We start from the raw sequence: 57,671 nt of genomic DNA, 5'->3' as shown, positions 1-57,671 counted from the left end.
CGGCGGTATTCGCCCACACCTTTACTGCCTGCCCATCCTCAAGCGCAACAAGCATCAGGAGGCGCTAAGAGAGGTCGTAGCCAGCGGCGATCCCCGTTTTTTCCTGGGCACGGATTCTGCCCCACACGCGAAAGACAAGAAGGAAGCCGCCTGCGGCTGTGCTGGCTGTTACTCCGCCTACGGCGCCATCGGCCTGTATGCCGATATCTTCGAGGAACTGGGCATTCTGGACAAGCTGGAAGCCTTTGCCAGCTTCAACGGCGCCGATTTCTATGGCCTGCCCCGGAACACCGACACCGTGACGCTGATCCGGGAACCCTGGACCATGCCGGAGAACCTGCCTCTGGCCGGCGGCGGCATTGTTCCGTTGAAGGCCGGCGAAACCGTTAACTGGCGCCTGGCGTAAACCCTATTCATTCACTACCACGAACATCGGAGTTCGAGTGTCAGACGAAAACAAACAGCCCCACCCCATGTCCCAGCGCTTTCGCGGCTTTCTGCCGGTGGTGGTCGATGTGGAAACCGCCGGCTTCAACCCGGAACGTGATGCTCTGCTGGAGATCGCTGCCGTAATGCTGACCATGGATGAGGATGGCTGGCTGCGCCGGGGCGAAACTCACGTGCAGCAGATCGACCCGTTCGAAGGCGCCAATCTGGAGCAGTCGGCCCTGGATTTCACCGGCATCGATCCCTGGAATCCGGAGCGGGAGGCGGTACCGGAACGGGAAGGTCTGAGCGAGATTTTTTCTCCCATCCGCAAGGCGGTAAAAGAACACGACTGCAAGCGAGCGGTACTGGTGGGCCACAATGCCACGTTTGACCATAATTTCGTTTTCGCGGCAGCGCTGCGAGCCGATATCAAACGCAACCCGTTCCATCCATTCTCAACGTTTGATACCGCAACCCTGGCGGGCCTCGCCTACGGCCACACCGTGCTGGCCCAGGCCTGTAAACTGGCGGGCATTCCCTTCAGCAACAAGGAAGCCCACTCCGCCGCCTACGACGCGGAAAAGACAGCAGACCTGTTCTGCGGCATCGTCAATCGCTGGCGTGAACTGGGCGGGTTTCCGCCGCCGCCAATCGAAATTGCCGAAGAACCCCAGGAATGAAATCTCCAACCCGAAACGAAAAAACCCGCCGAGGCGGGTTTTTTCTTGGCCTATAACGACGATTACCAGTATATCCCCCGCATAATCGCCGCAAAGGCTACCTGCTCGGTAGAGACTTTCGGCTTTTCGCCGGACTTGCTGCCAGCAGCTGCTGGAGAATCCGGGAACATCCGGTAGCCAGTGTTCATAATGATCTCACCCATCTTCGGTGCCAGCGCATGCAGAACCTGCGCGAACACGCCAAGACGGGTGGCAATGCGCTTGGGCCGGTACACAATCGCATCCGCCACCATCTGCGCGGCTTCATCCGGTGTCAGCGTCGGCACGGAATCGTAGATCTTGGTGGGCGCGATCATCGGCGTTTTCACCAACGGCATGTTGATGGTGGTGAAGGTCACATTGCGATCCGACCATTCCGCAGCGGCACAGCGGCTGAACGCGTCCAGTGCGGATTTCGAGGCGACATAGGCCGAAAAACGCGGAGCGTTGGTAAGTACCCCGATGGAAGAAATATTCACCACGTGCCCGCGGCGACGCTCCAGCATGGCTGGCGCAAAGCCCATGATCAGCCGAACGGAGCCAAAGTAGTTCAGCTGCATGGTCCGCTCAAAATCGTGGAAGCGGTCAAAAGACAACGCCAGGGAGCGGCGGATGGAGCGACCCGCGTTATTCACCAGTACATCCACGTGGCCGTGATTATCGAGCACCGTCTTCACAAAGCGGTCGCAGTCGTCCATGTCCGAAAAGTCGCACTGGTACGCATGCACGTTGCCGCCTTTGGCCTCCAGGCTGGCCGCCACTTCATCCAGAGTTTCCTTGGTGCGCGCACCAATGACCAGAATGGCACCGGCCTCTGCCAGCTTCTCTGCCGTTGCCAGGCCAATACCCGAGGTCGCGCCGGTGACCACGCAAACCTTACCTTCAACCGTGCCCTTGAGAGTGCGGTCCTTGAACAGGTCCGGGTCCAGATTGCGCTCCCAGTAGTCCCAGATCACCGGGGCATAGGACGGCAGACGCGGCACCTCAATGTCTGTGCCCTTCAGAACCCGCTCCAGCTCCCGGGTATCAAAACGGGTTGGGTAATTAATGAAGGACATCACCGAGGGCGGAATGCCCATGTCATCCAGAACCGCACTGGTAATGCGTTTGACCGGAGGCAGATTCTTGATGCTCTGGCGAATAAACGGCGGAATAAAACCGAACATCCGGGAATCGATGCGCATACCCATGCGAGGGGCATGGCCGGCCTCGCAGAAGATATTGAGAATCTCACCCACCTTGTACGGATCAGAATCCACCAGATGGAAACAGTTGCCATCCTCACCTTCCAGGTGCGCAATGTGATCCAGGGCGTCGACCACGAAATCCACCGGTACAATGTTCAGCCGGCCACCTTCAATACCGATGGTGGGTACCCACTGGGGCAACGCGTGACGGATCTTCTGAATCATCTTGAAGAAGTAATAGGGCCCGTCCACCTTGTCCATTTCGCCGGTTTCCGAATGGCCAATGACCATACCAGGGCGGTAGATGCGGAACGGAACCTTGCATTCTTCACGCACAACTTTTTCGGATTCGTGCTTGGTGCGCAGGTAAGGATGATCAAGCTTCTCGGCTTCTTCGAACATATCCTCCCGGAAGATACCCTTGAACAGACCCGCTGCCGCGATGGATGACACATGATGGAAATGCTTGGCGCCCATGGCTTCTGCAGCCTGAACAGCCGCCCTGGTGCCTTCGATATTGGTGGCCGCCTGGGCTTCTTCGTCTGCGCCCATGTCGTAGACCGCGGCAAGATGGAATACGTGGTCAATATTTCCTTTCAGTGATTTCAGCGTTTTCGCGTCAATACCAAGGTTTTTGCTGGTGAGGTCGCCGATCACAGCCTTCACTTGCTTGTCGTCTGCACCCCAGCGCTCCCGGAGCCGCTCCAGCTTGTCCTGGGACTGCTCGCGAACCAGAACATACACGGTGCCGCCGCGCGCCAAGAGTTTCTCAACCAGAAAACGACCGATAAAACCGGTGCCGCCTGTCAGGAAATAATTCATAGGTACTCCATTCTGCCTGTTGTGTTTTTTGTCTTTAACCGACACAGATACGACTAAAGTCGTAGCTGATTCCATCGGTCGGCAATTCTACTTAATTGCAACCCTCATGTATCGAACTTTTTTAGAGCTTTTACTCTGTAACCCATTGTTTTTGCTAGAGTCATTACTCTAAAAGCAGCCAGCTCCACCTCACTCCCTGTCCGGTTTATCGACACAATGTGATTGAGATTAGCACAAGAAACCGCGACCACCGCATTGGGTCATTTAATTACGACCAGGCAATGCAAGAGGTTCTTACCAATGACATAATCGGGAACTTCCAGCGCCATTCGGCGTCACTAACCGAGCCAGACATCAAGGTTTAAAAGAAACTGCCATGCCGAAAAACAATCCGAACACCGAACGCCATATTGCCATCGCCCGTGCCTGCCTGAAGGCCATCAACGACACCGCCGCCGACAGTGGTTCCCGGGAAGACAAGATTCAGGCCGTATACCAGGCAATCGACAAGGCGTTTCAGGCCGAGTTTGCCGATTATCGACAGTCCGTTGCGATCATGGCGACGGTGCTGGAGCGGATCGCCTCTGGTGAACTCGACGCTGACCAGGCGGCCAAACTCGCGCGCCAAACCATAGAACAGAAGCCTGACAGCGCCAAAAACAACCAGATGCACTGATCCCTTTTCCGACCTGAACGCCATTCCGGAACCCGAGGCACCATGACTTCGAAACATCCGTTACCTGTTCGATCTCGCTACGCTCTGCTACAGAGGCTGTTGCTGGTCGTCACCGTGTTACTGGCTCCACTGGCGACAGCCAGTGTGTCACCCACCCAAAGTCCCAATGATCCGAACCAGTATCGGTTCATCGAACTCGACAATGGCTTGCGGGTGATCCTCGCTTCGGACCCGGAAACCGACAAAGCCGCCGCCTCCATGAACGTTGCCGTGGGCAGCGGAAACGACCCGAAAGAGCGGGCTGGCCTGGCGCACTTTCTCGAGCACATGCTGTTTTTGGGCACCGAGAAGTACCCGGAGGCAGGCGAATACCAGCAATTTATTCGCAGCCACGGCGGCAGTCATAACGCGTTCACAGCGTTTGAGGACACCAACTATTTCTTTGATGTCGAAGCAGAGTTTCTGGAGCCGGCACTGGACCGGTTCGCCCAACAGTTCTCTGCTCCCCTGTTCACCCCGGAACTGGTGGATCGTGAGCGCAATGCCGTGCACTCGGAGTACAGCTCCAAACTCAAGGATGACGGACGGCGCCTGCTCTCTGTCAGGAAGGCTGCGGGCAATCCGGATCATGCCTTCAGCCAGTTTGCAGTCGGCAACCTCGAGACCCTGGAAAACACCGAAGACAACCCGCTTCGGCCTGACCTGATTCGTTTCTGGGAAGAAAACTATTCGGCGAACATCATGACCCTGGCAGTCTACGGCCCACAGCCGCTGGATGAGCTGGAACGCATGGTGCAGGAGCGCTTTGGCGCCATCGCCAACCGTAACCTTGAACCCAAGGTTCACCCTCACCCGCTGTACGACACCTCCCGGTTGCCAGAGAAAGTGACAGCCGAGACGTTGAAAGACAATCGCAGCATGACGCTGTCTTTCCCGATCCCCTCTCAGCAGCGTTACTATAAAAGTAAACCCGCAGCCTACGTTGCCAACCTGCTGGGCCACGAAGGCACCGGCAGCCTGTTTGACGTTCTGAAACGCGCAGGCATGGTAGAAAGCCTTTCCGCAGGCACAGGGATGGACACCGGCGAACACGCCACTCTCGACATCAGCATGTCGCTCACCCGGGAAGGCCTGGAACACCAGGATGAGATAATTGCCCTCACCTTTGAATATATAGATCGTATTCGTGACAACGGCATCAGCCAGCAACGCTTCAACGAGATGCGACAGCTGGCCATGATTGATTTCCGTTTCCGGGAACGCGCTGAAGCGCAAAGCGAGGCCATGCGACTGTCCAGACTCCTCAAGGACTATCCGCCTGAAGATGTTCTAAGCGCCCCCTGGCTGCTTGAGCGGTATGCCCCAGAGCAATACAGGGCGATCCTCAATCAGCTGAAACCAGCCAACCTTAAAGTCTGGATTGCTGCGCCCAACCTGGACGCGAGCGAGCCGAACCTCACGCGGTGGTATCAGACGCCCTGGGTCAGGACACCCCTGAACCTCGATAATCCGGCAGCTCCCAGCCTGGCTGAACAGCTTGCCCTGCCCGAATCCAACCCCTTTGTTCCAGAAGATCTCGAACTGGTGGGGGGGGATAGCATGGCTCACCCGGAGAAAATTGCCGAACTGGACGGACTGGATATCTGGTACGCCCGGGATACCCGTTTCGCCACTCCGAAAGCCAATCTGTTTGTCAGCCTGAGAACGCCGGCAGCGCGGGAATCCGCCCGGAGTTCAGTGCTCACACAACTGCTGGTGGACGCCATTAACACCAACCTCAACGCCTGGGCCTATTCTGCCCGGCTGGCCGGGCTGGACTACAGCGTCTACCCCCATCTTCGTGGTGTTACCATCCGTGTCGGCGGTTACAACGACAAGCTGCACAAGCTGGCCAACCAGATACTGCTGGAGTTCGCCAACCCCGACCTTACCGAACAGCGATTCAGGATTGCGCGCCAGAACCTGATGGATGCTCTGGAAAACAAGAGCAAAGAACGGCCGGTGCAGCAGACTTCGGAATTTGTCCAAACCGCCTTGCTGGAAGGCACGTTTCCCGTGGAGGAGCGCCTGGCCGCAGCGCGCGACATCACACTGAATGAGCTGAGGGAGTTTGCCGGCAGTTTCCTCGCCCGCACTGATCCCGTCATGCTCGCCCATGGCAACCTGACACAGGCCAGTGCCCTGAATATGGCCAGACAGGTACAGGCTCTGGTGCTGAACGATCACCAGCGTACCAACGTGGATCGGGCGCGAATTCGCCAGCTGCCTCCAAGCCAGACCGCTGCGCATCTGGCGGTTGAGCACCCCGATACCGGTTACACCTTATACCTGCAGGGCAACAACACTTCCTACGCGGAGCGAGCCCGATATCGGTTGCTGGCACAAATCATCAGTAGCCCGTTCTATGAGGAAATCCGGACCACGCGCCAGCTCGGATACATCGTCTACGCGACCGCGTTCGAAATTCTGGAAACGCCGGCGCTCGGACTGGTTGTGCAATCCCCGTCCGCAGACGCACAAGCCATCGACGCAGCCGTTGAGGAGTTCAGCCAGGCTTTCGCGCAACAACTGGCGGAGATGGATAACACCCGGCTTGCGCGTGAAAAACAGGCAGTGATCAGCCAATTGCTGGAGCGTGACCGGCAACTGGGCGAAGTGTCCAGCCGATACTGGCGGGAGATCGACCGGGAAAATGCCGAGTTTAACAGCCGACAAGCCCTGGCCGACGCTATTCGGAACGTATCGCTGGAGGAACTGAAAGAGACCTTCGAACAGGCCATGCTTGAACGACAACGCGCTCTGCTGGTCACCACCGGCGGCGATGCCGTGAATGATGAAGCGATCCTTCAGACCCTGCGGGATCTCGGCCCTGTGCCGAAGGATTGACGGGAGAAATTACGAACCCGCCCGGCGATGCTTCGGCTACCGGGCGGGTTATCGGGTTAAGGAATCTGGTTACAGATCCACCGCAAACTGATTGAAATACACCACAGACCCAGTGCCGGTCCCCACATTCAGAATGCTGAATGCCACCTTGCCCTTCTCCTGAATAAAAGCAAACTTGTCGCTTTCATTCTTTACTTCGTAGTTCTCGGTGTCGTTTTTCTTCTCGTTATACACAGACAAGGCTCCGTCCTGGCTGCCATGACGAATCTGGGCCATGGAGACAATAATCTGGGGAATATCCTTTGCCTTGTTGAACGTCAGAATCCAGATGCCCGAGTCGTTGGTGGGCAACATCACCTGCACAAAGCCTTTCTCGGCGCCATCCTGGTATTTAGAGCTGGCCAGGTCGTTCATGCCAACCCAGTAGGAGTACCAGTTGCCTTCCAGAGCAACGTCAATGGTGTCAAATACCTTGACCTTCACACTGTTGTCGGGATCACTGACACCCAGCTGTTTCACAACTGTAGTCAGCAGGGATTTCGTGCCCTCGCCGTAGGAGTCAAAGCCACCAAAACTCTGAGCCAGACTGGCCTGGGAGAAAGACACGACCAGCAACAGCGCAAGCAACTTGTAGAACTTCATGCAGATTTCCTTTTTATCCGGTACTTGATCCGACGGCTCCGAGTCATCCCCTGCCTGAAAACAGGCCAGGGCTATGATAGTCAGCGACAACCCACGTGATCTACCCGGAAACTGCAACACAGTGTGAACAAATGAAAAATGACAGCCTTGAGCCCGCTGCCTCAGGCCGTTATCATACCGCCTCCTTTTCAATGCCCCCGTAGCTCATCTGGATAGAGCGATCCCCTCCTAAGGGATAGGTAGCAGGTTCGAGTCCTGCCGGGGGTACCATAAAGGCCGCCACCAAATGGCGCCGTCAGAACGGGGGCACCACAACCCCGCCTGCGAGCCATAGCAGCGCAACCACTACCAGAACGCTCAGCACCTTATCTGTCAGCGAAGATCCGCCATGATCGTGATCATGATGGTGGTGGTCATGTGAATGCTGCTTCTGCCCTTGTCGCCAGAACCATAGCAGTATCGCTGTGGCGGTCAGAAACAGGATGTTCAAGACAGCCTGGTAATTCCACTTGAAGAACTCCCGCTCTCCCATTGAGGTCTGGCCACTGAAGTCCGGCAACATGCCCAGCAGGGCCAGGCTGTAGTGCATCAGCAATGACACAGTCACAATGCCGACCAGCATCAGTGCGAGGATGTACAGAGCCATCTTCCAGCCATAATAGGAGGCGTTGATTCTAAGCACTGGCAGCACAACCAGATCGGAAAAGATGAAGGCCATGACGCCCGCAAAACTCACTCCCTGAGCAAACAACACGGCCGCAAGAGGAATATTCCCCATGGAACCGATGAAGGTGAAAAAGGCTGCAATTGGTCCAACCAGTGTCTGCGATAGTACGGCGAGGAAGCCAGGGTTGGCCGCGTTCTCGCCACCGGCGCCGATAAAGAGAGCTTCAAAGAAACTCTGAGGCACCATGGCGGAGATGATACCGGCTACGGTGAAGCCAATAAGGACATCTTTCCAGACCATTTGCCACTCCATCACATAGGTCTGGGCGATCGCCTGCCATCCTTCCTTACTGGTTATTTTTTCCTTCCAGCTTTTGTCAGAGCTGCCGTCGTCCCCGTCGCCGTCATCCATCTTTCGGCGAGCCTGTGCTTCAAGCCGGCGCGGCCGGGTAAGTCGGATCAGCAGCCAGGTTACAAGAATCAGGAGTACACCACCCACATACTCGCCAACCACAAATTGCCAACCCAGAAAAACCGCGATCACGATACCGAGCTCAATCACCAGATTTGTGGAGGCCAGCATAAACGCCAGAGACGGCGCCAGACCGGCGCCCTTATTGAAGATTGCACGGGTGGTGGCCAGTGCGGAGAAGCTGCAAGAACTGGAAATGAAACCAAAAAACGTGCCGAGCGCGATACTGCGCGGTCCATCCTCCCCCATGGCCTGCTGCATCTTACGGCGGGTAACCAGAACCTGAATCAGACTGCTTATGACGTAACCCAGAATAAATGCCCAAAGCGCCATCCAGAAAAAGCCCAGGCTCGTGGTTGCCGCTTCATTCCATAGCGATAGAAAGTTACTCAAAGCGTTCCTCCTTATCTGCCGAAGCATGCGAAGAGTCACCACCTACCCTAGCGCATAATACGACCAGTTGCTGAAACGCTTACTTGATGCCCGAGCCCCTCGCCTATGCAGAATGGCTTTGACGGAGGGGCGAAAAACACAGATTAAGTGCCGGGCGTGGAGGAACCTTATTTGCGCGGATCGGTTACCGAAACCCACGAGTTGTCTGCGTGAGCATCCCGGAAAGCCAACAGGCTATCGACCCCGGAAAAATCCACCAGGTCACGGAAATCCAGCCAGTCCACCAGACAATAGAGACAGATGGCGGAGTAGTTCCACTGCTCAAACTGCCCCGCTTCCACCATGGCAGACAGCGTTCGCAACGTTGTCATGATGCGTTCGCGCTGAAGGTTGTAGAACATCGCATCCTGGCTGGTATCGATTCCGGACCTTTCAGAAAGCAGCATGGTTACCGCAGAATCGTTGGCGCCATCAATCAGCGTTAACTGGTTCTCCTGGTCCCAGGTGAGGGCGTCAAGCCCAAGCTTCTGACCAAGATAACGGGCGATAACCCGTGAGTCATAGAGCTCCTGATCGCCATCAATCAGTACCGGGATTTTCAGGGTGGGATTAGTACGCCGCAGCTCATCACGGCCTTCACCATAAATATCGAGATTGATGAACTCGTACGGTTCATCGCTCAGCAGGAGCCGAATGCGGCGTACGTAGGGCGACGTGGTAGATCCAATCAGTTTCATGATTTCTCCCATAATCAGGTTTTCATTCATGGTAAATCATCTTGCGCGTCATGCCTCCGTCCACCACAAAATTCTGCCCGGTGACGAAGCCAGCCTCGGAGGAAATCAGGTAAGCCACCAGTGAAGCGATGTCTTCGGGACTGCCAACGCGGCCGGCCGGATGCTGCTGGTGATCCGCTTCTGACAGAGGCTCGACAGCCTGCTCGCTTCCCTGCCAGTCACGGGTATCTATCCAGCCCGGGCTGATACAGTTCACCCGTATTTCTGGTCCCAGGCTAATGGCCAACGCATGGGTCAGTGCCACAAGGCCACCCTTGGTGGCGGCGTAGGCTTCGGTATCCGGCTCTGATTGCAGGGCCCGTGTGGAGGCCATATTCACAATCACGCCCCTCGCCTTCCGGAGATGCGGTATCGCATGTTTGCTCACCAGAAACGGCCCGGTCAGATTGACATCCATTCGACGCTGCCACTGTTCAAGGCCCAATTGTTCTATCGGGCCGGTATGAGGGTCCGCAATGCCAGCGTTGTTAATAACGGCATTCAGGCCACCACCCCAGTGCACTGTTTGGGAAATGATATTCTCAACATCCGCTTCGCTGGCAACGTCGCCTGCCAGAAACACGACTTCACCCTCTGCGTTGGCAACCAACTGTTCACCTACGGCTTGGTCAGTATCGCAGAATGCCACTTTCCAGCCCGCCGCCGCCAGGTGCAGCACTATGCCTCGGCCAATTCCCTTCGCGCCTCCTGTCACCAGGACTACCTTTTGCGTTCGTTCCAAGTCTGCCTCCAACGGTTTCGGTTCCGTCAATACTATTCAACGGGCTTTGCGCCGGACGGAATGATTGCTGCAGTTTAGCAGCAACTGATTGATACGGTTTTCGCCGATGCCTGTTTCTACAGGTTAGAATGCCCGCCTGCCCACACTACCGGAAACCAACCATGGCCCGCTTTAACGAAATTGGCACCGCAACCATCCCCGGCAACGGCAGCCGCTTGCGACTGCTGCAACGTAATGACGAGTTTTCCATCAAGATTGCCGGCGCCCCGGGTGAACTGATGAACAGCCGCTTACATGGTTCGGAGGATGCTCTGGCCACCCTCGCCTGTGAACGCCTGAGCCATCTGCCCGCGCCACGGATCCTGATTGGCGGGCTGGGTATGGGCTTTACCCTGGCGGCAGCGCTTTCGGCTACAGGCGATCAGGCTCAGGTGACGGTGGCAGAGCTGGTTCCCGAGGTAGAAACCTGGAATCGCGGACCATTGGGCGCAGCCGCCGGCTACCCTCTGGACGATCCCCGGGCCGCCGTTCACATTGGCGATGTGGCAGAACTTTTGCAACAGGGCGATGGCAACTGGGACGCCATCTTGCTGGATGTGGATAACGGTCCGGAAGGTCTTACCCGTAAAGAAAACAACTGGATCTACTCTCCGGAAGGCATCGCCGCCGCCCAGAAATCCCTGAGCAACGACGGCATTCTCGCCTACTGGTCGGCCGGTCCGGAACAGGCCTTTACCGAACGCTTGCGGCGCGCTGGCTTTTCGGTGGAACCCGTTGTTGTGAGAGCCCTGCGTCCGGGTAAAGGCGCCCGTCACACAATCTGGCTGGCCTGGTAATTTGGGGGATGGCGGGCGATTCCCGATCGGTTTGTTGCCATACGGTCATTCGAAATACAGGTTCAGGTGTACTAGGGTTACTGATGAAGCCGCTATGTTTTGACGAGGATCTGGTCCTCGGCGAAACACTCAGGAGGTCTTTCCATGAAACCCTCAGTGAGTATTACCGGTGAACAGGAAGCCCATAAAGTAGCCGCAATATTCGAGACAGAAACCGATGCCAACGGCGTTGCACGGGTGCTGTCGCAGGAAACCAGTCTGGATCACGAGCAAGTCATTGTTGTAAGCCCCCAGGACCGACACCCGGGTGAAGAGCTGGAGCCAGAGAACCAGGGCATATGGCAAACGCTGGTGCGTTCGCATCTCTGGCTTGGTATCGGAGGTGCCGTCGCAGGCTTTATTGTGTTCGTGATACTGAGTGCTGTCGGCGTGGAGTTTATTGCCCAGAATGGCGTGGTTGCCGCAGCCGTTCTTGCGGCGCTCGGCCTGATACTTGGCCTGTTGGTGGCTGGAGGCGTTACGCTCCGGCCGGACCACACACCCTATGTTGCCAAAGCGCAGTCGGCTCTAAAGGAGGGCAAGTATGTACTGACCGTGCATGCCTCCAGTTCTGAGCAACTCAAGGAGGCCACGACGGTCCTGAAAAACCGGAACGTCCGGTTAGTGCGAACTATCTGAGCCTCCGCCCCCGGAGCCACGTTATTGGTAGCAACCAGAGCACGGTGGCCAGTAGCCAGCGCGTAAGCAACAGCAGTGGCAGCAGTACCAGGAACCATCCTGGCATCTGCACCATCCAGGCCGGCACGCCCAGTACCCGGGCAGCGCCGGCGAATACGTCGTTCAGTAAGGCGGGGTGTTTGACAACGACATAGACCAGAGCCACCGCAGCGGGCCACTTTGCGTTGCTAACCATGACCGAAGCCATTCGCCCGGCCCGCGCGAGGCGGGAAGAATAGGCCGCGGAACGGGCGGTGACACTCGAGGCTCTTGCAGTACCTGCTGCCGCCCGACCGGCTTTCAGGAATTTCACCGCACTGCCAATAATCAGCGCGTCTACGGCGGCCCAGCCGACATCTTCCATGCGGATCGGCTGATCGGTACGGTACCGGGATTCCAGAGTCCGGATGCCACTGGTGAAGAACTGCGTAATGCCCTCTGTAATCCGCTCCGTCCAGATCCACTCTATGTTATTGCCATCGGCCCCCACCACGAACTGGCCCGTGAAATCCTGCCCTTCTTTATTGGCGAAGTTGACGGCATACCAGGCACGCTGTTCCGGCGTCAGGACTTTACCGGTGCCGGCAACCCGGTTCATCATCTCAATCGAGCCAACCGGATTCTGATAAAAATGCATCACAGGAGGCATCAGATACTCGCCATGGGCTCGCAGGGCCTGCCGAAATTCCGGTTCTTCACCAAACAGATCCATTACAAACCTGGTCCACTCGGGGTATACCTGCAACGCGGCCTGAGCTTTCAGCAACAGCAGGCGGTCGTCCCGGTAATCCAGCAGGAGCGCCTGCAGAGCCAAGGCTTCGCCCAGCAGCGGTGATTCTGTACCGAATTCATCCTGGGCCTGCAGGCGCACAAGCCGTTCCTCAACCGGTTGCGGTTGCAAGCGCACTGACACCAGAGCGGCCACTGCCAACGCGAAAAGCGCCAGCCACAATAGTCGCCGTCTGGGCCGGGACTGGAACAGTGCGGGCTCTGTCATTCAGTACTCCTGCTATAAAAACCTCAGTCTACATGGAAAATCTCCAACATGAAGGCTGATACATGTCAACATCGGTTACAGAAAACAACTCTAGGTGGGTATACCCGTTGCAAAAAACGGATACCATGTCCTTATAACCTCGCTTTCGTCCGACGGCACCTATGGATATCTTCGAGCAGAAACGCCGCATTATCACCACTGCCATCGTTGCAGTTGTTCTCACTGGAATCAGTATTGCCGTGGTGGTCTCCACCCCCCTGATCAATCAGATCCATACCCAGGCCGCAGACACTGCGAGCCTGGTGGCCGATGCCAAGGCCGAGAGCGTTCGGGCGGTATTCGATCAGCATCAGGATCTGGCGCGACAAACCGCCAGTCGCTCTGAGCTCGCGCGGGTTATGGTCGAATACAACAGGGGAAACCTGGCACTCGCTGACTTGCGGACCTTTTCTCGCCCCAGGCTTGACGATGCCGCAAAAAACATCGACAACCTTGCCGCCATCGTCCGGTTTGATGCCAGTGGCGCCGAAGTTGTGCGCGTCGGGCCTCTGGACGATCAACTTCCCGCTGACCTGCCTATGCCATCCGGGCTTGATATCCAGTCCTACCCGGTAGGGGTAAATAACGAAGCGAGGCCGTTACTGCACGTCATCGCTGCGATACGCGAGGATGAACAGATCGTTGGCTATGATCTTCTGCTGTTCGAACTCTCCCCACTGATTCCCATCTTTCGCGTGGATGCGGACTCCAGTCTGTGCCTGCTTGATGTCGAGAGAACGCGGCGACTGATCTGGACCGAGGGCAGTCATCAGTTTCAACTGACAACACCCAATGGTTGCCTGGCCGAACAGGAGGGTATCGATTACAAACCAGACCTCGACTTTTTCCGGGCTTCGCTTCCAGACGGCACCCGTGTTCTGGCATTCATACGACTCGTGGAAGGGTATGGCTGGGAAATCCATATGAACGTCAGGACTTCCAGTGTGTTCGGTAAAGTGATCGAAGACATTGTTATCAGTGTTGTGCTGATACTCATGCTCTCCGCCCTTGCCGGCACAATGGTCTGGCGTTCACTGATGCCCGTTGTGCATGCACTGGTCAACCAGGCCTCCCAGATTGCCCGGTCTACCGATGAACTTCGGCTGGCCCAGCAGGTCTTTAACCACACCCACGAAGCCATCGTGATTTGCGACACCGGTTTACAGGTTATTCGTGCTAACCCGGCCTTCAACGAGATTACCGGCGCAACACCCAAGACACTTCGCAATACTAACCTGCTGGCATTTATGGACAGTGATAGATGCAAGGAGATAGACCGGGAAGAGATCCACCGGCATCTGGTCGCGGAAAATGCCTGGCAAGGCGAGGTCTGGCTGACCGGGCCCGATAATGATCCGTTTCCCAATCTGCTGACGGTTTCGCCGGTGCGCAATGCCCGGGGACAGATCCAGCAACTGATTCTTACCTTCAGCGATATTACCGCACGGGTACAGGCAGAAAAGCAGATGTTCCGGCTGGCACATTTCGACAAACTCACTGGCCTGCCAAATCGCACGGCCCTGGAAACCCACCTGGAACAAGCCATCGAGCAGGCACGACGCCAGCATCATCACTTCGCCCTGATGTTCCTGGATCTGGACAAATTCAAACCGGTAAACGACACCATGGGCCACCAGGCTGGCGATGAGCTGCTACGGAATGTCGCGAGAAGGCTCAAGCACAGTATCCGGGCCAATGATGTGGTGGGGCGCCGGGGTGGGGATGAGTTCGTGATCATAACCGGGCCATTAACCAACGATGCCGATGCCCAACCCATTGCTCGCAAAATGATCCAGGTGCTGAATGAGCCGTTTCACATTCAGGGCCAGACTGTGCACATTGGTGCCTCGGTGGGAATCGCCTTGTACCCGGACAACGGCCAGACCGCTGAGCAACTACTGGCCACCGCCGACAAGGCCATGTATTCCGTGAAAACCAGCGGCAGGAACAACCTGGCGTTTGCCTGAGCGGCAGCGAGTGTCCCGTCTGGCTAATTCCTTAATCTACTGCTTGCCTCTGAGGACTCTGACCAAGGCGCCAGTCTGTAGATGTGGTGGTTCCACATCAAGGACTGGCAACACAGGGCTCAGAGTCCTCAGAGACAAGCCCTCCGGGAGCTTCTGAAAAGCCGAAGAACGTCGTTCTGCTGGCTCGATTTGGAACCACCAAACCTTCACCAGCACGCCTAGCTCTTCGGCTTTTCAGAAGCTCAGTAGGTTAAGGAATTAGCCAGACGGGACACTAACTCTGCTCGTACTCCTGCACCAGCTGGTTTAAAAAGTAAATACCGGCGGAGCTGAGGAAATAGCGCCCTGCCCCGGAGCGAAACAGCAGGTTCCGTTTTTCCAGGTAATCCAGCGCTTCGCTCAACCCTTTCTCGAAACGGGCGGCCCGAAGGATGTCCTGATACTCCTCATCCGCCCCCAGATTTGCCAGATCCTGCTCGTTTAAACCAGCTTCAGGGCGCCCCAGATAATCCAGATCTCTGCCGCTTCGGGCAAAGTAGCGGCCGATCAGAAGCAATACCACCTGCACCCGGAAAGCGTTTTCATCGTGCTCTTCGCTTTCGTCGTCACTGCTCTCTTTCAGGAAGAAAAAGGCGCCGGTTTCATTGAACACCAGGTCGCTACCCAGATGCTCATAGAAAGTACGGAAGTGAGACAGGTGGTTATACAGCAGGTTGTAGAGGGGGTTGGCACGAAGTTCCGAGCGGTTGTTGTCCCACACATCCCGGACAATCACCCGGCCAGCCTGGAACTCCCGGTAGATGGCGGCACTGTGAGCCGGCAGGATCTGCTCGAAGCTGGTCGCGCCCTGCTCGTTCAGGGTGCTCTCTGTATCCCGGGTTTCCACGAAATCAGGCATGGTCTGGCTCTTGTTCTGTATCAGTCGTAATGGTTTCAAGGCGTCGTTTGCGGTACACAAACTGTTCACAGTCCGGCGCCTGTTCCAGGGTGCGGAAACGGTTAGTGGTTGTCACCTGCATACCCTCCGGCGGCGAATTGACCAGCCGGTTCAGGGCTGCCAGCAGGTCCGCAAAACGGTAGCCCGGGATGAAGCCATCCAGCCGGCCGTGAAGCTCCCGCACAAGATCCGCCGTGGGCCGCAATTCCAGGGTTTCCAGCCATTGATACAATTGGTTGATGCGCTGAAGGTCTACCCGGCTTTCGCGGCCGCTTCCGGCCACTTCCTGCAGTACCGGCACTTCGGATTGGCGGCGCAGATCGCTCAGGCGCAGCTCCAGTTCGCTGAACAACAACTGGTAGTAGCACGACGACTGGCCAAAGGCATAATGCTTGGGCCGCTGCTGTGCCCGCAGGCCCACCAGGAAGCCGGTGCTGCGGGCAAAGTCGCCTCCTTCGAGCCATTTGCGGCGCAGGCTGAGGGTTTCGGTGTCGTCTTTGAGCGCACGCAGCTTGCCGTAGAAATGCTCCATGGCATTGTACTGGGCCATGCCCCGGCGGGTCTTGCGCAGGAAGTGTTCCACCTCCTGGGCCACCGCCTGAATGGGCTTGTACAGAGCATTCAGGCTGATAGAGGAACGAAACAGCTGGTCCGCCAGGCTGTGGTCGTCGTGGCTTTCCAGCAGCCGCACCATGGATTCCAGGGTTTCGAACAGATTGCTGCCGTCAGGCAGCCGGGTGTCCGGGTTCAGGAACACCAGCGTGGGTTTGATATGGCGCTCGTACAGCGTAACGATCTGCTCGAACAGATTCTGGCGAAACTCCAGGTATTTCTCCGGCGCCCGGCTGGCGTCGCCGGACAGGTCGGCCAGCTGGGCGCTAATGGTCTGCATGCGCAGCACGTTCTGGCGCAGCAGGCCGATCAGCTGGCTGACCCGCTCGTTCAGGTCATCCCGAAGTTCGGTGTAATCCGGGTCGGCCTCGCTGAAGCTGCTGGTTTCCAGGCGGTTGCGTACATCCCGAAGGGTCACCAGATGGCCCCGCAGGCGGGCGTCAGTAAGCTCCTGGTAGAGCGAGGCGTTACAGGCCCGCATCAGGTTGATCAGGGCATCCTGAAACACCAGCCGGCGCTCGCCATCGGCCTTGATAATGTCTATGACCAGGCCGCTGCGGAACAGATTGTCGGTGTTCATCGCCAGCCGCACCCGCTCCCTGTCCGCATTGCCCAAGCTACGGGTGTAGTCCATCACCTCGGCCACCAGATCACTTTCACGGATATACCGGGCTTCGTTCCGGTCCATGCGTTCGATCATCCGGAACAGGATTTTCGGGTGCTCGAACAGCAGCCGGGTGGTGTCCAGGGTGCTGAAGCGTTTACTCATCCACCGGCTCCAGAAGGCTGTTCTGGGTGTGGTCGGCCCAGTGGCTCAGAGATTCGCCGTTGGTAAAGCCTTCCGCGCCGCCCCAGAACACCAGAGTGCGTTCCTTGCTGTAGGGCCGCGCGGTGCGCATCTGCCCTACTTCCAGGTGCCGGCCGATCAGGTAGATCACTTCGGCGCTGGCGCTGTGGGTCGCCGCGGAAAACAGGTTGAAACCCTGCTTACGCAACCGCTCCAGCAGCGACGGCATCTGGCTGATATCCACGCTGGCCAGCTCATCCAGCACCATCGGGAAGGACAGCTGCACGCCCGGGTACAGCACCCTCTTGAGCAGCCGGTACACCAGCTCCAGGTTGATCAGGGCGGTGGTGGAGGTGGACTGGCCTTTCTTGTCCAGGTTGGCGGCGTTTTCCTTGCGGGTGCGGTAGGAAATCCCGGTGATGACTTTGTCCATGGTCAGGCGTTTGCTGCCGCCCTGCTCCCCGAAAAAGTCGGCTACAAACACCCTAAGGCGGTCGTAGAAGGCGTCGGACTGCAACTGGTTGCCGTAAGGGTCGATGTTGTTGGCTTCTTCCACCAGATTGCGGAATTTCGGGTCGGTGTGGATGTCCACCCGGATTTCCACCAGATCGTTGATGCGCACGCCGTCCAGCTCCCGGTTAAGCTGGGCTTCGAATCGGGCAATGTGCTCGTGGTTGGATTTCAGGGCCTGGCGGTAGCTGGCGACGGTTTCATTATGGATGCCAACCTGCTGCTCCAGCACACTCCAGCGCTCGGCCATGCCGGCGAACAGGTCTGAAAGGCTCTTGAACGTGCTTCGGATAACAGACGATGCCGGGCTGTCTTTCTGCAATTCACCTTCGGTATCTTCATGGATACCCAGGTACACAAACTGGCGCAGGTGGTCGAGGATATTGCGGCGGCGCTCTTCCAGGTCGTCCAGCTGGCTTTGCAACTCGTCGAAGGCGGCAGCCGATACGCGCTCAATGTCCAGCGGCTGTTCCGCCTGCACGGCCTTCAGGTGCGGGAAGCGGTGCTCCACGGTGCCAACGCTCTTGCTCAAGGCCGCCAGCTCCCGCTCCCGTTCTTCAATGCGATCTTTCTCGGCTTTCGCTTTCGCGGCTTTCGCCTGAACCGCGTCCTGTTTTTCCTGCTCCAGCCGGGCCTGTTCGTTCAGTTTGGCAAGCTGTTCTTCGGCGGCCTGTTTTTCTTCGGTGGCGTCTTTCAGGGTGGTGGCTGCCGCAGGGTAGCGCTGCAGCGTTTCCAGGTCTTTCTCGATAGACCGGATTTCTTTCTCCGTGCGCTCGATCAGCTGAGGTCGGTCGTGTTCCTGATTGGCGGTGTCGGCCAGCTCTGAGCGTTCTTTCTCCAGACCATGAAGTTCACCTTCAATATGATGGCGTTGCTCGGCAAAGTTGGTGTGCCGGGCAGGCTGGCTCTGGTATTCAGTATCAAACCAGTCAAAGCCGCGATCGTTGGGCGCAAACAGGCGAGCGAAGGCTTCAATGGTGGCTTTGCTATCGGCATCCAGATCCTGGCCGGGGCTCGCCATCATCAGCCGGGGATCAACCGCCCGTAACGGCGCAGCAGTGGTCTCGTCCAGCTGGTTCTGCAGCTGCCACTGCTGTTTGCTTTCCCGGTCTTTCAGGGTTTCCAGCTTGCGCTCCAGATCCTGCTTTTTGCGCTGAATCTGCTCCAGTCGGATTTCCGCGTGGGCGGCGCTTTTCAGGGCAGCAAGATGGCCTTTCTTGCTTTCCAGCTCCTCTGTCTGGATCTCTGCAATTTCCTGCAGGGTCATGTCGCCATACTGCGAGATCAGCAGCTCACCGTCTTTCTGGCTCTGTTCGGCCTGCTTGATACGCCGATCGGCGGAGCGAATCTCGCCCTTCAGGCCGCTGGCCTCCTGCTCCAGTTTTTTCAGGGTTTGCAACACGTGGCGCAGGGTGTCGTTCTGATCGTTGAAAGCCTCAAGCGCCACCCGGCGTTTGGCCGCAATATCGGCCAGGGCGTTGGTCACCCCGTCCCGGAAGGCGGCAAAGTCGTGCTGACTGCGTAGTAAGGTCTGATAGGCCTGGTAGTCGCGGTTCAGCTTCTCAAACCGGTGTCGCTCTTTCTCGATACGGTTGAGCTGGCTTTGCTGCTGCTTGAGCTGATCGTGGCGATTGAGGAAATCGTCGATGTTGAAGTCAAAGGCATCGTCAGCAAACTTCTTGTCCGCTTCGATAATGCTGGCCACGGCGTTGGCCATGGCCTGATCGTCCGCCTTCATCTCGAACAGCAGCAGAATCAGGGTGCGCAGGGATTGCACCCGGCGTTCGTCCGACTCGCCCAAGGGCAGCACGGAATAACGCACCGCGTCGGCGTTCATCAGCTCGCTGCTGTAAAGCATGGATTTGAGTTTGGCCGGGTCGTTGACCAGCCTGGTGTCTTTGGAGCGTTTCTTGAGCGCCTCCGACAGCCGGCTGAACGACAGCTCCGGCACCGCCTGGCCAATGCCATCTTCATCGTCGCCGTTCCAGAACAAAGGTCGTAACTGGTCGTAACTGACCGGAACAAAGGCCCGGCCGTAGCTAAGCTGGCTGGCGTTGTCGCGATACAGGATCTGGCAATGGCTGCCCGCCGGGTTTTCCGCTTCCATAATCAGGAAGCTGAACTGGCTGGGGAAGTAGTGCTGGAAGCTTTCTTCGTTGGTGTAGAAGCTGCCGGCGCTGGCGTTGCGGAAGGCAAATTTCTTGCGGCTGTTCTTGAAATTGTTCTCCGGCAACAGGAACAGGCGCAGGGAGTTCAGCAAGCTGGATTTGCCCAGGTTGCCCGGCCCAAGAATCAGGCCGTGGTTGTCCACTGGAATTTCCACGTAACAGAAGCCGGCGGAATCCACCAGCACCAGGCGGCGAATGCCGAAGGTGAACGTACTCGCGCTCGCCTGTGAATCACTCATCCAGAATCATCTCCTGTTCCATGAATTTACTGGTGGCCCGGAAGGCCTGCGCCAACGACACAAACCCCAGATCTTCCGCCAGCGACAGGGCTTTTGTAAACCTTTCGGTGGAGTCCGGGGTTTTGCGGAATCGGCTCAGCCAAGGTTGCCAGTCAGCCGGCTGCAGAAAGCAGGCCTTGTCGCCCAGTGCCGATCGCACCGATGAAAACATCTGCAGGCCGCCGGCATCGTAATCAAAGGCGCAGAGCACCTCATCGTAACCGGTCAGCCAGTTCAAATCCGCAGTACCGGTAATCCGATTGCCGCCACCGAGCACGACATCGCTGTTTGTGAGATCAACTGCCTGGCCCAGGCAGTCACCGGCAAAGGCCAGCATCTGTCGGTAGTAATAGAAATTTCGCTCATTCTCCACCACCAGCACCCGAGGCGCTGGCCGAAAACCGATATCCACCGCATCTCCGGTAATCACCACCGAATCCGGCCGGTTGCCTGTAAGGGCGTGATGATATACCAGCAGAAAACTCACATCGGTGCCGTGGCGGTGGGAATCGCCCTTCTTCGCCGCATCTACTCTGCTAACGGGTGAAGCGGCCTGTCGATGTAACTCCGCAAACGCAGCTTCATCAAGAATGGTTACCTCCCAGCGATTGGCGCCAACCTTCTCCGTTGCGAACAGCTCCCGATGCCGCCGACGCTGGGAATCCGGCAGCTTCTTCAGAAAGGCCTCGTAGTTAATCGCCTGGCCCTGAAGGATTTTCTGGAGGTAGTTCTTCAATAGCTCACCTGTCCGCAGATTGTTATTATCGGTCTACCAAAATATGACACCTTATGAGCCACGGAGGGCCCATGCCAACCATCAGTGAATTCTTCGGCATTCTGATACGGATGTATTACGATGACCATAATCCTCCCCATTTTCACGCTTATTATGGGGAACACGAGGCCATCATTCTGATCGAAACGCTGGAGATTGTTGAGGGCAAACTGCCCAAAAGAGCCAAAGCGATGGTTATCGAATGGGCCTTTGAACACCGGCAGGACCTTATCGCAGACTGGCGCCTTGCCGAGCTGCACCAGCCACTGAAGAAGATAGAGCCATTGGAATGAACAGCATGCCCAGAGTCACCCATGTGGAAGCCAAGGCCGATTACGTACTGGCCGTCACCTTCGATGATGGTACTCACGGCGAGATCAGCCTTGCAGATCGTTTGTTTGGCCCGATGTTCGAGCCCCTGAAAGACCCGGCATTCTTTGCTCAAGCAAAAGTTGATGAGTTCGGAGCCATCTGCTGGCCCAACGAAGCAGACATTGCCCCGGATGCTCTCTACCGCAAAATCAAATCTGAACAAACTGGAACAGTATGTCGCTGAAGTACAAGATCGTACCCGTCACACCCTTTGAACAAAACTGCACCCTGCTCTGGTGTACCGAAACCCACAAAGCAGCGGTGGTCGACCCTGGCGGGGACCTGGATCGCATTCTGGCGGCAGCCGAGGACGAAGGCGTGATTCTGGAAAAGATCCTTCTCACCCACGCCCACATAGATCACGCCGGCGGCACGGCGGAGCTAGCCAAATCAGCGGGGCTGCCCATTGAAGGCCCGCACAAGGACGACAACTTCTGGATTCAGGGCCTGGCCATGCAGGCACAGATGTTCGGGTTTCCGGCGCCGGAGGTGTTCACGCCCAATCGATGGCTGGAAGACGGGGATACAGTGACCGTTGGCAATGAAACCCTGGAAGTACTGCACACGCCGGGCCACACCCCTGGCCATGTGGTGTTTTTCCATCGAGGCTCAAAACTGGCCCAGGTGGGTGACGTGCTGTTCAATGGTTCCATTGGCCGCACGGATTTCCCGAAAGGCGATTACAACACCCTGATTCACTCTATCCGGGAAAAGCTGTTCCCGCTCGGGGATGACGTTAGCTTTATCTGTGGCCACGGCCCCATGTCTACGTTTGGCCAGGAACGCGCCACCAATCCGTTTGTGTCTGATCACCGGGGCTGAGTGCCCCGGTATATCGCCCATTTCAGCTCTGGGACAGGCGGAACTGCTCGATGGTTTTGCGCAGGGTTTCCGCCATGGCCAGCAGATCCCCTGCAATTCGCGCGGTCTCCTGGGCATCGCTGGAGGTCTGCTCGGCAGAGCGGCTGATTTCAATCACGTTCTGATTGATGGAGTCCGACACTTCGCTCTGCTCGTTAGCCGCACTCTCCATTTCCTCATTCAGCCCCGTGATTTCACGCACCGCTGCAGCAATGGTTTGCAGCTCGGTTTCCACTTTCAGAATTGAATCCACCTGATGCTGGGCAAGTTCCGAGGCATGGCGCATGGTACCGACACAATCCACCACCTCTTTTTTCAGCCCCTCAATGGTTTGGCGAATCTCCTCAGTGGACGCCTGAGTGCGCGAGGCAAGCGCCCGGACTTCGTCTGCGACCACGGCAAATCCCCGGCCCTGCTCACCAGCTCTGGCCGCTTCAATCGCCGCGTTCAAGGCCAACAGGTTGGTCTGGTCGGCAATCTCGGAAATCAGCTCCAGCCGTGAGGCCATTTCCGTTGTCCGCTGATCCAACTGCTCAATACGCTGCGCACCGTTCTGGACTTCCGCGTTCAGAGATTCAATACCCTGAACCGCATTTCTAGCCAGATGCTCTCCGGTTTCTGCCGATTTGGTGGTATCGGCCGATTTCCGTGCGGTAGTCACCGCGTTCTCTCGAACCTGCACCGCGGAAGCGGCCATCTCGGTGGTGGCACTGGCCACCTGGTCGGTATTGTCTTTCTGGGCCAGCACTTCCTGCTCGGTGGTCTCTGCCTTACCGGCAATGGTGCGGGCCGCCGCTTCAACCTGTTCTGCGTTGTCCATCACCGTATGCATGCTGGCGCGGATCTTGGCGACCATCCGATTGAACGCACGAGAGACCGAACCAATCTCATCGTTTCGGGTTACCTCCAGCTCTATGGAGAGATCCGAATTGCGGGAGATTTCATCCATTCGGTCGTGTAGCCGACGTAAGCGGGAAAACACCAGGCGCCCCAACACTACGGTAGTCAGTATGAAAATAACCACAAAGATCAGAATCTGGATACCGCCACTCACCATCAACTGCTGCTGCAGGCGCGCGTCGCTCTCCGCCAAAGAATAGTCGACCCGAATAGCGCCAAGCACGTCGCCTTCCTGGGCCTGGTGACAGCCGAGGCAGTTCACGCCCTGATAGTTTTCGCTGGCAATAACCGGCTCGATCAACGTGTAGACACGACCCGCGTCGTTCTCCGAATAGTGCTCTACCCGTTCACCATCCAGCGCTTTCATGTCCAGCGGCTCACGGCGTTGTTCGGCAGCATTCCCAGCACCGTACATGGCATTCAGCTGATCGCTGCGGATCACCCGAACATCCAGTACGTCCTCGGGAGCCATCACCTTCTCGCGCAGAACATCACGGTTATTAATGGTGCCCGTCACCATCATGGTGTTCAGGCCATCGAAAAAGGACTTTGCCAGACCATCCACGTATTTGTGACTGTACTCTTCGAGGTGGGCTCGCTGGGACTGCGCGCTGTAAACAACCGTAAACACGAGAATGACGGTGAAAGCCGCAGCCAGTGCTGCCAATAACAGGAAACGGATTGAGTATTGTTTTTTCATGTGACCCCGACAACGGAAGATGATCTGGACATCCAAGAGTAATGACGGCGAATTGGCGCATAACTTTATAGATATGCATCAATTTTTTTATGACGCAGATCATCCGGACGCGCCCGCTATGTCATTCCTTGCAATGTTTTACATTCGTCCCGGCACACTCAAACCAGAAGGCAAGGCAGATTGGCCCGAAACCTGCAAAGCCTGATGCATCACGGACTAATTCCGTGATATCCGGCAGAGATTTTCCGTTCAGGGGAGGCAACCATGTCATTGCTGACATCACTGTTACAGGCCAGCACGCGCTTTCAGCAAGCCATGGACAACCGTGCGCCGCGCACTGACGTACCCGCCGGTAAAAGCAATGAAGGCGCCGCCACAGGCGAGCCCCAGAGCAGCACCGACGACCGCTTCACGCCGCCACAGTGGCAGGAGCGCAACTCGGCCAGTCAGAAAACCCGGCAATTGCCACTGACCCAGTACAAGCAGACGGTTGCCCAGGACCTGTCCTACGTTCGTGAAACCTTGCGGCACAAACTTGCCGAATACAACGTACACCCGGCAACGGCGCTGAGCGTGAGCAAAACCGAGCAAGGCAGCATTCAGCTGGACGGCAAAATTCCCGACCAGGTGCGGGAGAGGATACAACAGGATCTCAACAACAACCGGGGATTTGGTGAGGCGTTAAGCCGCTTGAGCGTGACCGAACCCACCCTGCACTTCATGGATAATGCGCTCAAGCTCAATCAGGCTTATGGCGTGAACAATTCCCTGCTGGATTCACTGCTCAGCGAAAACCAGCAGTTCAATGGACTGCAAGATGTCATCCACCGTTATGACAGCCTTCGCCGCACCGCCACACCCGCCGAGACGGGTATCACAGCGCAGCAACGCTACGCCTTCAGCCTGAATACCCGGGCCTGAAGCCCGGGGGTAACTGCTAATCAGATCAAACCTGAAACGGGGCCGGATCACCCTTACCCACCCGCGTAACTTCAGGCACATCACCGGTAAAGTTGACCACCGTGGTAGCCTCCATACCGCAGAAGCCGCCATCAATAATCAGATCAAGCTCATGCCCGAGGGTCTCGCGAATATCGTAAGGATCGGTCAACGGCTCGGTTTCACCCGGCAGAATCAAAGTGCTGCTCATAATCGGCTCACCCAGCTCACCCAGCAATTCCCGAACAATCTCGTTGTCCGGAACCCGGATGCCGATAGACCGCCGTTTGGGATGCAGCAACCGGCGAGGCACCTCGCTGGTCGCGTCCAGAATAAAGGTGTACGGGCCCGGCGTGAAATTCTTTAATAACCGGTACTGGGTATTGTCAACCTTGGCATAAACCCCGATGTCTGACAGGTCACGACACACCAGGGTGAAGTTGTGCTTGTCGTCCAGGCGCCGAATCCGCTTGATACGGTCTGCCGCCTGCTTGTCACCAAGGTGACAGCCCAGTGCGTAGCCTGAATCTGTGGGATAGACAATCACCCCACCCTTGCGCAAAATCTCCACCGCCTGCTTGATCAGACGCTTTTGCGGCGTTTCCGGGTGAATCTGAAAAAACTGGCTCATCCATTAGCTCCTTGTTGAAGCTTCTTGTCCATTGCCGAATCGCCTTTCGAGCCACCCATACAGTTGGGTGAATCCGGAGACGCCTGACCACTGGCCTGCCACTCTTCCGGTGTATACAGATGCAACGCCAGAGCATGCACCGGGCCCGCCAGTTCATCAGCCAGAACCTTGTAGATCGCCTGATGACGCCGCACTTTCATCTGGCCCTCAAAATCCGCCGACACCAGCGTTACCTTGAAATGGGTTTCAGAATTGGGTGGCACCGAATGCATATGGCTCTCGTTTTCCACCGAAATCAGGCTGGCATCAAAGCCATTGGCCAGCTTCTCCTCTATGCTTTTCTGTACTTTCATAACTCACTTACTCCGGACTTTAAGCATCAATGCACCGACCTGTTGTTTAACCAGTCTACTACAGTACGCCGCGGAACCCCGAAGCCCTTGACACAAAAGCCCCAAAGCGACACATTCCCCTGCCAGCAACCAACCCCCAGATACCCATGCACCTGTACATCGCTGAAAAGCCAAGCCTGGCCCGAGCCATCGCCGCCGCACTTCCCGGCCCCCACGAAAAAGGCCAGGGCTGGATACGGTGCGGTAAAGGGCCGGATGCTGCCACGGTAAGCTGGTGCATTGGCCACCTGCTGGAGCCCGCCGAGCCGGCCCGCTACAACCCGGCCTGGAAGAAATGGCGCATCGAAGACCTGCCCATGTTCCCGGAGCCCTGGCAACTGGTGCCGAAAGACAGCGTGCGCCTGCAATTCAAAGTGCTTGAAGCCCTGGTCCGAAAGGCCGACCTGATTACCCACGCCGGCGACCCCGACCGTGAAGGCCAGCTACTGGTCGACGAAGTCCTGCGCTACCTCGGGACCAAGGCACCGGTGAAACGGGTGCTGATTAACGACCTCACCCCCAAGGCGGTAGCCCGCGCCATCCAAAACCCCAGAGACAACCGGGAATTCCGTCCACTGTCCCATTCTGCGCTGGCGAGACAACGGGCCGACTGGCTCTACGGCATCAATCTCACCCGATTCTATACCCTCAGCTATCAAACCCAGGGTGAACAGGGTGTCTACTCCGTGGGCCGGGTGCAAACACCGGTGCTTGGCCTGGTAGTGGATCGCGACAACACCATCGAACACTTCCAGCCCAGGCCCTGGTACCGGGTCGAAGCCACCTTCCAGGCCAGCGAGCCGGAGGCCGACCAGCGACCGTTCATTGCTCGCTGGTTACCCGGTGACGAATTTCAGGATCATCTGGATGAAGAAAACCGGTTGCTGGACAAGTCGGTAGCCGAGCAGATTGTCTCCGCCATCAGCGGCCGACCCGGCAGAATTGATGAAGCCCGGTTTCGCGATCGCCCGGAACCGCCGCCGTTACCTCTGTCGCTGTCTGCACTCCAGATAGAGGCTGGACGACTATACCGGATGGGCGCGAAAGACGTGCTCGACACCGCCCAAAACCTGTACGAACGCCATCAACTGATTACCTACCCAAGGTCAGACAGCCGCTACCTGCCAGAGGAGCATTTCAGCCAACGGGAGGCGGTGATTCGTGCCATCGCCCGTGTCGCCCCGGATTTGTCCGGATTCTGCGAGAAAACCGGGACAGAACGCCGTTCTGCCGCCTGGAATGACCAAAAAGTGGATGCTCACCACGCAATCATTCCCACAGTGCGGCCCGCACCAAACGGCAAGCTGTCTTCGGCCGAACAGAAAATCTACGATCTGATCAGCCGATTTTATCTGATGCAGTTTGCACCGGATGCCGTGCACCGGGAAGGCCGGCTAACGGTCGCTGTTCAGGAACATCGCTTTCGCGCCACCGAGACGGCCATCGTCGAGCCAGGCTGGAAAACGCTGGAAATCCGCAAGCGGGAACCCGGGCAGGAGCCTGAAAAAGCACCATTGCCCAGACTGGACAAAGATGAACCGGTGCTTTGCAGTGGGGCCCTGGCCAGCGAGCGCAAAACCCAGCCTCCGCAACACTTCACCGATGCCACACTGCTATCGGCCATGACCAATATTGCCCGCTTTGTCGCTGACAACGAGCTGAGAAAAACACTGCGGGAAACCGATGGCCTTGGCACCGAAGCGACTCGCGCAGCCATTATCGATACGCTGTTCCGCCGCGATTACCTGGTCCGGGAAAAACGCTTTATCCGCGCCACCGACAAGGGGAAATCCCTGATCGCGGCGCTACCGGAATCGATTCGTACGCCAGATCGCACCGCTGTCTGGGAGGCCACTCTCGAGGGCGTTCGCCGGGGCGAAGAGGACCCAAGAGCGTTTCTGGAATCCCTCAAAGATGAAATCCGCGGATTCATGGCGCAAGCGCCCGCTGCGGGTTTGGCGAATACAGAGACACCAGGCACCGCCATTCACTGCCCGAAATGCCGGGCGCCGATGGTTGAACGGGAGGGCAAGTTCGGCGCTTTTTTTGCCTGCACCCGGTACCCCGCCTGCAAGGGCACCCGCCCCCTGGAGGACCATCAACCCGAGGACGGAACCAGCCAGAAACCGGTACCCTGCCCCCACTGTTTCTCGCCCCTGGTGCGGCGCAAAAGCAAAAAAGGCTGGTTCTGGGGCTGCAGCAATTTCCCCGGCTGCCGACAAACAGTTGGTGATCACAACGGCCGGCCAGCGGTGGACTTACGGAATTCTACATAACGATACTGAACGGGAACTCATTTTTTGGGATAATCCCCGACATTGCAGGGTCTGACCAAGGGCTCTGCGCTACGGTATATAAACCAGGCAACACGATCGAGGGCCAGGCTTAATGCGCATTGCTCTGCTGGAAGACGAACACGAACAGGCGCAGCACATCCAGTCCATCCTTTCAGAGAAAGGACATCACTGTGACAGCTTTCCGACCGGCCAATCGTTTCTCGGTGCCGTTTTGCACCGCAGTTATGATCTGATCATTCTGGACTGGCAGATCCCGGACATGACCGGAATTGAGGTACTCGAGAACATCCGGGCACAGCTGAAATGGCCTGTGCCGGCCGTTTTCCTGACCCAGCGTGACAGTGAAACCGACATCGTTCGTGCCCTGGATGCCGGCGCCGACGACTATATCGCCAAACCGGCACGAGCGGCTGAACTGGTCGCGCGCATCAATGCACTGGCCCGCCGCAGCAACCCGGAAATCGAAAAGGAGGTTCTGGTCTACGGGCCCTTCGAGATCAACACCAACCAACGCATAATTCTCCTGCACGGGGAGCCACTGACGCTCACCGACAAGGACTTCGACCTGACCCTGTTCCTGTTCCAGAACCAGGGCCGCCTGCTCACCCGCGAAATGCTGCTGGAGCGGGTGTGGGGATTGACCAGGGACATCAATACCCGCACGGTGGATACGCATATGAGCCGCCTTCGCAGAAGGCTCGGGCTCAACCCTGAAAACGGATTTCGCATCAAGACCATCTACCAGCGAGGCTATCGGCTCGAAGCCATCAAGCCCGGTGACGCAAACGAAATTCGGAACGATGACACTGCAAATGCCTGACGCTCTGAGCAAGCACCTGAAAACCCTGGCCTTCCTTGCACTGGCGTTCATGGTGCCAGCGACCACGGTCGCGGAGCTGTCAATCACACGGGGTTCTGCAGTATCCGGCAGCCAACAACGGGACAATGCCCCGGAGTGGGTTTATACCTTACGCCAGGGTGATACGGTTGCGAGCATAACCCAGACGCTGCTTTCCCAGCAGACCACACAGCAACGACTGCTGGAGCATAATGGCCTGGCCAGCAACGCCAAACTCGGCGCCGGGGACACCCTGCGCATTCCCGTAAACTGGCTGAAACGTCAGCCCGAACCGGCCCGGGTGATTGCGGTCACCGGCAACGTGCAACAGATCTCCGGAATGGATGGGCGAAAACTCCCTCTGTCCGAAGATTCGATTGTCCGGGTTGGCGACGAAATTCTCTCCGGTGCGGGATCGGCAACCATTGAACTGGCCGACGGCTCGGAACTTCGGATCTCCCCCAACTCCCGCCTCATGTTCAATCGACTAACCCAATATGGCAAATCCGGCATGGTCGACACCCGGCTTCGCCTGCAACGAGGTGAGATTCACACCCGGGTTCGCCCGGTCATTGAAGGCGGGGCCCGCTTCGAAATCGAGACGCCATCCGCTGTCGCCGCCGTCCGGGGTACGGTGTTTACCATGCAAGCCAGCAGCAACGGCAGCAGCGTGCAGGTAACCGAAGGCGTGGTGGACTTCGGCCAGCCAGGCAACACCCGTCGCATTCCAGCTGGCTATGGCGCGAGCGTCTCCACCGCCAACGGAGGCGCCCTGAATATTCGACAGCTTCCGCCGGCGCCAACCATTAACCCTTTGCCATCGGTACTCACGCAGCTTCCGGCCGAACTGACCTGGCAGGCAGGCGGTTACCCGGCCTACCGGCTGGACATTTTTGACCAGGCATCCGGCACCTGGGTGCAGAGCCGGGATATAGCCGGAACCCGTTTTGACATCGCCCAACTCGACAACGGCCGCTACGAAATCCAACTCGCCGCGGTTGATCAGCGTGGTATCGCCGGAATGCCCGGCACCGCCGAACTTGAGGTAGACCTACAGGCTAGAAAGCCCGATCTCACCGCCCCGGCCGATGGCGAGAGCGTGAATGACGACATGCCGGAGTTCCGCTGGCAGCTCAATGGTGCCAACGAAGTTGCCCGGGTGGAGATCGCTGAGGATGACAGTTTCAGGCAGTTGGTAACAACCAGCGAGTGGGCGCCAGAAAGCCGTGCTCTTCCGTCGCGCCCACTGAGCCCCGGTCAGTATTACTGGCGTGTCGTCACAGAAGCGGGAGGCAGCTCTGTTGCTACCTCCGAGCCACGCAAGATTGTTGTTAATGGCACGCTGCCGCCGGTCCGGATTATCAGCGTGAACTATCTGGACAGCCAGGTTCGGGTTTTCTGGGAAAACATCGACACCGCCACGGATTACCGCCTGCAACTGGCTGAAGAGCCGGCATTTCGCAATATCATCAAGGAAGCCGATATTGCCGATACCACAGCGGCCTTGCGCCTGATTCCCGGAAGAAGGTATTTTGTCCGCGTCAAAGCGCTTTCTGACGGCCCCCTAGCCAGTCGCTGGGGCCCGGGCAGGGAGCTGTATCTCGACTAACCTTCAACGACAAAAAGGCCGATGCGAAGGGACTGGTTACCGATAACAACAACACCGTGGTCCTTGGGCCTGCTACTCGTCACCACCCTGCTACTGATTCAGGCGACTGAGCTGCCGAGTCGAATCAACGACTGGATGTATGACAGGGCGATCACAACCTGGCCAGCGCCCGTGGATGATTCCGTGGCTATGATTGCCATTGATGAGTTCAGCCTGGAACAGGTTGGCCGATGGCCCTGGGACCGAAGTCTTCATGCCTCGCTGATCGACACCTTGCGGCAAGCCGGCGCAGAAACCATTGTGCTCGACATCCTGTTTCCGGAAGCCGGGCCGGGCGATGAGGAACTGGCTAGCGCCATGGCCCGCCATGGCAACGTTGTTCTGCCAGCCTATCTTACCGCTCCAACCCGGGAGCGGCTGATCAGTGAACAACTCCCCACACCCAGCCTGGCACGTGCCGCAGGGGCGATCGGGCATGCCCATATCGAGCTGGATACAGACGGCGTCGCCCGCGGGCTCTATCTATACAATGGCCTTGCCGGGCGGTTATGGCCGACCCTGTCACTGGCCGCGCACCTGCCAATGCCGGCACAGACACAGGCGCAATTGCCCAACTACATCAATGTCCGGGAGGATTATCGGCTGGTGCCCCTGGCAGGCGGGGCCGGCACCTTACCCACCTACTCCTACGCGAGCGTGCTGAGCCACCCGCCCTCACCGCAGGAGTTTGCCGGCAAAACCGTCCTGGTCGGCGCTACCGCTGCGGGGTTTGGCGACATACTGCCCACGCCGTTTTCCGGTCTGAGCCGGCCAATGTCCGGGGTGGAATTCCATGCCAATGTCTATTCCGCGAGCAAGCAGAATATACTGATCGTGCCGGCGGAGCCCTGGGCAGCACCCGCACTGAACCTGCTCGTACTGTTGTTGCTAGCTCTGCTTTTGCCTCGCCTGCGCCCTGCTGCCACCTTGCTGGCATGTGCGACCATTGCCGCAGGGCTGGTAGCCGGTTACGTGTTGCTGCTGATAGGGGCCCGGGTTCAGCTGTCAGTAGCGAACGCCCTGATTCTGCCGATGGCCGCGATGCCCATTGCCAGCGCACTCCGGCTTGCCATGACCAATCGCTTTCTCAACCGGCAACTGGACGAGATGACCAAAACGCCTCGGCTATCCCTGCCTGAACCTTCGAACCGGCATCCTCACCAGCTGCTGATGCACTTGCGTGCGCTGTTCCACCCACCCGGATGGCTGCTGGCCGCAGAGGATGACCTGCTGGAAGTACAGGAAATGACCCTTGCCCAGGCCCCGCCCACGGAAACGCCAGGACGGTGGGAACACCAGCAGAACCAAAGCTGGATAACGCTGATTCGTGGCGGCACCAGCTACCTGCTCGGCCTGACTCTGCCGAACGATCTCAGTCGGGAGGTCATCCAGCGCTATCTGAACCAGCTGGAGCTGGAACCCCATACAGACAGTGAAAGCCAGAAGGGCCCCCGGGAAAACATTTCGGCCCGGATCGAGAAAGTGCGCATTGCCACCCAGAAGCTTGCTGAAATGCAGGCGTTTATTCGCCACAGTTTCGAGCACATGCCCGATGGCATCATCGTGACCGATGAATTAGGGGTTATACGGTTTACCAACCGCCACATTGAAGACTGGTTTTGCGAGCCTATGCCGAGTCTCAGTGGCATGCCCCTGGCCACCCTACTCGATGGCCACGACCCCCGGGACTTACCGCCCTGGTTCGAAACCATTTCAGAGGCGCTGACCCTGAGACAAAGCCGAACCGTAGACCTGACATTGAACGGTAAAGATTTTCTCATCCACCTGGCACCTTTTGCCCTGCAAAACAGTCGCCAGTTTGGCATTATTGCCAACATCTCAGACATCTCCGAACTCCGGGAGCAGCAACGGCAGCATCGTGAGGCGATCGACTTCATCTCACACGATGTTCGCTCACCTCTGGTCTCTCAGTTGGCCCTGATTGAACAACTGAAACGGGATCCCAGCCATATTGACGCCAACCAACTCGACCAGTTGGGGCGGCTGGCACGGCGTAGCTATCATCTGGCCGAAGAGTTTGTGCAGCTGGCTCGCGCCGAGCAACTGACCGAAACCCGGTTCTACGAATGCGAATTTCTGGCGATTGTTGAGAACGCTCGGGACAGTGTGTGCGAGCAGGCCCAGGAAAAAGGCATTTCGATCGTGCTGAACGGTACCGAAGATCTGTGGCTGAAAGGCAACGCCGAACTTCTGGAACGGGCCGTCATCAATCTTTTGACCAACGCCGTGCAATACAGCCCCCCGGACTCCGCAGTCAGCGTTCACGTCTATCAGGCAGCGCATCTGGCCTGTCTGGCCATATCGGACGAGGGCTATGGCATTGATCCGGAGGAGCTGCCCTTACTGTTCGACCGCTATCATCGACAGAAGCGCAGCGAGATAGCCGGAGCGCATGGGACCGGCCTGGGGCTTTCATTCGTTAAAACGGTGGTGGAAAAACACCGAGGCGAGATCAGCGTAGACTCACGGCCGGGCGAAGGCACCACTTTCACCCTGAAGCTACCAATCGCAGACCCGATGTTCTGAACCGGCATGCCTGCTCAGGACTGGATGGTCTTGCTGACCGGCTCAGAAGGCTCACTCAGAAGACCGGCAGTGTCCTGAACCTGAATCGTGAAATACCAGGTACCAGCGTCAAGGTTATCGACCACATAGGACATCTCTGCCTCACCACTGGCGCCATCTACGGTGATCTCTCTGGACAGATCATCAGCATCCTGCCCGTAACGAATCACGTATCTGTCCAGCTCTCCCATCGCGATCGACTCACCGTTTACACGAGTCATAGGCGCAGACCAGCTCAATACAGCAGAGCGCTCTGCAACCGGCTGAGCACTGCCAACACTACTTCCGGTATCGGTTAGGCTGCCAGATTGAGTGGCGGATTCACTACCGCCGGAACCACCGCCGCCGCAACCCGCGAGCACCATCCCTACCAACAACGCGGCAATCCATGCCTTTGACATATAAATGACGCGTTTCAAGGTTATTCACCACCATATTTCCGTCGATTTTGTGAAATTCTATAAAATCGGCGCGAATGATGATGCGATAAACGTCATTTTTAAAGATAAAAAATCGTCATTTTCCCGTCACCATAATGCAAGACGGAAATCGGAATTAATTGAGGGGACACCCGGTACATCGCAGAGAAGCGGAAACAAAAAAGGCAGACCAGTAAAACTGGCCTGCCTTGCAAGAAACAGGGTCAGAATAAAACACTGGCCCCGGAAATGAGAAAAGCCAGCAAAAGCTGGCTTTTCTGGATTGGTAGCGGGGGCTGGATGGTTATGAGACTGATGATTTAGACCCACTTTTTTTGGGCAGAAATGCTGTTATTTGTCTTAAATTGATGTGTGATCTAGAATTTTGGGTAAAAGGGGGAGTGGAGACTAAGTACAATAATGCCAAGTAACGACAAGCAGAAATGGCACGGGGCTGATCAATCAGACAACGATGACTTGACCTTAAGGCATCCAGGCCCTCACCTTCAAGCCATCCGTTCCTGGGCTGAACAAAACAACGTCTCGGACATCTTCAACGCCATAGCGCTCACCTTTGGCTTCACTGAAAACTTCACGATCATCGGAAACCTGTATCGCGAACTCTCTAACCCGGACTCAAAGGCCATTCTGCATCAGTGGGCTGACAATCCCTACATCAGCCACCTAAACAGGCTTCTTTTCTCATTAAACCAAGATAAAGACTTTGCCAATAACTATTCCGGTCTTCACCAGGGCGTATCAAGAGGCAACACGAAAACCATTCTGCGGTCGGCAGGAGCAGATCTGAAAAACGAGCATTTTCTGCTCGAACTGGTTATCCAACCACAGCCCCCTTCCGACAATAAACTACTCGACCGATTACGAAGAACTCTAAAAATATGGCTGATCGTACAGGCACTGGAAAGAACCGCAGAGCATAACTGCCCACACGATAACCAGATTCAGCAGGTCGCCAGCACACTCTGCCTCCCCGGAGAGAACAGCAAATGGACACTTATTGACAACATTCTTGAAATGTCATTGAAAGCCTGCCCGTCAGACCACTACTCCTACTCCCAATTCAACCTGGCCATCCGACACGCCGCATCTCAGCTAATCGCCAGATACTCAGGGCCAGAAACCCGTAAAGAGCTGCTGCTTCTTAGGGCCATCCAACGGGTTGCAGAGGGCCAACTCAACCCCACCAGAGCTCAAAAAACAGAGACCGCTTTTCAGACTTCCTTTACGAACCTACTCCAAGCAACAGAGGGCGCATTGGATCTGAGCAGCTCGGCAGGCGGGCCTCAACTTCTTGCCTATTCAGACAGCGAAACAGACTCTGCCGATGAAGAAGCCCTGCATCAACTGCTGCTGTTCGGCGTCGACCCGGAAGAAACACCAGAACAGCAGAAACTCTCGGGTCAAAGCATACTGATGCAGACGGCAGAACTGTCAAACTATCTTCCCTGGTCCTGGGAAAAACCACTTCCCCCAGAAGCCGATCAACTCGATCAGTGGATTAACTGCACTCTGGCTGAGGACCGCCCTGAAGAAAAACTGGGGGCCGCGTTAGTCTGGCTGGCCGTTCATCTTGAACGCTCCCTGGAGTTCATACAGGAAATTGAAATAACGGATGACTTACGCGATGAATGGAGCATTTCCCAGGACCTAGTAACAGCCCACAGGGAACGACCAAGGCGACACCGCTCTTGGCTTCCAGATGCCGAAGCCCAACCTCTGATTGAAGCGTTCCAAGACAATCTCCGCGTCACCCTGCCAGAGCAGATACAGAACATTCTCCGAGAGGCTACCCATGTTTTCCCGGACACGTCCACTCTGCGGCAACTATGGGGACGGGCCAGCCCACACGCCCTAACAACCTGGTTCAGGCAACACGCAAAACGGCACTTCCCGAGACTCACCAGCGCCAAACTCGCTAACGCACAGTCCCAACGTGTTTTCGATCAGTCGGGCGATCATTCATTGGCCCGCTTACTTTCTGCCCACCCTCGTGCGGCGTTACCTGCAGCTTGTGGGTACGCCAACTGGAGCATCGCTCAAGTCCAAAACGGATTTGAGCTTCCGTTGCAAAATCCCGCATTAGGCGATGAGAGAACCAATCTTCTCGGGAGCCTCCTTACGCCACTCGAGTCCATTTTGGTCGATGGCATTCGGAAAGCCACCCAAGCACTGCTGGAAAGCTCACAAGGCGACCCCATCACTTTCCACAACCATCTGGTCCAATACACTGTCACGGCACTGAATGCCGCAACCGGTTGCCGTAACCTGTCAGAGCCTTTCGAGTCGATCGCCCACTTCTGTGATCACCCCCCGGCCGTCTTTATCAATGATAAATCCGACGACGGCCTTCACTGCGGACGAATGGTTCCACTTGCAGATGGCGCAAAAGGGCTATTGGAGGACTATCTCGAGCACCTTCGCCGGTTCAAGTCGAGCCTTTCAGATCAACACAAGGACCTTGCGCATCGTATCCAACAGGTTCTGGAAGGAAACTCCGACACCCTGCCCCTGTTCTTCCTGCTCGATAGCCATGGTGCCTGGCATCCCTTAAACGATTTAGCTGTCCCAGGGACGGAACTCTTCTCGTGGCCTCTTCCAAAGAACTTGTTTCGGCACAGGTTTGCCCAGCAGCTGGCTCGAATCGACGTTCACCCCGAAGTGATAGACGGCTGGATGGGCCATGGGGAGCGGGGAACAACCTCCTACAGTGATCATTCAGCGAGGTGCTGGCGAGAAGACCATGAACGTTACAAGGAAGCTCTGGACGACTGCTTTGACCGGCTAGGTTTTATGGTGACACTACCCAAAGCCAGCTACGGCATCACTGCATTTGAAGCCAAACAACCCGCTGATACTTACCGGGAGCCTGATTGTTTTGGCCAGGCACGGCGACACACGGAACGGCTCAGAGCTCGTGATCTGGCACGCTCTGCAGCCCGGAAAGAATTGGACTTGGCGCTAGATGCCAGGCCAGCAAGCGATGAGCACGAACTCAATCAAAGCCATATTGATCGTTTGGCAAAAAGAATGATCACCCGCGAAAACGGGATGCCGCACCCTCAGGCGGCTGTTCGGATGGAAGTATTGGTCCAATGGCTGGAGGAACACAGTCCCCATACACGACAATTCATACGACACAGGACATTGAGGCTAGGCTCCGAACGCTCACTGGTCAGAGACACTTGCCCCAGAGCGCTTCAAACCATGCCTAATCTTGAACAGTGGGTGCAGGACACCAAGCAGGCTATTCGGCAAGCCCGATTTTCAAAATCCGATAGTCTGGCGCTGGCCACTGCATTCGTTGCGATTGAAAAGCGCATATCCTATCTCAGACTGCTGGAAGATCTGGTTCAAGGGCAAAACTTCCGGGTAATACAACACAAGCAACGCGTGTACCTGGAGTACTCGGAATTCCTGGAGCCTAATAATTACAATCAACCGGTTCAACGGCATCAGATCGACCACACCACCGGACGACTGTTGGCAAAAGGACTCGGAATCAAAGACAGCAAGAATCTCGACACAGCGCCCTGTCCGAAGTCGTTACAATCACTGGCCAACATACTGGCAGCAACCAGAGATCTTGATGACAATAAACGAAAAGATCAGTCGGTGGGCACCCTTTTAAAAGAACTGAGCCGGTTAATTGAGCAGGCGAATCTGATTGACCTGCCGGGTATGGTGGCAGGCGCTCTCAGTAATAGAAACCCTCCTACCAGCCTGTGCTTGTACGATTATTTTCGCCTGACAGAAGGTCAGCGATATCAGCCACCGGAATCCGCTCCAGAGCATAGCCTACCAGAAACTGAAAATTTACCCCCAATTCCAGCATCAGCCTCTGGTACTTATCCCGAACCTTTTTACGACTCAGCGAAAGCTTTTCTTGGAGGGCTGCAGGACATCCTGAACCAATACACAAAAGCCAAGTCACGAGAGATCGCCAAACAGATCGAACAGCATTGCCGGGTCCATACTCACTCTGTAAGCAGTGCCATTTTGCTACTTGGCTACTGGGTCGCACACCGAATCCGAAAAGGTAAAGGCCGAGCTAACCACGCGCACAAAGCCTACGCAACTGGGTCTATCAAACGGTACTTAGGTGAACTGTCTGGCCCATTTCGTGGTTTCGCCTACAAGGCGGATTTGCTGTTGATGGCCGAGGAGGACGTCACTGAGCTTTGCGCCAAAATGCTGTCTTACTGCGCTGAGAAACTGAAAGACCTGGCGTATTTTTCGGCACGTCTTATTGAATTCTTCGACTGGGCGAGTGAGCGCGGGGTGTCTTCTCCCGACTGGGACGAACTTGATTTAGGCAATGCCCGACGCTCGGTTCGTCCAAGGTTATTTTCAGAGAACGAGTACCTCCAGGCCCTCCAACTGCTACTGCGCCCTGACACCGAGGATATCGAACGGGGTATGCAAGCCGCCTTTGTACTTCTGTTAGGCTTCCGCTTCGGACTCAGAGCCCAGGAAGCGATTGGCCTGCTCCGCTCAGACTGGTGCGAATCCGCTGGGTTGACCTGGGTACTGGTTCAAAGCAACTCCATACGCGGCCTGAAAAGCAGCGTCCACAGCCGGCGGGCTGTACCGCTGGTATTTCAACTGAGTGCTGTCGAGCGGTCACTGGTTACATCAATACTGACACAATATACGACCAGGCTGGGTAACGCCGACAATAAGCCGATCCTTGCCGACAAAGAGGGTAACCTCACGCCGTTTGCGGGATCCATTCCATCGGATATTGCCCGGACGCTTAAATTGGTGACCGGAAACACCCGCATGAGCCTGCACCAGGCCCGCCACGGATTCTGTAATGTGCTGAACAGCGCCTTGTTTGAGATAGGCACACCGCTTGCGCAAAAACTCACTGAATCGGTCGATAGGGAGAGCCTCCGAAACATACTGCTCGGCAACCACGGGCTGCCGTCAAGACGCGGCTCTATGGCGATCGCCCGGGCGCTCGGGCACCACTCGCCTCGAACGCAATTTCGCTCCTATAACCGCATGATGACAGAGTGGGCAGACAGGCTCACTCCGGTAACCACCCACTACGCCGGCACGATTTCAAAGGCCCTCCAGATTGATCGTTGGCCTGTAAAATCCGCCAGTGAAGTCGAGAGTGCGGCTCCCACCATTTTTGCACAGCGAACCAGACTCACGCCCCTTATTGTGATGGAAGCTCTGAGACTGATGGCGCTTGGGTACGCGGCTCACGGAATCGAACCGATGCTTCGCCTGCCACCGGGAGAACTCGCCGATGTGGAAATTCTGGTTGACCGGATAAATGCGGGGTTGCGGTTCAAAGTCTATGACCCGAAACAAATGAAGAAGGCATTCGTGTATGGCACCAAATTGCCGAAGTATTTACTGAAGTCGCGCTCGGATGCCGTTTGGCCCAGATTGCTGAATATGTGCGACGAGCTGCACAACTTTGAGGAACTGGATACTGACCGACCGCTACCTTCTCTCGCCCAGGCCTCGAATCTCGTTGGTAGAAATGGCCACTTGTTAATGAACGAGGTCGAAGATGCTCATCTGATGCGGCTTCTGGTGGACGCGTTCAAAATCCCCGAGAATTCGTACAAAGTCGTCATAAAAAGCAAGCCCGATTATGCTCCACGAGCTCATAGAGTGGTTCTAGCAGGTGAATTTCTGCCGGTTGCCGCCTCGCTGCAATTGGATACCTTCAACGAGGACTACGATAAAAGGTATACAAGGGCGCGCTCTTACGCAGGATTAGTACTCACCAACCCTATCGTTACCCAAATCCATGATCGCCTGGAGTTAGTACTACTTTACATCGCAATTGCATCAGCCTACTGCCCTAAACCCGCACCACTGTCACCGTTACCCGCCTATCCTAACTGAAGGTCGAAGCTCGCCGCAGGGTCCACCGCCACTTCAGCTAGTTCAAGAAGAGTCAATACCGCTTTTTGCTTTCTGGCATCTTGCTGGCTCACCACTTGAAACTTCACCAGACTTCGATTCGCATAGGCTCTGGCGAAAACACGAAGAAAATCCAGATCGTGGCACAAAATCTCAGTTCTTCCCTCGAGTTCCGGGGTGTCATCATGGTTAGCGCCGGATGTTACCCACAGAGTCACTGTACTTTTTTGCTCGTCGAACCCTAACGGCCTACCAGCTGCCCGCACAGTGCCAAGAGCTTTTTGTTCTACGGTCAAAGACGGCATGACTCCTTGTATTGTTGCCCCGCTGAGATCTTCAAAGCCAAACCTCACCATGACGCCCTGCTTGATAGAGCGGCTCGCAAATTTTGCCGCTATCCCCCGGCTAAGGGTTCCAAGAAACTCTTGTTCCTTTTTGGAAAGAATTGACTCATCTTCCGGTTCGCCCAATATCCCCTGTGGGATCAAATCCCTAAATACCAATCGAGCGGCAGCCCTGAATACTTCCACCTCCGAAGCCGTAGCCCCAGGTCCTACCAGCCTCACAACGTAAGTTGCCGGGAATTCGACATTGTGCGCAGGTTCAATCCTGAGACGCCACTCTACAGAAATCGCCGCCAATTTCTTCAAATCTTGAAAATCATTAAGAGCTGAAACGACGGCGTCCTTTAGCTGTTTCTGGGCGGGCAGGACAATTGAAGAATCTTCCTCAAACTCAAGCACCCCGCCGGAATTAACGACGTGCGGTGCACTTGCCGGGTGTAAAACGACGATAGTACCGTCGAACGATTCGGATCCTTCATCAATACCCATAAGATTTTATTCCCCCGAACTTTCCCATGTGTGTTTCTCGCTAGCGCACGTAAACGATATAGCGCTCATTGACCCTCGACTAAGCTTTCACCGGATTCTTGTCCGGTTAACCAGACTTTCGACTTCTGCCGCATGGCTTTGGGGTGAGGTTATTGCCGACCTACACCAGCTCGGTTGATCAATGCTCAATCATTCTTTTACCACGCCCCAGGCTCGAATTGGGCGGGCAGCTCTGAACGATGGCAATGTCGGGTCATTTAGGCGACACCCATGATCTGCCAAGACAAAACACGGGCATCACCAATTCATATTTTCCAGAGAAAAAAGACCAGATGGCGCCGGAAAAGTGTGTTTTTTGCGTACTATTCAGCATGCAGAAAGAAAGTCAGGCAGGTGAGACAACTTTTTAGTATGGCTTTTGATCATGTCGGTGATCCTAGCCGAGCCGGCCGCACTGATTAGCGGCTTGGCACTCAGATCACATGTCAGGCTCTGGCGGGAAATCCACGAATTATCCGAGTCCTCCGAATCAAACTGACACCACCAAAATCAGTCTTGAAGTGACTCTCAAGCCAATCACGTGTCTGACACCTCGACGTTCTGAGAGTCGGTAAGAAAATCGATCAATACGGACGGCAATCTTCCGCAGTTGCAGTTGACGGCTTGATTGAGTGGTCAGGAGGCACACTGGAAGGTAAAGACAGTTTCCTTGGATGCAAGAGAGGATCCAAGAGCAATATGGCGACCGGCGACAGCCTACATCAACTGAAGTCTCCCCACGCAATTTTCTGGAGCGCAGAAGCTACTGAGGCACAACCCTCATCAGAGCCCAGCAGGTCGAAAGGTTTTTCACCATCGAGCGCCGGAACAGCGCGCTGTAGCCACTCGAACGCAAGCTCCTGGGATTCAAAAACCCGTATCGCCTGGAGAATGACATCGGCCGCTTGCTGTGTAATTTCCTGCTCCAGGCCAACTGGCACCATCTGATCCCATTCTCGAAATGCCTCTGGCATTGGGGCACTCAGGTCACACTGGGCCATCAAATCACTCAAGCTGTAGCGTTTGCGCCGTGTCATCGTCTTACCTTCTATTTCCTTTTCGGCCGCGTATCACCGAGGCCTGCATTGACCCAGTGTCTTGGCTGGAAAACCTTTCGAGTGGTTGGTATTCACCATCCCACTCCTGAGCACGTCGGTACCGGACAACCTGTTCTGAGGTGAGCTCGACAATATCATCGAACCCCGTTTCGTAACCCTCAACCATAACAGGCGTTTCCGGCGGCAGTAACTTCAAATGTTCAATCAGTTCTTCCGCTGTCATTCAAACTCCTCGGTCAAATACGACCTTGCCATATCTCTACCACGACAGGCTCATTTTTAGGTTCGTAGCGAGCGGTACAGGTGCTGGCATTAATCAGTTTCATGCTTCCCCGCCAGTATTCCCCGTAGCCCTCGTGGATATGGCCAAAGATATGCGCTTTGAGTGAGAGTTGCTGGATTCGGTGAAGCAAATCAACGCATCCGACATTCTGGCATTTGAACCCCAGGTTGACCTCATCTCCAATGCCGTGAGGCGGGCCGTGGGTGATGAGAACATCGGTGTTGTCCGGAATGCCTTGCCAATTTTCGTACAGTGGCTCACCACGCTCCAGCATGAACGCCCAATCCATGAAAGTCGGCGTCCAGGGGGATCCCCAAAATCGTATGCCTTCAATCTCGACCCCGCTGTTTTCCAGGTATATGGCGTTGGTCAAAGCCTGCCTGGCCAGATCTGGCGTCTCCTGAAAGGCCCAGTCGTGGTTGCCTGCAATCACAATCTTATGGCGATGCGGCAGCGTTCCGAGCCAGTCATTGAGCTCTTCGATATTCTCTAATGTGCCTTGGCCCAGACTATCGCCGGCATGAACAAGCACATCGCCATCGGGAATCTCCGGAATACGACGGTGCATGCTGTGGGTATCTGAGATACAGACCAGCTTCATCCTGTGCACTCCTGTGGCGTTAACAATTCTGGCTCCAGGCGCCAATCCATATAAGGAAGCAATTGGACCATGTTGCGCGCATCGCCCACAGCGCAACCGACCTCAATAATTTCCATATTGTGGACACTTTGTGGCTCGCCCTCCGGGTTTAACCGGGAATCCCAGCAGGTGGCCTCGAGATCTACGGTCAGCAGTTTGTCGTTATTCATGTCGCAGCACCTTTGTCACTCTATCCAACACTTGGTGAACCGGCATCAACGGCACCTGACCGGTTTTTGCCAGAGTATCAATCCAGAGCTGATTGCCCTTCTGAACCATCTCGTCAGTTCCAATGTGACCTGACACCACGGCCGAGATGCCCGAAATGGCGTGATCCGCCCCCTGCGCCCGACTCCAGAGCCAGGTACACTCAATGGCAAAACGCTCTGAGAAGGGGCTGTCCTGAACGGTGCACCAGTCGTCGAATGGGCTTTGGGCATGTATCAACCCGAGTTGGCCGTTCTCGCATTCCAACGTAATGGTGAGTGGCAACTGGTAACGACAGCGGGTTGCCAAGCTCTTATAGGAAACCTCATCCAGGCTCGCGGCCCAGTCACCGCCCATTCCCCGATGCTTGTAGCGGCTTCTGATATCTTCAGCGCCAGCGATAAACATCAACTCATGGTTGCCCATCACGCTGTGTACCCAGTCCGTTGTCAGCACCCACTCCAGAAGAGCCCGCGAATCGGGTCCGCGATCAATGGTGTCTCCCAGCAGAAACAGGCGATCAACCACTTTGTTGAAACCAGCATCCGACAACGCGGCCTGCAGAGCCTTAAACTCGCCGTGAAGGTCACCACAGACCCAATCCACTCCGGTCGGATTGGCGGCAAAAAATCGGTGCGGGGTCAGTCGCATGCTCATCAACAAATACCACATGTAGGCAGATTGCCTTTTATCAACAACAACATATGGCTATAGGCTAGCAATGCCGATCAAAAAACACCAGCGTTGATACGAGCCCGGAAATCTCAGGGAGAAAGCCCTGGAGTAGTTCAGCTACTCCAGGCCTCTGCCCTCAACCAGTTCCGCATGGCTTCCCCACGTTTTAACTGGCCAGACCGCTCCCACTCCCAAACCCAGGCGATGATGTGGTCAAAGTCCACCACATCATTGATATCGGTAGGCTGGACGTTGGGCACTATCCGATTGTTCTGTTCAATGTGATGGTAAAGCAGGTCAAACACGGCGCGTTCGTAGCTGGCGCACCTAGACAATGTCACCGGTAGCCCTGACAGCGCCAGAAACTCCGATATATCTACAATCTCTCGTTCTCCGAACAACAAAGAGGTATCCGGGTGGTTATGACCGGCGATAGCCCAGACATCGGGTGCCCCCATGTTGTGCCAGAAAGGTTTTAAGCGCCCCGGGTGAAGAGTACAGAGTGCCGTCAGGCCGGTAATGTATGGAGCCGGCATTGTTATCGTTCTACCATGGCGGGTTACCCTGCCCGCTTTGCATCAAAGTAGCGTCGAGTTTCCATAAGATGCTTCAGGGAGCCTTGCGCCATAAAGTCCAGGGCGGACGTCCCGGAAAAAGGAGCTTCACTGGTTTCCAGGCGAATTCGGCGATTAGCACGTTCAGCCGTCGGGTACATGATTCTCAAGGATTTGTAGATACCCAGAATGTAGCTGATCCGCTCCATGGTATCCCGAGAGAGATTTAAGTGAGGCAACGCCTGATACTTGGTCAGCGTGCTCTGGGACACACCGCCAAGCATCTGCATCATTTCTTCCTCTGTGCAGCCCCACTCACGGCAGATACCAAAGAATCCTTTGAGAGCCAAATGCCCTATGGCTTTTTCGTCATCGAGGGTCATTATGTTCGTCCGTTCTTGGGCTGCTCTCGATCTTCCATAAAGTCTTCACTGACGCCTTCAGAGTCGAAATACTCGTCCCAAACCGGGTCGGTCGGCCGATCATAGCGCTTAACCGAACCTTTAAGGCGTTCCAGAGGTGTAAGCTCCTGAGGCAACGGCTCTGCCAACTCATCGGCATGGGCGGTGTGGGGATTGAGGCCTTCTAGGAGCTCTTTTTCGGTTGGGCGTTTTATCGTCATGGTAACGCACTCCATGGTCACTAGCGGGGCAGTTCAAGGAACCATAACCCGCTTTGATCACGTGGTCGAGTCAGGGTCAAAGTGCAATTACGCAACAACCTGACGTTAGTTTATGCCGTTGCCTCTTGATGGGGAGTGGAAACAATTGGTAAAAATGTTAATGAAGATTGCGGTGGTCGGCGTGATAAACCGTGATTGAGTAAATTATCGTAAAATCCAGACTACGATATTATCTGACTCCAGAATTTCATAAGGGAACTCGCACCAATGCAGTGCAGAGTTCGGAGCCGCCCCCGGATACCAATTTAGCGCCGGCTTTGTGTTGTTGATCCGAATGGAAGGTTTGAGACGTGCAATCAGACGACGAAATTCGTAATCAGCTTGCCACCGAGGTGAGTCAAGACTATCTGGCTTACATGCTGTCTCAAAACATCCAGAACAGCATTTCGAACTCACAGCCCGCCAACGAAACTCATCAGAAAAGCCAGCCCCTATCGCCAAAAGAAAGGGACATTCTCAAAGCCGGAGGAGCGAGGTTCACAGACACTGACGGCCTTACCAGCCAAGAAATAACCCGCCGCCAGATCCAGCGGCTCCAGAATGAGGTGCGAGATATCATTGAGCAAGCGCTTACTCTGGACGAGGTAGCCCAACGTCTTTCCACATCAAAGGAAGCGGTTCGCGGCCTTCTTGCGATGACACCTCCAGGGCTATACACGTTTAAGTCTCCCAGCGGTGTGTTGTTGTTTCCTCGTTGGCAATTTACAGAGGAAGCCACACTCCCCCACCTTCAGATCATTTTTCAGAACATTGGCCCGGGTGTGAACCTGCTTACCCTGAACCGGTTTATGACGGCCGAAAACGGTGATCTGCTGCTCGGCAACCGCCGCCTAAGCCCAAGGGACTGGCTCGCCTCAGGCCATGACCCTTTAGAAGTTGAGATACTCGCCAGAGATATCTCCGGGCAGGTATGATGAACACCCAGCACTAGATAACACGGAGGCACCATGAACATGACAGCAGCACTCATCGGTTATGGAAGCTTTGTCTTGTCGTTACTGGCCATTGGTGTTGTTGGGTATTGGAAGGCTGATGCGCTGGAAGCTTGTGCCCGGAGGAGATTTAAAGGCACAAGGAGCTGATGGAGGGTTCAGCGCTTCAATACCCAGGATACCGCTCCCAGAACCCATCGTCCTCCATGTAAGAATGCCACTCCCTGCACGTCCACAAATCTGACGCAACGGCCTCGATAACCTCACGAAGCTCCAATGGCTCCAGCCATCGCTGCGGAATCACACCAGTGCCGTGCATGGCCCCAAGAATGTTTCCGGTAATGGCGCCGGTAGAGTCTGAATCCCCATCGTGATTCACCGCCAGCACAATGCCCTGCTCTAAGTTCTTCGCCACCAGGGCGCAATAAACAGAAATCGCCAGCGCCTCCTCTGCTACCCAGCCTTCTCCGAGTTCCTGAATAGCAATATGATGTGGCTTCCCGGACTGGCTCAGTGCAATCGCTTTATCCAGGGCCGCCAAAGTCTCCTCGTGACCGCGCTCTGCAACCAGTAATGTTCTGGCGGCACCCAGAGCATCCAGCAGAGTTTTGTCGTTCAATAACTCAAAGATCACAACTGCCAGCACACCACCGGTAAGATAACCGCTGGGATGGCCATGGGTAAGGCCGGCGCACATGCAGCCATCTTCAAATACCCTCTCCAACCCGAAACTACCGCTGAAGGTCCGCCAGTACAGCCCTACCGGAGCCACCCGCATGACACCGCCACAACCCTTACTGTCATTGCCGGCGACCTCTGGAACGCCCGGATAATCCCGCAATGCACTCAAACACGTCATACCGGGCGCTCGCTGGCTGTGCAGGTCTCGCTGCTGAAACAACCAGCCGTCTTTCTCTACGGTTACTGCACGGCACTCATAGCCCTGAGTTGCCAGCCATCGTAAATAGGCGTTGGCAACTGTGTGGTCAAAACCCGCAATGCCTTTACTGACACCCCGCATCTGCCCTCTCAGCAGGCCTTCTGCGGTGAATAGGGTCATCTGCGTGTCGTCCGTAATCTTGCCTTTACCACCGTAGGCTTCGGCATAATCGGTTATACCTTCGGGGCCGAACCGGCGCAGGATTTCAGCGCGGGGCATGAATTCTACGGCGGCACCGAGGGCATCGCCTATGGCACCGCCGAGGAGGCAGGCGGTGTATCGCTTCTGGATTTGGCCATTCTGGTCACGTTTGGGCTGCAGATTGTGCTGATCCACGGTCAAAACTCCCTTTCATAAACGTTAATCAGCAAACCCTGCAAACCACTCACTCATCCGCCCATACCCAAATACAAAGGCAAACTTCCTGGCTCGTGTAAGGCTTACATATACCAAGGCCCGCTCTTCATTCTCTCGCTGCCGGCGGGTAACCGCATCTGCGGCGGAGTTCACCACAAAGTCCAGCGGCACAAGCCCCTGGTTGGCAGATGCCAGGAACACGCCATCAAACTCAAGCCCCTTTACCCGGTGCATGGTCGCCAGGTTCAAAGCATCATCTGGCGTCGCAGCACTCTGCCCTTCCAGAACGTGACAAAGTTGCTGCCGGCTTTCCAGTGCGGCTTTCAGTTCATTCACCTCACGGCGGGTACGAGCGATCACGCAGCAGGCTTCCGGTGTCAGACCCTTGGCTTTAATGGCGGTTAGAATAGCTTCCGCCTGCTGATCCATGGACTCGAAACAGCGCACCTCGGGTGCCGGGCCATGCATCAGCGAGTGGTAGAACTTCTGGGTGTCTTCCCCTCCGTCCAGATCATCAACTTCCACACCTTCCAGAATACTCACCGCCATCTTGCGGGTTTCATCCGTGGTTCGATAATTGATTTTAAGGCGAGCACTACGGCCCCGAATATCAATACCGCACTGGCCCAGGACAACCTTATTCTTGCCGTAGATTCTCTGGTGGCCATCACCCACGATAAACAGATCGTTTTGGCCGGGTGGTACTAAGGCGCGGATCAGCATGAATGCTTGACTACCCATGTCCTGCGCCTCATCCACGATGACAGCCGCCAGGGCAGGCCGAAGCTCTGGCTTGTTCTCGATCAGTTCACGGGCATCCCGGTAGGCGTCATCGGTTTCTTTCAGATAGTTGCTGGCAAGCAGGTGCCGGTAACGCTCGAAAACCGGCCAGATCTCCACCCGCTGCTGACGATTCAGACGAGTGCCTCGGCCGATACGGGATGCCTTTTTGTACTCATCCACATTGCTAACCGATTGAGACTGAACCACCCTCGCCCATTCCTCCTGAAAGAAGGCTATTTCAAGATCAATGCTGGCCGGCTTCTCCGAATAGGCCTGTTCCCAGAGCTTCTTCTCCTCGCGGCTATCCAGGAGCAATCCGTAATCGTAGCCCTGCTTTTTCAGGAAGTTCATCACCCAGGCATCGAGGTTCTGTACCTCAATCCGGGAAAGAGCGTCCTGGGAGCAGATTTTGTTCAGGTTTTGCTGGATATCTGCAGCGAGGTTTTTGGTAAAGGTCGTGAACAGAATCTTTCCGTCACCTTCATCAAGATGATTGGCTAACCACTTGGCCCGATGCATGGCAACCACCGTCTTACCCGTACCGGCACCACCCAGTACCCGAACCGGGCCGTTCTTCTTTCCCTCCGCCAGGCGGCGCTGGGCCGGGTGAAGGAATACCCGCCATTTCTCAATGGACTGATTGAGCACCTCCTGCAGAGCCTGCTCGTTTTCGGCCACCGTAAACAACGCGCGGGATTCGGGCCGAGTCAGTGCTGCGGTGAAGTCTTCGGTATCCACTGTCTGCGGGGCCGCAGGAACTACTTCGTTGTAGGCCTCTTCAAAACTGGCTCCGGCCATCAGCATGAACAGGCCATCGTGAGCGTCTTTGGGAATCTGCTCGTTAATCAGAGCCGTTTCCAGATCTGCCTCGATCCTCATGGAGCGAATTACGGGAAGTGCTTCTTCCGGAACGCCGAGTTGAAGTAACTGGCGATCGCGCACGGCATCAAACAGACCGGGCTGAGCGGGCGTTTGCTGTATACCGGTTGCCTGCTCGAGCGTACTTTCCTCAACCGTAAATACCTGCAGACTACCGGTATTCGGGTTGATCTCGATCTTGCGCTTTTCCGCCCATTTATACGCCGGCTCGTGGTGATCCACGTACAGCATCAGATAAAGATCTTCCTTCTCGGCAGCGGCCAGAATGATACGTACATCCTGATTGGCACGAATGGAGCGAACCTTGTTGTCTTTGAATGCGGGCAATTTCTCATAGTTGAGGCTGGGATGGTTACGGTCCTGCTGGAACAGCATAACCGCTTTATTCGCCTGGCTTTGCTCCTTGGGGGTCAGCTCCAGCAGGCTGTCAAAGTACTTGTCAGAGAATGCAACACTCGCCATCTCAGGCTCCCGATTCCAATTCATTCATGGCAGCAACCAATTCATCAACCGAAGCGCAGACCCGCCATCCATCCGCTTCCAGGTGTGGCCTCGCCGCCACCTGATCCTCAATGTCCTCAAGCAACAAAGCAATCTTCGCATCAACAAACATCAGCTCGGCCTCACCAACCACTTCATCCAGCTCTCCGGTAACCACAGCCTCAGCCACCAACGCCTCATCAGGCCAGTTTGCCGAATGAGCGTCCAGCTCCAGGCGGAGCTCTTCCTCTAGATTTTCAAACCAGGCGGGAGCCTGCTCCCGCTTTTCAAGCTTGTTATTCTGGACCTGGATCTGCCCCCACTCGAGGCCGGCGGCTATGCCACTGTTTTTGGAGTCGGGAGTCCAGGCGTAGAACACGGGCAGGAACTGGAGGAAGTTCACGGCCGCCCAGAAGCGTTGCCACTGGTATCGGGCCTGTTCTTCGCTGCCTTTTTTCAGGGTGTAGCTTACCGACACCAAGGCTTTGCCCCGATCGAAGGATTTCAGCAGTTCCGGGCCGGCCAGGAGGCTCAGAGTGATCGCGGCTGCAGATTTGTCGTCGGTCAGCTCTACCGCGCCGGCAAGGGCTGCGGGCTGGGGCATCAGGTCTGTAAAGCTGGCTGGCAGTCCGTTCAGGCTGTCCAGTACGGCGGTTTTAACCGCAGGGTCGGCCAGTGCGCGGGCCGGCAGGCACTGCAGGAGGAAGAATAACCCCTGTTGCTGCAGCGCGGTGGCATCCTGCTCGGTCAGAAAGTGCATCAGAAGGTCAAAGGTGCACTTGTTCAGGTGTACGGCGGTGTTCTCCAGCCCGGCCACCTTCGCGAGCCCGGCAATGGCCTGATGGTGTTGCTCTGGTGTGGTCATTCCCAGTGGCAAGGGCACATCCATGGCCTTGTCGCCCATCACTTTGTTCACGTCGTACCAGTTCAGGGTCCACACCACAAAACCGGCGCGCATCAGGGCCTGGCGTTTGAGCAGGTCTTCGCTGGCCTTATCACCATGGAACTTGTATCCATCCAGGAAAATAGCGACCGGCAGCAAGCCGGAGCGCACGGGCCAGAGCACGAAATCGGGTTTGCTGGCGAACTGAACGCCCTCCGCCATGCCCAAATTCACCTGGGGCTCGATTTCATAGGCCAGGTCACCAATGGTCAGCCGGTAACCGCTTTTGCCACGGATAATATCCTTGCCTACCCGCACTTTGTGGTTGCCCACGCAGTCTTCGCCGGAGAATCGCGCCAAGGCCTCTGGAAAACGCGCCTCCAGCTCGGAGTCGATCCAGGGATTGCCACCCAAAGCACTCAGGCCCTGTTTGTCCTGAACCCACTGATGGTCGCCGTCCACAATATCCTTGAGCATCTCCAGAGCCAGCGCCTTGCTGGTGCTCTCCATGCCGTAGGCATTGCGATACTCCAGCAGGCAGCGATAGCAGCCGTCCATGGTGTTCTGGTAGCAGTCACATGCATCCATCACCTCATAGGCTTTGCGGAATACCTCCTGCATGTTCTCGGCACGGCTCAGCAGCTCATGCAGGTAACCCGTGCCACCGGGCACGGAATCGTAAAGCACGATAAAGTGCCTGCGCTCATCAGTTTCACCCACCGGTTCGCTCTGGTACGCCACCCGCAGGTGGTCCACCTTGCCGCCAAACCGGCGCTTAAGGCCTAACTGCAGGGCTGCTACAAAGGAATTCACCTGCTCCTCGGTGCCACCGGTCGACAACCGGGGCAGCAAAATTCGCAACGCCTCAGAGGAAAACTGGCGGTACAGGTACAGGCAGTTTTCAAGGCCAGTGTCTTCCTTGCCGCCAGGCAACTTCTTGGGCCCACGAGCATAGCTGCAAGACTTCAGGTGTTCCGCTTCTTTCTTGCCCTTGGCTGCGGCTTTGGTCTGCACCGAACCGCATTCGCGGCAGATGGGAAAACCCGCGCGCTGAATGTGCTCACCGGCCACATCGAAGTACATCTCTTCCCCTTCCCGGCGGCCAAAATTGACCTCCAGGAACCGGGCGGAACGGATAAACTCAAAACCGAAAGGCTTGTCTTTGTCGTCCAGCACCCAGGTGATCGGCACGTCAGACGGCTTGAAATCAATCAACATCTGCTTATTGAAGAACACCGGTTCCCGGTCATCCGAGCGGTCATCCAGAATCGCGTCCCTGGCGTTGGTGAACGCATAAACCTGCGTCATCTTCAGCATCTTGGTGCGGGCGCTTTCATCGCCCCACTGATTAGTGTGACAACGGGGGCAGGTTTTGGCGCTGAAGCCGGCATCCGGCTCATCGGCCGGCGCGGAATAATGGCATCGCGGGCAAAAACGCCAGTCCTGAATGTTGCGGCCCTTGGCGGTTTCCACCCGGGTCACCTTCACTTTGCGGTTGCCCGCATAGAACACCGATTCCGGTGCCAGCTCCGTCAGCGCTGCCTGGGCCGGGCGCTGGTATTCGTATTCGCGCTTCACGAACTCGTTTTCGGCACCATCGCCGCCCGCGCCTTTCTCGGAACGGAAAATCACCGAATGCAGCGTCGCGCCCTCTTCCGGGAAGGCGTAGTTGGGCAGTAAACCTTCGTCGGTGAAGAAGTTCAGGGTCTCGCGCTTGTTCAGACGAATGCGCATGCCACGATACCCGGCCGCTTCCCGCTCCAGTTCCAGAATCTCTGCCTGGGTATGCTCGTCTTGGGGCTGTTTGCGCAGCTTTTCCAGCTGTTTGTCCAGGTTCTTGATGGTCGTGGCCATGCGGTTACGCTCATCGGCAACCAACTTCAGGCGCGCGATAAGGTACAACTCCAGGCGATCTTCATCGTACTGCGGCCCGCCGAACAGATATTGGCGCAGCAACTCCAGGTCATCCCCGCTCAGCTCCGTGGCCACATGGCTACTGAAACCGTCCCAGATCTCCTGCATATTGTGTTTCAGGTAATTCAGCAGGGTGTATGGAAAACGGTCTTCCTGGGCCTTTTCCACCGCATCCAGTACCGGCTGCATGGTGTGCGGCACCTGATTGTCCCCGCTCGCCCAGCTCGTCCAGCAATCCATGGTGTAGGCCAGTAATTGTCGGCGCAGCACGTGGCGGGCTTTCAGGAACACCGCCGGTGGTTCCACCGGGGTGTCCAGCATCCGGCCCGGGTCTGCGTAGAACACCAGGTCATGGGGACGGCCGTTGGCCACCGTCAGCACAAAGGAATTGCCATCGCGGCGGCCACCCCGGCCCACCCGCTGCAGGTAGTTGGCCTGGGCCGGTGGCACAGAGCACAGCAGCACACTGGACAGGTCACCAATATCGATACCCATTTCCAGCGTAGGCGTGGCAGACAGCAGATTATATTCCCAGGGCTTTTCGCCTTTGATAAAGCTGTTTTCGACCCGAACCCGTTCACTGGTGGCCAGCAGCCCGGTATGTTCGTGGGCAATCACCCGGTGGATCTCGCCATGGCGATACAGGTTCCGGTACAACGTGTTGCGCACCGGCACCACGTTTTCGTAAAGCAACTCCGGCCCGGCGGCACTGACCAGTGGCAACCCTAGCCAGCTCCGGGCCTTCTCTGCCGGCACGTGCATGGGGCGATAGCCTTCACACTCTACTGCCTGCACATCCGTTGTGATGGTCAACACCTCCGGGTTCAGTGCCCAGAGCCTGATGCCACGTTCGTTGGTTTCAGACAGCACCATACCGGCCGCCGCCAGGGCATCCAGGGCCGCCGCAAGCACCTGCTCCATCTGCTTGCGGTCTATCAGGGTGTCCGGGTTCAGGCAGATCAGCCAGTTCTCGTACCAGGATTTCGAGGCGTTGTTATGGCTGAGTGGCTCGTAGCCCTCCGCCTTCGCCAGAGCCGGGTAACGTGGCCTTGGTGAAGACGGCCCCATGGGAGGCGCATAGTCCAGAAACTTAAGCAGATAGCTTTTACCAGATTTTTCCCGGTAGTAAGCCAGATCTTTCAGCCCGAACGCCCCCAGATTCACCAGGTGCTGGACCAGACCCGTCATCAGGCCGGCCGCTGCATCACTATCAATACGGTAGCCCAGGGTGTTGTCGACGGTTTCCCTCCAGGCCGCGGCCGCCCCTGCTACCGGTTCTGCCGGCCAATCCAGGGCACCAACACCTAACCGGTTCAGGGAGCGCCCCACCTGGGCCCGCCAGCCAAGATCTTCCAGCACCTGCCACAACATGCGCCCACGAATGAGCTTGAGTAACCGGGCTGAGTCACGCACCTCACCGGTGGTTTCAAAGTACTCGAAATCCGCCGTAAAACGTTTATCCGGCGGCATGAACTCCTTCAGGTAACGCTGCAGCGGTAGCCGGCCCTGCTGATCGCCCTGCTTCAGCCAGAACGCTTCAAACAACTCCGGCAACTGCAGCAGCGGTGCCGGTTCCGGCTGGTTTTCCAGAAGCTGGGTGAGCGCCATCCTTACGTTGTTCTGCCAGGTGCGGGCTGCGAAAAAACCTGCACGATGGGTGGCGTCCTGAACGGAATCGCTGAAGGTCAGCAGCTTTCGGTCGTCGTTGTCACGACTGCTGAACAACTGGTGAATGGCCACCGCACTCAGGCTCGCCGCCCGGGCACCGAACACAACCAACGCCGACTTGGCGGAACAGAAAGGGCAATCATGTTCGTGAACCACGCGGTTTACATTGTCGCGCTTCACCTCCTTCAACTGATGGGGCTTGCTGACCCGCACCAGCGCTTCATTGCCCGCCTGGCAGCCCTTGCAGGCACCGGTATAGTCCGCCGCCGCCGTGCGCCCGCAATCCCGGCACACCCGGAAATTATCCAGGTACATACCAGCGGGAGACATGCCCGCGCCTTGCTGCCAGGGCAACAGCAAAGCGGTTTCTTCGTGGTTACCGAAAAACGCGCTGTAGATGTTCTGCAACTCGGTTTCCACCACCTGATCCGACACATGGCTCATCTCCATGCGCGTTAGCCAGGCGGTGCCATGGCATTCCCGGCACTGCACCAGTGGCAGCCGCACCTGGCGCTGATCCTTCGGTGGCTTGTCATCACCAAACGCCAGCAAAGGCGGCAGCTCGGCACTGCGTCCGTTCTCAACATCGTCTGCAGCCGCCTGGGGTAAAGGCTCCCGCAAGGTGCCGACAATACGCCGCAGTTCCCGGGACCAAAGCTGCAAACGCAACTGCACAAAAGGCCTGCCCACCCCATCCCGGGCGTGGGACAGCATGGCCAGCAAGGCAATCAACGCCTGCTCCGGCTGACGCTGGAACCGCGGCGGAATCTGCGAAGCCAGCTTTTCCACCAGCTCCCGGAAACGGGGCGTGCCCTGCCCCAGCTTCAGTTGCCGCAACAGGTTCGCCAGCTGGCCGTGCTGCTTGAGCTCTTTGCCCAACTGAATCCGCCCTTCTTTTGAATCCAGCGCCAGTTCCGGCTGCTTACTGAAGTACAGATCGTAAGCTTTCAGAAGATAGGCCTGCAGCCCCTCATTCAGGGCCAGGGCCAGCTCCTCCGGCCCGATATCCTTGTTCAGCCCCAGAAACGCCAAGTTATCCAGAAACTCCGAATCACTCTGGCGCTGTTCTGCAATCACGGAATCCCGGCGAAACGGGCTGGAGAAGATGTCTGAAGCGTAGCTCAACAAGCCATTGACACTGTCATCCCCGCCCAGCGTGGCCGAGGTACCCACGCACACCAACTGCTGCGGAGTCATATCAAACCGGGCCCGCAAGCGGCGCACCAGCAACGACAAATCCGTCCCCTGGGCCCCGTCAAAGGTATGCAGCTCATCCACCACCAGATAGCGCAGGGTATCCGGCCCGTTATGGGCCCACAGTTTCTGGTCCTGCGGGCGCATCAACAGGTAATCCAGCATCTTGTAGTTGGTGAGCAGAATGTCCGGCGGGTTGTTGCGCAGGGTTTCTTTATCTGTAATGACCTGGTCCGGCCCCATCACCTTGGAGCCGACACCATCGCCCCCCACAAACAGCCCCACCCGAAGCCCCTTGAGGGATGGCTGCCGGTGAATTTCCGCAGCAAAGCGCTTGGCCTGGTCTGTGGCAAGGGCGTTCATGGGGTAAATCACAATCGCCTTGATGCCCTTGCCCGATTCCCGACGGCAGTGGTCCAAAACCGGATACATAAAACACTCGGTCTTACCGGAACCGGTACCGGTCGCTACCAGCGTATTTGCAGCACGCCGGTCAGATGCCAAACGTTGCCAGGCTTGCTCCTGGTGGGCATAAGGCGGGTGCTCGGTCTCAAAGCTTTTGAAGAAATCCCGACCAGAAGAGCCGGTGAGAAACGGCAAGCCGACAGAAACGTAAGGCCCCTTGATAAACGCTTCGCCGTCTTGCTGCTCTTCGACCAGGCGGCGGAACTCGCCCTTGAACGGATCCGTCTCGGTTTCATAACCGGTAACGATGAATTCACGCAGGGCTGCTGAAACTTCCGTGGCCAACAAACCGGGGATCATGGGGGCTCCGTATACGGTCACTAAAAAATAGTGAAGGTGGCGGGGTAAACTTTACCCGCCACCGTCCATTACTAATAACTTGGATATAACTCTCAGATTTAAGAACTTATTCAGTCATTTGTTGCTTCACCGCTGGCTTGGGTAACCTGTGAATAATAGGCCGAATACCCAGGGTGATACGGTCCAACAGGTATTCCCCGATGGCTGCCCACTCCAGCTGGAGTCACCAAAGCTTGTGCGTGCACTGTTTTTGTCAACGGTATGTATGTCGGATTTGCGCGCTCCACAGCAGCCTCAACCGCGTCCACAATCAAACCTATCAGACCACCGCCGCCGTTGTTATTCGGAGAATATTGAGCCTGCAAACGATCTTCCCAGAGCGTTGCGCCGTCGGCAGAAACGAGCTTGTAGCCAAAATCAACTTGTGTAGTTGTGGCGAAGACCATGTATTTAGACGTCCATTCATGAATCGTCACATAAAGTACAGCATCAGCCTTGAAAAGATTCGCAAGTTGTTCTGGTGGCGCAGCATGTACTTCAGCGGGCTCGTAATACCCTTCGAATTCCAGCATGGTTTTTACGGTGTTCACCGGAAATACATAGAACCCTTTTTCACCAAGGAAGTACGGCAGAGTTGCCAATACTGAGGTGGTGGCCTGAACATCCGTCACATCATTCACCGGAGGAACTACCAGAATCGACTTTGGCTGGGCATCATGGAACGCATTTAGCCGATTGGGGTCACCAGTCGTTGCACAGCCAGAAATGATTAACGTCAAAACCAACAACGCAAGCAGGTTCATTGGTTTCATAGCTGACCCTCCAGGTTTTCAATAAGGATGCCTAACATCGGACGACTCTCAGGCCAACGTTCGTACTCCATTTTATAGAAGCCGATCGCACCATTAACGTCACCCTGCTCTAGCAAGAAGGTTCCGGCCTCAGCATACAAACCTGGCGCCAATCTGCTCTGTCCCTCGTACTGACGCACAAAGGCAAGATAGTTCTCCAATGCCTGGTCTTTGTATTCCGGCTCGTGGTAAACCACAAACAACGTTTGCTCATACTGGCCCCAGTCATACAGCGACTTGTTCCCAGTCGCACATCCCGCCAATAACAGCGCGCTCAACAGCATCAAAACCAAAGACTTATTCATAGTTACCGACCTTCAGAATGCGATTGCTACCAGCACCCAGATAAACCGTTTGGCTGTACACAACTTTGTTACCGGAAAGCAGCTCAACCTGGTGCTTGCCATCAATGATCCTGAGCCGATTTTCCCCAGCCAGATATTGGCCGACTGGTCCATAAGAAACACCGTCAACCTTCAGCTCATAGGTTTTAGCCGCAGAAGAATGCAGCTCAAAAGCGAGCCCTGGCCGATCATCAACTACCTCGGTTGTCCGTGTTGGGGTTTGAACACAGGCGGATAACAACACTAAAAACAAAGAAACGATCAGGACTCTCATTATTTTTTCTCCTTAACTACCAGTTCGCTGAGCTCCAGCCCATCAATAGAGCCATTGACGATCGTGGTTGCTGCCCCCTGATTAAGAACATCGTCACCAAACAGGCTCACCACCTTTACCTCTGCAACTTTTTTACCGGGCAAAGTGATAGTCGTTCCGGTAGTTTTGGATTGGACATCCCGGCCCCGCGTTTCAACGTTGAATACCATCCCGGGTTTTACCCCCTGGCTTTCACCGCCGCTGATGAACAGCATCCCTTCCTCTTCGCCCAATAAATCCGCCGTCCAGGGCTTATCCATAAACAAGCGCGTCATCTTATCTACCGCCGCCGTAACTGCAGCCGCAATAGCCTGGTCGTTCAGGCTGCCGTCATAACCGGCCGCTGAACCAAACCCCATGGTGCGCGCATGTTCGGTAGAAGATGAACCCGAACCCGTAACAGATTCGAATACCCGGCCGGTTTTGACATCAACCAACCGGATATCAACGGTGGCCGTCGCTTCCTGCTTTTTTGAAGACGAAAGAAAACCACGCTCGCCAGTGGTCGCTCTACCGAACTGGGTCAACGAACCGATTACCAGAGTATCGACACCAACAATGTTGACCTCTTGCCCGGAAAGCTGCGCCTCTTTCTGCAACAGCGAAATGTCAGGACGCTCGAACACGAGAAAGCTTTCGCTGTTCGTCAGTGCTTGCAGGAACATGTCAGTAACTTTCCCGCCAAGCTGATCTTCAGCGTTCTGACGCAAAAGACTTCGACCGTAGTTGGTTTCGTTAGACAACCGGCCCACGGCTGCGTAAACCGCTGAAGGTTGCCACCCATTCCACGTGAAGCCTGCCACCCGGACCGGAGCAAGGCTGCCACCCATCGGAGCGTAGCGACGCGGGGTTTCTCTTCTTACTCCGAAGTCTC

General features: G+C 56.3%; 49 protein-coding genes and 1 tRNA gene (1 of these 50 running past the window's edge). 20 read left to right on the top strand and 30 right to left on the bottom strand.

Going from position 1 to position 57,671, the window contains the following annotated elements; translation table 11 throughout:
* Positions 1–406, top strand: partial view of a dihydroorotase gene (gene pyrC, locus QPL98_RS15450; protein ID WP_199452001.1) — the 3' end only. It extends 626 nt beyond the left edge of the window; the window shows 406 of its 1,032 coding nt (coding positions 627–1,032); the start codon falls outside the window, past its left edge; its stop codon occupies positions 404–406.
* A 37-nt stretch (positions 407–443) separates the two neighbouring features.
* Complete coding sequence (gene rnt / locus QPL98_RS15445) at positions 444–1,109, top strand: ribonuclease T (protein WP_011785965.1); 666 nt, start codon at positions 444–446, stop codon at positions 1,107–1,109.
* 62 nt (positions 1,110–1,171) lie between these two features.
* Here rnt and QPL98_RS15440 read toward each other — a convergent pair whose 3' ends face one another.
* Complete coding sequence (locus tag QPL98_RS15440) at positions 1,172–3,157, bottom strand: SDR family oxidoreductase (RefSeq protein ID WP_278350490.1); 1,986 nt, start codon at positions 3,155–3,157, stop codon at positions 1,172–1,174.
* Between the two features lie 376 nt (positions 3,158–3,533).
* On the opposite strand from QPL98_RS15440, the gene QPL98_RS15435 reads away from it, so the two are divergent.
* Both QPL98_RS15435 and QPL98_RS15430 read left to right on the top strand, forming a co-directional pair.
* The gene (locus tag QPL98_RS15435; RefSeq protein ID WP_278350489.1) at positions 3,534–3,833 is read left to right on the top strand and encodes a hypothetical protein; all 300 of its coding nucleotides are present in this window, start codon (positions 3,534–3,536) and stop codon (positions 3,831–3,833) included.
* Between the two features lie 42 nt (positions 3,834–3,875).
* Positions 3,876–6,719, top strand: coding sequence for an insulinase family protein (locus QPL98_RS15430; protein ID WP_303293574.1), 2,844 nt, complete (start codon positions 3,876–3,878; stop codon positions 6,717–6,719).
* 69 nt (positions 6,720–6,788) lie between these two features.
* Here QPL98_RS15430 and QPL98_RS15425 read toward each other — a convergent pair whose 3' ends face one another.
* Positions 6,789–7,361 carry a hypothetical protein gene (locus tag QPL98_RS15425; RefSeq protein ID WP_011785969.1) on the bottom strand — a complete coding sequence of 191 codons (573 nt, stop codon included), beginning with the start codon at positions 7,359–7,361 and terminating at the stop codon, positions 6,789–6,791.
* Between the two features lie 193 nt (positions 7,362–7,554).
* Between QPL98_RS15425 and QPL98_RS15420 the strand changes: the two genes are divergently transcribed.
* A tRNA-Arg gene (locus QPL98_RS15420) sits at positions 7,555–7,631 on the top strand.
* Positions 7,632–7,656: 25 nt separating this feature from the next.
* On the opposite strand, the gene QPL98_RS15415 is transcribed toward QPL98_RS15420, so the two are convergent.
* From QPL98_RS15415 to QPL98_RS15405, 3 genes are all read right to left on the bottom strand, one after another.
* Positions 7,657–8,892, bottom strand: a complete 1,236-nt coding sequence (locus QPL98_RS15415) for a permease (RefSeq protein ID WP_278350487.1) — start codon at positions 8,890–8,892, stop codon at positions 7,657–7,659.
* Positions 8,893–9,059: 167 nt separating this feature from the next.
* Complete coding sequence (locus QPL98_RS15410) at positions 9,060–9,629, bottom strand: glutathione S-transferase family protein (RefSeq protein WP_199451999.1); 570 nt, start codon at positions 9,627–9,629, stop codon at positions 9,060–9,062.
* A 22-nt stretch (positions 9,630–9,651) separates the two neighbouring features.
* Positions 9,652–10,410 carry an SDR family oxidoreductase gene (locus QPL98_RS15405; RefSeq protein ID WP_199451998.1) on the bottom strand — a complete coding sequence of 253 codons (759 nt, stop codon included), beginning with the start codon at positions 10,408–10,410 and terminating at the stop codon, positions 9,652–9,654.
* Between the two features lie 161 nt (positions 10,411–10,571).
* Here QPL98_RS15405 and QPL98_RS15400 point away from each other — a divergent pair, with 161 nt between their 5' ends.
* Both QPL98_RS15400 and QPL98_RS15395 read left to right on the top strand, forming a co-directional pair.
* Positions 10,572–11,246, top strand: a complete 675-nt coding sequence (locus tag QPL98_RS15400; protein WP_199451997.1) for a spermidine synthase — start codon at positions 10,572–10,574, stop codon at positions 11,244–11,246.
* A gap of 144 nt (positions 11,247–11,390) precedes the next feature.
* On the top strand, positions 11,391–11,924 hold the full coding sequence (locus tag QPL98_RS15395; RefSeq protein ID WP_199451996.1) for a hypothetical protein: 534 nt from the start codon (positions 11,391–11,393) through the stop codon (positions 11,922–11,924).
* Here QPL98_RS15395 and QPL98_RS15390 read toward each other — a convergent pair.
* The gene (locus QPL98_RS15390; RefSeq protein WP_199451995.1) at positions 11,917–12,960 is read right to left on the bottom strand and encodes a hypothetical protein; all 1,044 of its coding nucleotides are present in this window, start codon (positions 12,958–12,960) and stop codon (positions 11,917–11,919) included. The genes QPL98_RS15395 and QPL98_RS15390 overlap by 8 nt on opposite strands.
* A gap of 161 nt (positions 12,961–13,121) precedes the next feature.
* Between QPL98_RS15390 and QPL98_RS15385 the strand changes: the two genes are divergently transcribed.
* On the top strand, positions 13,122–14,966 hold the full coding sequence (locus tag QPL98_RS15385) for a sensor domain-containing diguanylate cyclase (RefSeq protein ID WP_303293573.1): 1,845 nt from the start codon (positions 13,122–13,124) through the stop codon (positions 14,964–14,966).
* Between the two features lie 274 nt (positions 14,967–15,240).
* Here QPL98_RS15385 and QPL98_RS15380 read toward each other — a convergent pair whose 3' ends face one another.
* Genes QPL98_RS15380 through QPL98_RS15365 form a run of 4 tightly spaced genes read right to left on the bottom strand, consistent with a single transcriptional unit; the run spans position 15,241 to position 20,994 of the window.
* Positions 15,241–15,864 (bottom strand): hypothetical protein, encoded by a 624-nt coding sequence (locus QPL98_RS15380; protein ID WP_303293572.1) that lies wholly within the window; start codon positions 15,862–15,864, stop codon positions 15,241–15,243.
* Positions 15,857–17,284, bottom strand: a complete 1,428-nt coding sequence (locus QPL98_RS15375; protein ID WP_303293571.1) for a hypothetical protein — start codon at positions 17,282–17,284, stop codon at positions 15,857–15,859. The genes QPL98_RS15380 and QPL98_RS15375 overlap by 8 nt, the downstream gene beginning before the upstream one ends.
* The gene (locus QPL98_RS15370) at positions 17,277–20,219 is read right to left on the bottom strand and encodes a hypothetical protein (protein WP_303293570.1); all 2,943 of its coding nucleotides are present in this window, start codon (positions 20,217–20,219) and stop codon (positions 17,277–17,279) included. The genes QPL98_RS15375 and QPL98_RS15370 overlap by 8 nt, the downstream gene beginning before the upstream one ends.
* Positions 20,212–20,994: a Wadjet anti-phage system protein JetD domain-containing protein gene (locus QPL98_RS15365; RefSeq protein ID WP_286715111.1), complete on the bottom strand. Its 783-nt coding sequence runs from the start codon at positions 20,992–20,994 to the stop codon at positions 20,212–20,214. Before QPL98_RS15365 ends, QPL98_RS15370 begins: the two co-directional genes overlap by 8 nt.
* A 71-nt stretch (positions 20,995–21,065) precedes the next feature.
* On the opposite strand from QPL98_RS15365, the gene QPL98_RS15360 reads away from it, so the two are divergent.
* Genes QPL98_RS15360 through QPL98_RS15350 form a run of 3 tightly spaced genes read left to right on the top strand, consistent with a single transcriptional unit; the run spans position 21,066 to position 22,227 of the window.
* Positions 21,066–21,326, top strand: a complete 261-nt coding sequence (locus tag QPL98_RS15360; protein WP_022992877.1) for a DUF4160 domain-containing protein — start codon at positions 21,066–21,068, stop codon at positions 21,324–21,326.
* A complete protein-coding gene (locus QPL98_RS15355; protein WP_011785982.1) occupies positions 21,323–21,589 on the top strand; it encodes a DUF2442 domain-containing protein in 267 nt (88 codons plus the stop codon). Before QPL98_RS15360 ends, QPL98_RS15355 begins: the two co-directional genes overlap by 4 nt.
* Positions 21,580–22,227, top strand: a complete 648-nt coding sequence (locus tag QPL98_RS15350) for an MBL fold metallo-hydrolase (protein ID WP_014421981.1) — start codon at positions 21,580–21,582, stop codon at positions 22,225–22,227. Before QPL98_RS15355 ends, QPL98_RS15350 begins: the two co-directional genes overlap by 10 nt.
* A gap of 22 nt (positions 22,228–22,249) precedes the next feature.
* Here the strand turns inward: QPL98_RS15350 and QPL98_RS15345 are convergent, their stop codons facing one another.
* Positions 22,250–23,866: a methyl-accepting chemotaxis protein gene (locus QPL98_RS15345; RefSeq protein WP_011785984.1), complete on the bottom strand. Its 1,617-nt coding sequence runs from the start codon at positions 23,864–23,866 to the stop codon at positions 22,250–22,252.
* Positions 23,867–23,885: 19 nt separating this feature from the next.
* Between QPL98_RS15345 and QPL98_RS15340 the strand changes: the two genes are divergently transcribed.
* Together QPL98_RS15340 and QPL98_RS15335 are read left to right on the top strand one after the other, a co-directional pair.
* Entirely contained in the window at positions 23,886–24,071 is a 186-nt protein-coding gene (locus tag QPL98_RS15340; RefSeq protein WP_014421983.1) for a hypothetical protein, read from the top strand.
* 59 nt (positions 24,072–24,130) lie between these two features.
* Positions 24,131–24,787 (top strand): hypothetical protein, encoded by a 657-nt coding sequence (locus tag QPL98_RS15335; RefSeq protein ID WP_303293569.1) that lies wholly within the window; start codon positions 24,131–24,133, stop codon positions 24,785–24,787.
* 25 nt (positions 24,788–24,812) lie between these two features.
* Here the strand turns inward: QPL98_RS15335 and QPL98_RS15330 are convergent, their stop codons facing one another.
* Positions 24,813–25,436, bottom strand: a complete 624-nt coding sequence (locus QPL98_RS15330; RefSeq protein ID WP_011785986.1) for an L-threonylcarbamoyladenylate synthase — start codon at positions 25,434–25,436, stop codon at positions 24,813–24,815.
* Complete coding sequence (locus tag QPL98_RS15325; RefSeq protein ID WP_286895810.1) at positions 25,433–25,789, bottom strand: BolA family transcriptional regulator; 357 nt, start codon at positions 25,787–25,789, stop codon at positions 25,433–25,435. The genes QPL98_RS15330 and QPL98_RS15325 overlap by 4 nt, the downstream gene beginning before the upstream one ends.
* Positions 25,790–25,935: 146 nt before the next feature.
* Between QPL98_RS15325 and QPL98_RS15320 the strand changes: the two genes are divergently transcribed.
* The 4 genes from QPL98_RS15320 (at position 25,936) to QPL98_RS15305 (ending at position 33,158) form a co-directional block, all read left to right on the top strand.
* Positions 25,936–28,104, top strand: a complete 2,169-nt coding sequence (locus QPL98_RS15320) for a DNA topoisomerase III (RefSeq protein WP_303293568.1) — start codon at positions 25,936–25,938, stop codon at positions 28,102–28,104.
* Positions 28,105–28,216: 112 nt separating this feature from the next.
* Positions 28,217–28,945, top strand: coding sequence for a response regulator transcription factor (locus QPL98_RS15315; RefSeq protein WP_023008796.1), 729 nt, complete (start codon positions 28,217–28,219; stop codon positions 28,943–28,945).
* A complete protein-coding gene (locus QPL98_RS15310) occupies positions 28,926–30,572 on the top strand; it encodes a FecR domain-containing protein (RefSeq protein WP_303293567.1) in 1,647 nt (548 codons plus the stop codon). The genes QPL98_RS15315 and QPL98_RS15310 overlap by 20 nt, the downstream gene beginning before the upstream one ends.
* A gap of 21 nt (positions 30,573–30,593) precedes the next feature.
* Positions 30,594–33,158, top strand: a complete 2,565-nt coding sequence (locus QPL98_RS15305) for a CHASE2 domain-containing protein (protein WP_303293566.1) — start codon at positions 30,594–30,596, stop codon at positions 33,156–33,158.
* A gap of 14 nt (positions 33,159–33,172) precedes the next feature.
* On the opposite strand, the gene QPL98_RS15300 is transcribed toward QPL98_RS15305, so the two are convergent.
* Complete coding sequence (locus tag QPL98_RS15300) at positions 33,173–33,616, bottom strand: fibronectin type III domain-containing protein (protein WP_153741581.1); 444 nt, start codon at positions 33,614–33,616, stop codon at positions 33,173–33,175.
* A 420-nt stretch (positions 33,617–34,036) separates the two neighbouring features.
* On the opposite strand from QPL98_RS15300, the gene QPL98_RS15295 reads away from it, so the two are divergent.
* Positions 34,037–39,505, top strand: a complete 5,469-nt coding sequence (locus tag QPL98_RS15295) for a hypothetical protein (protein ID WP_303293565.1) — start codon at positions 34,037–34,039, stop codon at positions 39,503–39,505.
* On the opposite strand, the gene QPL98_RS15290 is transcribed toward QPL98_RS15295, so the two are convergent.
* The 9 genes from QPL98_RS15290 to QPL98_RS15250 all read right to left on the bottom strand — a co-directional run bounded on the left by QPL98_RS15290 (position 39,493) and on the right by QPL98_RS15250 (position 44,434).
* Entirely contained in the window at positions 39,493–40,356 is an 864-nt protein-coding gene (locus tag QPL98_RS15290) for a hypothetical protein (protein ID WP_303293564.1), read from the bottom strand. The two genes, QPL98_RS15295 and QPL98_RS15290, sit on opposite strands and share 13 nt — an antisense overlap.
* 761 nt (positions 40,357–41,117) lie before the next feature.
* Complete coding sequence (locus QPL98_RS15285) at positions 41,118–41,432, bottom strand: antitoxin Xre/MbcA/ParS toxin-binding domain-containing protein (RefSeq protein ID WP_303293563.1); 315 nt, start codon at positions 41,430–41,432, stop codon at positions 41,118–41,120.
* 4 nt (positions 41,433–41,436) lie between these two features.
* Positions 41,437–41,676, bottom strand: coding sequence for a hypothetical protein (locus QPL98_RS15280; protein ID WP_303293562.1), 240 nt, complete (start codon positions 41,674–41,676; stop codon positions 41,437–41,439).
* 13 nt (positions 41,677–41,689) lie between these two features.
* Positions 41,690–42,337: a metallophosphatase domain-containing protein gene (locus QPL98_RS15275; protein WP_303293561.1), complete on the bottom strand. Its 648-nt coding sequence runs from the start codon at positions 42,335–42,337 to the stop codon at positions 41,690–41,692.
* Positions 42,334–42,546: a hypothetical protein gene (locus QPL98_RS15270; protein WP_303293560.1), complete on the bottom strand. Its 213-nt coding sequence runs from the start codon at positions 42,544–42,546 to the stop codon at positions 42,334–42,336. Before QPL98_RS15270 ends, QPL98_RS15275 begins: the two co-directional genes overlap by 4 nt.
* On the bottom strand, positions 42,539–43,240 hold the full coding sequence (locus QPL98_RS15265; protein ID WP_303293559.1) for a metallophosphoesterase: 702 nt from the start codon (positions 43,238–43,240) through the stop codon (positions 42,539–42,541). The genes QPL98_RS15270 and QPL98_RS15265 overlap by 8 nt, the downstream gene beginning before the upstream one ends.
* 131 nt (positions 43,241–43,371) lie before the next feature.
* The gene (locus QPL98_RS15260; protein WP_303293558.1) at positions 43,372–43,794 is read right to left on the bottom strand and encodes a hypothetical protein; all 423 of its coding nucleotides are present in this window, start codon (positions 43,792–43,794) and stop codon (positions 43,372–43,374) included.
* Between the two features lie 23 nt (positions 43,795–43,817).
* Positions 43,818–44,195 (bottom strand): antitoxin Xre-like helix-turn-helix domain-containing protein, encoded by a 378-nt coding sequence (locus QPL98_RS15255; protein ID WP_303293557.1) that lies wholly within the window; start codon positions 44,193–44,195, stop codon positions 43,818–43,820.
* Entirely contained in the window at positions 44,195–44,434 is a 240-nt protein-coding gene (locus QPL98_RS15250; RefSeq protein WP_303293556.1) for a hypothetical protein, read from the bottom strand. Before QPL98_RS15250 ends, QPL98_RS15255 begins: the two co-directional genes overlap by 1 nt.
* A 350-nt stretch (positions 44,435–44,784) precedes the next feature.
* On the opposite strand from QPL98_RS15250, the gene QPL98_RS15245 reads away from it, so the two are divergent.
* On the top strand, positions 44,785–45,408 hold the full coding sequence (locus tag QPL98_RS15245; protein WP_303293555.1) for a hypothetical protein: 624 nt from the start codon (positions 44,785–44,787) through the stop codon (positions 45,406–45,408).
* Between the two features lie 33 nt (positions 45,409–45,441).
* On the top strand, positions 45,442–45,576 hold the full coding sequence (locus tag QPL98_RS15240; RefSeq protein ID WP_303293554.1) for a hypothetical protein: 135 nt from the start codon (positions 45,442–45,444) through the stop codon (positions 45,574–45,576).
* Positions 45,577–45,592: 16 nt separating this feature from the next.
* Here the strand turns inward: QPL98_RS15240 and QPL98_RS15235 are convergent, their stop codons facing one another.
* The 7 genes from QPL98_RS15235 to QPL98_RS15205 form a co-directional block, all read right to left on the bottom strand.
* Positions 45,593–46,702 carry an ADP-ribosylglycohydrolase family protein gene (locus tag QPL98_RS15235; RefSeq protein WP_303293553.1) on the bottom strand — a complete coding sequence of 370 codons (1,110 nt, stop codon included), beginning with the start codon at positions 46,700–46,702 and terminating at the stop codon, positions 45,593–45,595.
* A 24-nt stretch (positions 46,703–46,726) separates the two neighbouring features.
* Positions 46,727–48,847, bottom strand: a complete 2,121-nt coding sequence (locus QPL98_RS15230; RefSeq protein ID WP_303293552.1) for a UvrD-helicase domain-containing protein — start codon at positions 48,845–48,847, stop codon at positions 46,727–46,729.
* Between the two features lies 1 nt (position 48,848).
* Complete coding sequence (locus tag QPL98_RS15225; RefSeq protein WP_303293551.1) at positions 48,849–55,289, bottom strand: DEAD/DEAH box helicase; 6,441 nt, start codon at positions 55,287–55,289, stop codon at positions 48,849–48,851.
* A gap of 110 nt (positions 55,290–55,399) precedes the next feature.
* Positions 55,400–56,101, bottom strand: a complete 702-nt coding sequence (locus QPL98_RS15220; protein WP_303293550.1) for a GNA1162 family protein — start codon at positions 56,099–56,101, stop codon at positions 55,400–55,402.
* Positions 56,098–56,445, bottom strand: a complete 348-nt coding sequence (locus QPL98_RS15215; protein WP_303293549.1) for a DUF4810 domain-containing protein — start codon at positions 56,443–56,445, stop codon at positions 56,098–56,100. The genes QPL98_RS15220 and QPL98_RS15215 overlap by 4 nt, the downstream gene beginning before the upstream one ends.
* Positions 56,438–56,758, bottom strand: a complete 321-nt coding sequence (locus QPL98_RS15210; protein ID WP_303293548.1) for a hypothetical protein — start codon at positions 56,756–56,758, stop codon at positions 56,438–56,440. Before QPL98_RS15210 ends, QPL98_RS15215 begins: the two co-directional genes overlap by 8 nt.
* On the bottom strand, positions 56,758–57,671 hold a 914-nt coding region (locus QPL98_RS15205; RefSeq protein ID WP_303293547.1), incomplete at its 5' end, for a CsgG/HfaB family protein. The genes QPL98_RS15210 and QPL98_RS15205, both read right to left, overlap by 1 nt.

It is taken from the genome of Marinobacter sp. ST-43 (assembly GCF_030541085.1).
GTDB lineage: Bacteria > Pseudomonadota > Gammaproteobacteria > Pseudomonadales > Oleiphilaceae > Marinobacter > Marinobacter nauticus.
This window is presented reverse-complemented; position numbering and strand designations above follow the sequence as displayed.

Coding starts and splice junctions, on each gene's coding strand:
- QPL98_RS15440 (WP_278350490.1), bottom strand. CDS start 3,157: ATGAATTATTTCCTGACAGGCGGCACCGGTTTTATCGGTCGTTTTCTG.
- QPL98_RS15435 (WP_278350489.1), top strand. CDS start 3,534: ATGCCGAAAAACAATCCGAACACCGAACGCCATATTGCCATCGCCCGT.
- QPL98_RS15430 (WP_303293574.1), top strand. CDS start 3,876: ATGACTTCGAAACATCCGTTACCTGTTCGATCTCGCTACGCTCTGCTA.
- QPL98_RS15425 (WP_011785969.1), bottom strand. CDS start 7,361: ATGAAGTTCTACAAGTTGCTTGCGCTGTTGCTGGTCGTGTCTTTCTCC.
- QPL98_RS15410 (WP_199451999.1), bottom strand. CDS start 9,629: ATGAAACTGATTGGATCTACCACGTCGCCCTACGTACGCCGCATTCGG.
- QPL98_RS15400 (WP_199451997.1), top strand. CDS start 10,572: ATGGCCCGCTTTAACGAAATTGGCACCGCAACCATCCCCGGCAACGGC.
- QPL98_RS15395 (WP_199451996.1), top strand. CDS start 11,391: ATGAAACCCTCAGTGAGTATTACCGGTGAACAGGAAGCCCATAAAGTA.
- QPL98_RS15390 (WP_199451995.1), bottom strand. CDS start 12,960: ATGACAGAGCCCGCACTGTTCCAGTCCCGGCCCAGACGGCGACTATTG.
- QPL98_RS15385 (WP_303293573.1), top strand. CDS start 13,122: ATGGATATCTTCGAGCAGAAACGCCGCATTATCACCACTGCCATCGTT.
- QPL98_RS15380 (WP_303293572.1), bottom strand. CDS start 15,864: ATGCCTGATTTCGTGGAAACCCGGGATACAGAGAGCACCCTGAACGAG.
- QPL98_RS15375 (WP_303293571.1), bottom strand. CDS start 17,284: ATGAGTAAACGCTTCAGCACCCTGGACACCACCCGGCTGCTGTTCGAG.
- QPL98_RS15370 (WP_303293570.1), bottom strand. CDS start 20,219: ATGAGTGATTCACAGGCGAGCGCGAGTACGTTCACCTTCGGCATTCGC.
- QPL98_RS15360 (WP_022992877.1), top strand. CDS start 21,066: ATGCCAACCATCAGTGAATTCTTCGGCATTCTGATACGGATGTATTAC.
- QPL98_RS15355 (WP_011785982.1), top strand. CDS start 21,323: ATGAACAGCATGCCCAGAGTCACCCATGTGGAAGCCAAGGCCGATTAC.
- QPL98_RS15350 (WP_014421981.1), top strand. CDS start 21,580: ATGTCGCTGAAGTACAAGATCGTACCCGTCACACCCTTTGAACAAAAC.
- QPL98_RS15345 (WP_011785984.1), bottom strand. CDS start 23,866: ATGAAAAAACAATACTCAATCCGTTTCCTGTTATTGGCAGCACTGGCT.
- QPL98_RS15340 (WP_014421983.1), top strand. CDS start 23,886: ATGATCTGGACATCCAAGAGTAATGACGGCGAATTGGCGCATAACTTT.
- QPL98_RS15335 (WP_303293569.1), top strand. CDS start 24,131: ATGTCATTGCTGACATCACTGTTACAGGCCAGCACGCGCTTTCAGCAA.
- QPL98_RS15330 (WP_011785986.1), bottom strand. CDS start 25,436: ATGAGCCAGTTTTTTCAGATTCACCCGGAAACGCCGCAAAAGCGTCTG.
- QPL98_RS15325 (WP_286895810.1), bottom strand. CDS start 25,789: ATGAAAGTACAGAAAAGCATAGAGGAGAAGCTGGCCAATGGCTTTGAT.
- QPL98_RS15320 (WP_303293568.1), top strand. CDS start 25,936: ATGCACCTGTACATCGCTGAAAAGCCAAGCCTGGCCCGAGCCATCGCC.
- QPL98_RS15315 (WP_023008796.1), top strand. CDS start 28,217: ATGCGCATTGCTCTGCTGGAAGACGAACACGAACAGGCGCAGCACATC.
- QPL98_RS15310 (WP_303293567.1), top strand. CDS start 28,926: ATGACACTGCAAATGCCTGACGCTCTGAGCAAGCACCTGAAAACCCTG.
- QPL98_RS15305 (WP_303293566.1), top strand. CDS start 30,594: ATGCGAAGGGACTGGTTACCGATAACAACAACACCGTGGTCCTTGGGC.
- QPL98_RS15295 (WP_303293565.1), top strand. CDS start 34,037: ATGCCAAGTAACGACAAGCAGAAATGGCACGGGGCTGATCAATCAGAC.
- QPL98_RS15290 (WP_303293564.1), bottom strand. CDS start 40,356: ATGGGTATTGATGAAGGATCCGAATCGTTCGACGGTACTATCGTCGTT.
- QPL98_RS15285 (WP_303293563.1), bottom strand. CDS start 41,432: ATGACACGGCGCAAACGCTACAGCTTGAGTGATTTGATGGCCCAGTGT.
- QPL98_RS15280 (WP_303293562.1), bottom strand. CDS start 41,676: ATGACAGCGGAAGAACTGATTGAACATTTGAAGTTACTGCCGCCGGAA.
- QPL98_RS15275 (WP_303293561.1), bottom strand. CDS start 42,337: ATGAAGCTGGTCTGTATCTCAGATACCCACAGCATGCACCGTCGTATT.
- QPL98_RS15270 (WP_303293560.1), bottom strand. CDS start 42,546: ATGAATAACGACAAACTGCTGACCGTAGATCTCGAGGCCACCTGCTGG.
- QPL98_RS15265 (WP_303293559.1), bottom strand. CDS start 43,240: ATGAGCATGCGACTGACCCCGCACCGATTTTTTGCCGCCAATCCGACC.
- QPL98_RS15260 (WP_303293558.1), bottom strand. CDS start 43,794: ATGCCGGCTCCATACATTACCGGCCTGACGGCACTCTGTACTCTTCAC.
- QPL98_RS15255 (WP_303293557.1), bottom strand. CDS start 44,195: ATGACCCTCGATGACGAAAAAGCCATAGGGCATTTGGCTCTCAAAGGA.
- QPL98_RS15250 (WP_303293556.1), bottom strand. CDS start 44,434: ATGACGATAAAACGCCCAACCGAAAAAGAGCTCCTAGAAGGCCTCAAT.
- QPL98_RS15240 (WP_303293554.1), top strand. CDS start 45,442: ATGAACATGACAGCAGCACTCATCGGTTATGGAAGCTTTGTCTTGTCG.
- QPL98_RS15230 (WP_303293552.1), bottom strand. CDS start 48,847: ATGGCGAGTGTTGCATTCTCTGACAAGTACTTTGACAGCCTGCTGGAG.
- QPL98_RS15225 (WP_303293551.1), bottom strand. CDS start 55,289: ATGATCCCCGGTTTGTTGGCCACGGAAGTTTCAGCAGCCCTGCGTGAA.
- QPL98_RS15220 (WP_303293550.1), bottom strand. CDS start 56,101: ATGAAACCAATGAACCTGCTTGCGTTGTTGGTTTTGACGTTAATCATT.
- QPL98_RS15215 (WP_303293549.1), bottom strand. CDS start 56,445: ATGAATAAGTCTTTGGTTTTGATGCTGTTGAGCGCGCTGTTATTGGCG.
- QPL98_RS15210 (WP_303293548.1), bottom strand. CDS start 56,758: ATGAGAGTCCTGATCGTTTCTTTGTTTTTAGTGTTGTTATCCGCCTGT.